At 62.3% G+C, this 56,500-nt stretch carries 52 protein-coding genes (1 of these 52 cut by a window edge); 25 read left to right on the top strand and 27 right to left on the bottom strand.

The features are described 5' to 3' along the window. The 6 genes from DNK06_RS06875 to adhP all read right to left on the bottom strand — a co-directional run. On the bottom strand, window positions 1-1,668 hold the 5' portion of the coding sequence (locus tag DNK06_RS06875) for a sensor histidine kinase (RefSeq protein ID WP_131179296.1). The gene continues 234 nt to the left of window position 1, outside the view; 1,668 of the gene's 1,902 nt are visible here — the first part of the coding sequence; its start codon is at window positions 1,666-1,668; the stop codon falls past the left edge of the window. A 221-nt stretch (window positions 1,669-1,889) separates the two neighbouring features. Further along, window positions 1,890-2,624 (bottom strand): amino acid ABC transporter ATP-binding protein, encoded by a 735-nt coding sequence (locus tag DNK06_RS06870; RefSeq protein ID WP_131179295.1) that lies wholly within the window; start codon window positions 2,622-2,624, stop codon window positions 1,890-1,892. Continuing rightward, window positions 2,621-3,289, bottom strand: coding sequence for an amino acid ABC transporter permease (locus DNK06_RS06865; protein ID WP_207389967.1), 669 nt, complete (start codon window positions 3,287-3,289; stop codon window positions 2,621-2,623). The genes DNK06_RS06870 and DNK06_RS06865 overlap by 4 nt, the downstream gene beginning before the upstream one ends. Next, window positions 3,286-4,032: an amino acid ABC transporter permease gene (locus DNK06_RS06860; RefSeq protein ID WP_131179293.1), complete on the bottom strand. Its 747-nt coding sequence runs from the start codon at window positions 4,030-4,032 to the stop codon at window positions 3,286-3,288. The genes DNK06_RS06865 and DNK06_RS06860 overlap by 4 nt, the downstream gene beginning before the upstream one ends. A 173-nt stretch (window positions 4,033-4,205) precedes the next feature. Beyond that, window positions 4,206-5,114: a glutamate/aspartate ABC transporter substrate-binding protein gene (locus DNK06_RS06855; RefSeq protein ID WP_131179292.1), complete on the bottom strand. Its 909-nt coding sequence runs from the start codon at window positions 5,112-5,114 to the stop codon at window positions 4,206-4,208. A 521-nt stretch (window positions 5,115-5,635) separates the two neighbouring features. Beyond that, a complete protein-coding gene (adhP, locus tag DNK06_RS06850) occupies window positions 5,636-6,658 on the bottom strand; it encodes an alcohol dehydrogenase AdhP (protein ID WP_131179291.1) in 1,023 nt (340 codons plus the stop codon). Window positions 6,659-6,880: 222 nt separating this feature from the next. Between adhP and purE the strand changes: the two genes are divergently transcribed. From purE to DNK06_RS06830, 4 genes are all read left to right on the top strand, one after another. Next, entirely contained in the window at window positions 6,881-7,372 is a 492-nt protein-coding gene (gene purE / locus DNK06_RS06845; protein WP_131179290.1) for a 5-(carboxyamino)imidazole ribonucleotide mutase, read from the top strand. Continuing rightward, complete coding sequence (locus DNK06_RS06840; protein WP_131179289.1) at window positions 7,372-8,457, top strand: 5-(carboxyamino)imidazole ribonucleotide synthase; 1,086 nt, start codon at window positions 7,372-7,374, stop codon at window positions 8,455-8,457. The genes purE and DNK06_RS06840 overlap by 1 nt, the downstream gene beginning before the upstream one ends. 98 nt (window positions 8,458-8,555) lie before the next feature. Continuing rightward, window positions 8,556-8,804, top strand: coding sequence for a GlsB/YeaQ/YmgE family stress response membrane protein (locus DNK06_RS06835; protein WP_131179288.1), 249 nt, complete (start codon window positions 8,556-8,558; stop codon window positions 8,802-8,804). A gap of 66 nt (window positions 8,805-8,870) precedes the next feature. Continuing rightward, entirely contained in the window at window positions 8,871-9,404 is a 534-nt protein-coding gene (locus tag DNK06_RS06830; RefSeq protein WP_131179287.1) for a DUF3299 domain-containing protein, read from the top strand. Window positions 9,405-9,446: 42 nt separating this feature from the next. Here DNK06_RS06830 and DNK06_RS06825 read toward each other — a convergent pair whose 3' ends face one another. The 10 genes from DNK06_RS06825 to DNK06_RS06780 form a co-directional block, all read right to left on the bottom strand. Next, complete coding sequence (locus tag DNK06_RS06825; protein ID WP_131179286.1) at window positions 9,447-10,589, bottom strand: lipase family protein; 1,143 nt, start codon at window positions 10,587-10,589, stop codon at window positions 9,447-9,449. Between the two features lie 18 nt (window positions 10,590-10,607). Further along, window positions 10,608-11,012 (bottom strand): DUF6795 domain-containing protein, encoded by a 405-nt coding sequence (locus DNK06_RS06820; protein ID WP_242674696.1) that lies wholly within the window; start codon window positions 11,010-11,012, stop codon window positions 10,608-10,610. Between the two features lie 137 nt (window positions 11,013-11,149). Beyond that, a complete protein-coding gene (locus DNK06_RS06815) occupies window positions 11,150-11,575 on the bottom strand; it encodes a DUF6795 domain-containing protein (RefSeq protein WP_242674695.1) in 426 nt (141 codons plus the stop codon). A 201-nt stretch (window positions 11,576-11,776) separates the two neighbouring features. Next, window positions 11,777-13,027 carry a TIGR02270 family protein gene (locus DNK06_RS06810; protein ID WP_131179284.1) on the bottom strand — a complete coding sequence of 417 codons (1,251 nt, stop codon included), beginning with the start codon at window positions 13,025-13,027 and terminating at the stop codon, window positions 11,777-11,779. A gap of 5 nt (window positions 13,028-13,032) precedes the next feature. Next, complete coding sequence (locus tag DNK06_RS06805) at window positions 13,033-13,941, bottom strand: beta propeller repeat protein (protein WP_131179283.1); 909 nt, start codon at window positions 13,939-13,941, stop codon at window positions 13,033-13,035. 19 nt (window positions 13,942-13,960) lie between these two features. Further along, window positions 13,961-15,130 (bottom strand): PAAR-like domain-containing protein, encoded by a 1,170-nt coding sequence (locus DNK06_RS06800; RefSeq protein WP_131179282.1) that lies wholly within the window; start codon window positions 15,128-15,130, stop codon window positions 13,961-13,963. Beyond that, on the bottom strand, window positions 15,130-16,167 hold the full coding sequence (locus DNK06_RS06795) for a hypothetical protein (protein WP_131179281.1): 1,038 nt from the start codon (window positions 16,165-16,167) through the stop codon (window positions 15,130-15,132). Before DNK06_RS06795 ends, DNK06_RS06800 begins: the two co-directional genes overlap by 1 nt. Next, entirely contained in the window at window positions 16,167-17,276 is a 1,110-nt protein-coding gene (locus tag DNK06_RS06790; RefSeq protein WP_131179280.1) for a DUF2169 family type VI secretion system accessory protein, read from the bottom strand. Before DNK06_RS06790 ends, DNK06_RS06795 begins: the two co-directional genes overlap by 1 nt. 13 nt (window positions 17,277-17,289) lie before the next feature. Beyond that, complete coding sequence (locus DNK06_RS06785) at window positions 17,290-17,751, bottom strand: DUF6484 domain-containing protein (RefSeq protein WP_131179279.1); 462 nt, start codon at window positions 17,749-17,751, stop codon at window positions 17,290-17,292. A 29-nt stretch (window positions 17,752-17,780) separates the two neighbouring features. After that, complete coding sequence (locus DNK06_RS06780) at window positions 17,781-20,006, bottom strand: type VI secretion system Vgr family protein (protein ID WP_131179278.1); 2,226 nt, start codon at window positions 20,004-20,006, stop codon at window positions 17,781-17,783. Window positions 20,007-20,298: 292 nt separating this feature from the next. On the opposite strand from DNK06_RS06780, the gene DNK06_RS06775 reads away from it, so the two are divergent. Next, window positions 20,299-20,961 carry an HD domain-containing protein gene (locus DNK06_RS06775; protein ID WP_131179277.1) on the top strand — a complete coding sequence of 221 codons (663 nt, stop codon included), beginning with the start codon at window positions 20,299-20,301 and terminating at the stop codon, window positions 20,959-20,961. Between the two features lie 10 nt (window positions 20,962-20,971). Next, window positions 20,972-22,159, top strand: coding sequence for an N-methyl-L-tryptophan oxidase (gene solA, locus DNK06_RS06770; protein WP_131179276.1), 1,188 nt, complete (start codon window positions 20,972-20,974; stop codon window positions 22,157-22,159). A gap of 191 nt (window positions 22,160-22,350) precedes the next feature. Here solA and DNK06_RS06765 read toward each other — a convergent pair whose 3' ends face one another. The 4 genes from DNK06_RS06765 to DNK06_RS06750 all read right to left on the bottom strand — a co-directional run bounded on the left by DNK06_RS06765 (window position 22,351) and on the right by DNK06_RS06750 (window position 24,429). Next, window positions 22,351-22,839 carry a GNAT family N-acetyltransferase gene (locus tag DNK06_RS06765; RefSeq protein ID WP_131179275.1) on the bottom strand — a complete coding sequence of 163 codons (489 nt, stop codon included), beginning with the start codon at window positions 22,837-22,839 and terminating at the stop codon, window positions 22,351-22,353. Between the two features lie 25 nt (window positions 22,840-22,864). After that, window positions 22,865-23,326 (bottom strand): RES family NAD+ phosphorylase, encoded by a 462-nt coding sequence (locus DNK06_RS06760; RefSeq protein WP_131179274.1) that lies wholly within the window; start codon window positions 23,324-23,326, stop codon window positions 22,865-22,867. Continuing rightward, window positions 23,326-23,796 (bottom strand): type II RES/Xre toxin-antitoxin system antitoxin, encoded by a 471-nt coding sequence (gene parS, locus DNK06_RS06755; RefSeq protein WP_131179273.1) that lies wholly within the window; start codon window positions 23,794-23,796, stop codon window positions 23,326-23,328. The genes DNK06_RS06760 and parS overlap by 1 nt, the downstream gene beginning before the upstream one ends. Window positions 23,797-23,886: 90 nt before the next feature. Next, window positions 23,887-24,429, bottom strand: coding sequence for a gamma carbonic anhydrase family protein (locus tag DNK06_RS06750; protein WP_131179272.1), 543 nt, complete (start codon window positions 24,427-24,429; stop codon window positions 23,887-23,889). A gap of 100 nt (window positions 24,430-24,529) precedes the next feature. Here DNK06_RS06750 and prlC point away from each other — a divergent pair, with 100 nt between their 5' ends. Continuing rightward, window positions 24,530-26,578 (top strand): oligopeptidase A, encoded by a 2,049-nt coding sequence (prlC, locus tag DNK06_RS06745; RefSeq protein WP_131179271.1) that lies wholly within the window; start codon window positions 24,530-24,532, stop codon window positions 26,576-26,578. Further along, a complete protein-coding gene (locus DNK06_RS06740) occupies window positions 26,575-26,850 on the top strand; it encodes a YheV family putative zinc ribbon protein (RefSeq protein ID WP_131179270.1) in 276 nt (91 codons plus the stop codon). The genes prlC and DNK06_RS06740 overlap by 4 nt, the downstream gene beginning before the upstream one ends. Before the next feature lie 395 nt (window positions 26,851-27,245). Here DNK06_RS06740 and DNK06_RS06735 read toward each other — a convergent pair whose 3' ends face one another. The 3 genes from DNK06_RS06735 to DNK06_RS06725 all read right to left on the bottom strand — a co-directional run bounded on the left by DNK06_RS06735 (window position 27,246) and on the right by DNK06_RS06725 (window position 30,347). Beyond that, window positions 27,246-28,766, bottom strand: a complete 1,521-nt coding sequence (locus tag DNK06_RS06735) for a tripartite tricarboxylate transporter permease (protein WP_131179269.1) — start codon at window positions 28,764-28,766, stop codon at window positions 27,246-27,248. A gap of 9 nt (window positions 28,767-28,775) precedes the next feature. Beyond that, window positions 28,776-29,303, bottom strand: a complete 528-nt coding sequence (locus DNK06_RS06730) for a tripartite tricarboxylate transporter TctB family protein (protein WP_131179268.1) — start codon at window positions 29,301-29,303, stop codon at window positions 28,776-28,778. A 66-nt stretch (window positions 29,304-29,369) separates the two neighbouring features. Continuing rightward, window positions 29,370-30,347, bottom strand: a complete 978-nt coding sequence (locus tag DNK06_RS06725; protein ID WP_131179267.1) for a tripartite tricarboxylate transporter substrate binding protein — start codon at window positions 30,345-30,347, stop codon at window positions 29,370-29,372. Window positions 30,348-31,104: 757 nt separating this feature from the next. Between DNK06_RS06725 and DNK06_RS06720 the strand changes: the two genes are divergently transcribed. The 4 genes from DNK06_RS06720 to DNK06_RS06705 all read left to right on the top strand — a co-directional run bounded on the left by DNK06_RS06720 (window position 31,105) and on the right by DNK06_RS06705 (window position 35,876). Next, on the top strand, window positions 31,105-32,454 hold the full coding sequence (locus DNK06_RS06720) for an MFS transporter (protein WP_131179266.1): 1,350 nt from the start codon (window positions 31,105-31,107) through the stop codon (window positions 32,452-32,454). A 25-nt stretch (window positions 32,455-32,479) separates the two neighbouring features. Then, window positions 32,480-33,898 (top strand): FAD-binding oxidoreductase, encoded by a 1,419-nt coding sequence (locus DNK06_RS06715; protein ID WP_131179265.1) that lies wholly within the window; start codon window positions 32,480-32,482, stop codon window positions 33,896-33,898. Between the two features lie 102 nt (window positions 33,899-34,000). Beyond that, entirely contained in the window at window positions 34,001-35,074 is a 1,074-nt protein-coding gene (locus tag DNK06_RS06710) for a hypothetical protein (RefSeq protein ID WP_131179264.1), read from the top strand. Between the two features lie 22 nt (window positions 35,075-35,096). Then, window positions 35,097-35,876: a DUF1835 domain-containing protein gene (locus DNK06_RS06705; protein WP_131179263.1), complete on the top strand. Its 780-nt coding sequence runs from the start codon at window positions 35,097-35,099 to the stop codon at window positions 35,874-35,876. A 1-nt stretch (window position 35,877) separates the two neighbouring features. Here DNK06_RS06705 and DNK06_RS06700 read toward each other — a convergent pair whose 3' ends face one another. Continuing rightward, on the bottom strand, window positions 35,878-36,669 hold the full coding sequence (locus DNK06_RS06700; RefSeq protein ID WP_131179262.1) for an AraC family transcriptional regulator: 792 nt from the start codon (window positions 36,667-36,669) through the stop codon (window positions 35,878-35,880). A gap of 98 nt (window positions 36,670-36,767) precedes the next feature. On the opposite strand from DNK06_RS06700, the gene DNK06_RS06695 reads away from it, so the two are divergent. Further along, a complete protein-coding gene (locus DNK06_RS06695; RefSeq protein ID WP_131179261.1) occupies window positions 36,768-37,763 on the top strand; it encodes a bile acid:sodium symporter family protein in 996 nt (331 codons plus the stop codon). Between the two features lie 181 nt (window positions 37,764-37,944). Here DNK06_RS06695 and DNK06_RS06690 read toward each other — a convergent pair whose 3' ends face one another. The 3 genes from DNK06_RS06690 to DNK06_RS06680 are packed head-to-tail and all read right to left on the bottom strand — an operon-like array spanning window position 37,945 to window position 43,315. Continuing rightward, window positions 37,945-41,016, bottom strand: coding sequence for an efflux RND transporter permease subunit (locus DNK06_RS06690; protein ID WP_131179260.1), 3,072 nt, complete (start codon window positions 41,014-41,016; stop codon window positions 37,945-37,947). Continuing rightward, window positions 41,013-42,221, bottom strand: coding sequence for an efflux RND transporter periplasmic adaptor subunit (locus DNK06_RS06685; protein ID WP_242674693.1), 1,209 nt, complete (start codon window positions 42,219-42,221; stop codon window positions 41,013-41,015). The genes DNK06_RS06690 and DNK06_RS06685 overlap by 4 nt, the downstream gene beginning before the upstream one ends. Beyond that, entirely contained in the window at window positions 42,218-43,315 is a 1,098-nt protein-coding gene (locus DNK06_RS06680) for an efflux RND transporter periplasmic adaptor subunit (protein ID WP_131179259.1), read from the bottom strand. Before DNK06_RS06680 ends, DNK06_RS06685 begins: the two co-directional genes overlap by 4 nt. A 150-nt stretch (window positions 43,316-43,465) precedes the next feature. Between DNK06_RS06680 and DNK06_RS06675 the strand changes: the two genes are divergently transcribed. From DNK06_RS06675 to DNK06_RS06625, 12 genes are all read left to right on the top strand, one after another. Beyond that, the gene (locus tag DNK06_RS06675) at window positions 43,466-44,527 is read left to right on the top strand and encodes a PA0069 family radical SAM protein (RefSeq protein ID WP_131179258.1); all 1,062 of its coding nucleotides are present in this window, start codon (window positions 43,466-43,468) and stop codon (window positions 44,525-44,527) included. A 214-nt stretch (window positions 44,528-44,741) separates the two neighbouring features. Beyond that, complete coding sequence (locus tag DNK06_RS06670) at window positions 44,742-45,467, top strand: carbonic anhydrase (protein ID WP_131179257.1); 726 nt, start codon at window positions 44,742-44,744, stop codon at window positions 45,465-45,467. Window positions 45,468-45,834: 367 nt separating this feature from the next. After that, the gene (locus tag DNK06_RS06665; protein ID WP_131179256.1) at window positions 45,835-46,740 is read left to right on the top strand and encodes a helix-turn-helix domain-containing protein; all 906 of its coding nucleotides are present in this window, start codon (window positions 45,835-45,837) and stop codon (window positions 46,738-46,740) included. Between the two features lie 225 nt (window positions 46,741-46,965). After that, window positions 46,966-48,276 (top strand): ABC transporter substrate-binding protein, encoded by a 1,311-nt coding sequence (locus DNK06_RS06660; RefSeq protein WP_131179255.1) that lies wholly within the window; start codon window positions 46,966-46,968, stop codon window positions 48,274-48,276. Window positions 48,277-48,490: 214 nt separating this feature from the next. Beyond that, window positions 48,491-49,423: a carbohydrate ABC transporter permease gene (locus DNK06_RS06655; RefSeq protein ID WP_131179254.1), complete on the top strand. Its 933-nt coding sequence runs from the start codon at window positions 48,491-48,493 to the stop codon at window positions 49,421-49,423. Window positions 49,424-49,430: 7 nt separating this feature from the next. Next, window positions 49,431-50,264, top strand: a complete 834-nt coding sequence (locus DNK06_RS06650; RefSeq protein ID WP_131179253.1) for a carbohydrate ABC transporter permease — start codon at window positions 49,431-49,433, stop codon at window positions 50,262-50,264. Between the two features lie 12 nt (window positions 50,265-50,276). Further along, complete coding sequence (locus DNK06_RS25075; RefSeq protein ID WP_165493657.1) at window positions 50,277-50,447, top strand: hypothetical protein; 171 nt, start codon at window positions 50,277-50,279, stop codon at window positions 50,445-50,447. Between the two features lie 29 nt (window positions 50,448-50,476). After that, a complete protein-coding gene (locus tag DNK06_RS06645; RefSeq protein WP_131179252.1) occupies window positions 50,477-51,583 on the top strand; it encodes an ABC transporter ATP-binding protein in 1,107 nt (368 codons plus the stop codon). Between the two features lie 15 nt (window positions 51,584-51,598). Further along, on the top strand, window positions 51,599-53,074 hold the full coding sequence (locus DNK06_RS06640) for a mannitol dehydrogenase family protein (RefSeq protein ID WP_131179251.1): 1,476 nt from the start codon (window positions 51,599-51,601) through the stop codon (window positions 53,072-53,074). 3 nt (window positions 53,075-53,077) lie between these two features. Next, window positions 53,078-54,562, top strand: coding sequence for a xylulokinase (gene xylB, locus DNK06_RS06635; protein ID WP_131179250.1), 1,485 nt, complete (start codon window positions 53,078-53,080; stop codon window positions 54,560-54,562). A 69-nt stretch (window positions 54,563-54,631) separates the two neighbouring features. Continuing rightward, window positions 54,632-55,573: a carbohydrate kinase family protein gene (locus DNK06_RS06630; RefSeq protein ID WP_131179249.1), complete on the top strand. Its 942-nt coding sequence runs from the start codon at window positions 54,632-54,634 to the stop codon at window positions 55,571-55,573. Between the two features lie 98 nt (window positions 55,574-55,671). Next, window positions 55,672-56,500 (top strand): glucose-6-phosphate isomerase (locus DNK06_RS06625; RefSeq protein WP_479724662.1); only part of this gene is annotated, 829 nt, incomplete at its 3' end.

Here is a 56,500-nt window from a genome sequence, read left to right as displayed (position 1 = left end):
CAGGCGATAGCGATCGCCATCGGCGCTACCCTGCAGCCACAAGTGGCGATCCGCCTGGGTGCTCATGGCATCGGCGGCGTTGGCGATCAGGTTGACGAGAATCTGTTCCAGGCGAGTCTGGTTGATCGCCAAGCGTGCGTCGTCGAACTGGTGGTGAATGTTCAGCGGGGTGCGCTCCAGGCGCGGCTGCACCACCTGCAGTGCGGCTTCCACGGCTTTGCTCAGGCTGGCTTCGCCGCCGTCGTTGGAGCGCCGCGCGAAGGCACGCAGGCTGCCGGTGATCTTGCCCATGCGGTCGACCAGCTCGTTGATGGTCTGCAGGTTGGTGGTGGCCACGTCGTACGAGCCCCGGGAGAGAAAGCGCACGGTGTTGCCAGACAGGGTGCGCAGCGCGGCCAGCGGCTGGTTGAGCTCATGGGCGATGCTGGTGGACATCTGCCCGATAACCGCCAGCTTGCCGGCCTGCACCAGTTCGTCCTGGGCCAGGCGCAGGGTGTTCTCGGCCTGCCGCCGTTCGCGGATCTGCGCCTTGAGGCGGTCGTTGCTGGCGCGCAGATCGGCGGTGCGTTCGGTAATCTTGCGTTCCAGCTCGCTGTTGGCCTGCTGCAGCGCTTCACGGGCGGCGAGGCGGGTGGCGATTACCTTGCGGCGCTCATTCCAGGCGATCAGCAGGAAGGCCAGCAGGGCGAAGGCGACAGCCGCCAGCATGCCGTGGCTGATCGCCTCGCGGCGCAGATCCTGCAGCGGGCTGAGCAGGGTCAGGTGCCAGGGCGTGTCTTCCAGTGGGCGACTTTGCGACAGGTAGTTGATCGCTTCACTGACCTTCTGCTCGCCGGTAGCGGCGAAGCTGACCTGCTCGACATCGGTATCCACGGGGGTGCGCGCCAGTGGGATCAGTTCGTCGAGCGCCGACCAGTGATACTGCAGGCTGCGCGCCAGGCGCTCCTTGATATCGGCGTTCAGCGGGCGTACGGCCTTGAGGCGCCGGGCCGGGTCGCTGGAGAGAATGATGATGCCGTTCTCGTCGCTGACGTAGGCTTCCAGGCGTGCCCGCTGCCAGCGCTGCTCCAGTGGGTCGAGACGTACCTTGACCACCGCCACGCCTATGATTCGGCCATTGGCCTTGAGGCCGTGGGACAGGTAATAACCGGGCTCGCCAGTGGTGCTGCCGATACCATAGAAGCGCCCCTGCTCGCCTTGCAGCGCATCCTGGAAATAGGCACGGAAAGACAGGTCTTCACCCAGGTAACTATCGGGCTGGCGCCAGTTGCTGGTGGCGAGTACGCGCCCATCGGTGTCCATCACGTAGATGGCCAGACTGCCGCTGCGCCGGTTGAGGCCTTCGAGGTAATCGTTGACGCGTTGGCGACGGTAGGCGTCGGGCGTCAGCAGCAGACGGCTGACGTTGGATTCGAGCTCCAGCAGGCTGGGCAGGTAGGTGTACTTGTTGATCTCGCTTTCCACCGCCCGGGCGTTGAGCTCGAGCTGGCGTTCGCCGCTCTCGATCAGGTTTCGGATGCCGGTCTTTTCGCTGAGGTAATAACCGGCGTAGCCGCAAGCGGCGACCAGAATCAGCATCAGCAGGGTCAGCAGCAGGTGACGGGCGTAGCGCGGTTTGGCGGACAAGGCGGGCGACACCACACGAAGACTGGCGGGAGCGCATTGCATCACAGTCCTCCGGGGCTGGCCAGTTGTGGGGCGGCGAGGTGTTCGTGGGGCTTCGCTGGGATTGAACCCGCTATACCCGTTGCGCAATATGGATGTTGCCATCCTGCGGTCTGTAGGAGCTGGCTTGCCAGCGATGCGGGTTTCGGTGTGATACCGCCATGAACCTTGCCATCGCTATCGCCAGCAAGGCTAGGCGCCCCCGCCGCTCCTACAGGGTTGCATCAGTGCTGCAGGATCTTGGCGAGGAACTGCTGGGCGCGTTCGGAGCGCGCGCTCACGTCACCGAAGAACTCTTCCTTCGGGCAGTCTTCGACGATCTGGCCGGCGTCCATGAAGATCACTCGATCAGCGACCTTGCGGGCGAAACCCATCTCGTGGGTCACGCACATCATGGTCATGCCTTCGTGGGCCAGTTGCACCATCACGTCGAGCACCTCGTTGACCATTTCCGGGTCGAGTGCCGAAGTCGGCTCGTCGAACAGCATCACCACCGGATCCATCGCCAGGGCACGGGCGATGGCTACACGCTGCTGCTGACCGCCGGACAGCTGTCCCGGATGCTTGTGCGCGTGTTCCTTGAGGCCGACGCGGTCGAGCAGGGCCAGGCCTTTCTGCTTGGCTTCTTCCTTGCTGCGGCCCAGTACCTTGATCTGCGCGATGGTCAGATTTTCTGTGATGGTCAGGTGCGGGAACAGCTCGAAGTGCTGGAACACCATGCCGACCCGCGAGCGCAGCTTGGGCAGGTTGGTCTTCTTGTCGGCGATGGAGGTGCCATCGACCGTGATGTCGCCCTTCTGGAACGGCTCCAGGGCGTTGACGCACTTGATCAGGGTGGACTTGCCCGAGCCGGACGGCCCGCAGACCACGACCACTTCGCCCTTCTTGACGTCCGTGGTGCAGTCGGTCAGCACCTGGAAGTCCCCATACCACTTGTTGACGTTCTTGATGGAAATCATACGGCTAACCTTTTTTGCAGGAGCTTGACCAGCTGCGAGGCAGCGAAGCTGATGGTGAAGTAGACCAGACCGGCGAATATCAGGAACTCGTGGGGCTGGCCAAGAATGTCACCGCGCGAGCGGGCGGCATTGAGGAAGTCCATCAGGCCGACGGTGTACACCAGCGAGGTGTCCTGGAACAGGATGATGCTCTGCTGCAGCAGCAGCGGGGTCATCTTGCGGAACGCCTGGGGCAGGATGATCAGGCGCATGGTCTGACCGTAGGTCATGCCCAGTGCCTGAGCGGCGCCCATCTGGCCCTTGGGAATGGCCTGGATGCCGGCGCGGACGATTTCGCAGAAATACGCCGCCTCGAACATGATGAAGGCCACCAGGCAGGAGGCGAACGCGCCCACCGGTGTGTCTTCGCCAGTGATCCAGCGCAGGATGAACGGCACCGCGAAGTAGAACCAGGTGATCACCAGCAGCAGCGGGATCGAGCGGAAGTAGTTGACGTAGGTCGCGGCCAGCTTCGACAGCAGCACGTTGCTCGACAGGCGCATGAGGGCCAGCAGGGTGCCCAGCACCACGCCACCGATGACGCCCATGACCATCAGCTGCAGGGTCATGGCCATGCCTTCCCAGAGGCCCGGCAGGGCGGGGATGATCTGACTGAAGTCCATCATTTACCTCCCACGGAAATCAGGCCGGGCACGGCGACCTTACGCTCGAGCACACGCATGATCATCATCAGGCTCATGTTCAGGGTGAAGTAGATCAGCGTTGCCAGGGTGAAGGCTTCGAACAGGTTGGCGCTGAATTCGGCGGTCTGTTTGGTCTGCGCGAGCAGTTCCATGAGGCCGATCAACGAAGCCACCGAGGAGTTCTTGAAGATGTTCAGGAATTCGCTGGTCAGTGGCGGAATGATGATCCGGTAAGCCTGGGGCAGCAGCACGTTGCTGTAGATCTGCGGCAGGCGGAAACCCATGGCGTAGGCGGCGGCGGTCTGGCCGGCGGGCAGCGCCTGGATGCCGGTGCGTACCTGTTCGCAGACGCGGGCAGCGGTGAACAGGCCGAGACAAACCACAACCGATAGATAGGCCGAGGTGGCAGGGTTGAGATCCTGCTTGAACCACAGCTCCAGAGGTTCGGGCAGCAGATCCGGCACCAGGAAGTACCAGAGGAACAGCTGCACCAGCAGCGGCACGTTACGGAAGACTTCCACGTACGCGGTGGCGATGCCGGAGATCAGGCGATTCGGCATGGTGCGCATCACACCGAGCAACGAGCCGAGTGACAGGGCGATCAGCCAGCCGACCAGCGCGATGGCGATGGTCCAGCCCAGACCGGTGATGAACCAGTCCAGGTAGAGTTCGCTGCCAATGCCGGTGGACTTGAAGAATATGCCCCAGTCCCAGTTGTAGTTCATGCGGGTTTCCCATCAGGTGGAGTCATGCGGCGAAGCCGGTTGCCGGGCAACAGTCACCCGCATCCGCGTGGGCGGATGAGCGTTGGCTTCGTCAGAAATTAGGTGGGGAAGCCGCAGGCTTCCCCTTCCCCCGCGCACGCCCCTTCTCGTGAAAGGGGCGCGGCATTACACCGTTAGATCTGCTCTGCAGACTTGTCGGTCGGTTCGGCGATCAGCTTTTTCAGCTCGTCGCTCATGGGGAAATTGAGGTTCAGGCCTTTTGGCGGTACCGGCTGCTGGAACCACTTGTTGTAGATGTCGTTGATCTCGCCGGATGCGAAAGTCGCGCTGATGGCCTTGTCGACCACCTTCTTGAAGCTTTCGTCGCCTTTACGAACCATGCAGCCGTAGATTTCGAAGGATTGCGGGGTACCGACCACGTGCCAGTCATCCGGCTTCTTGGCCTTGGCCATTTCGCCTGCCAGCAGGGCGTCGTCCATCATGAAGGCCACAGCGCGGTTGGATTCGAGCATCAGGAAGGACTCGCCGTGATCCTTGGCGGAAATCACGTTCATGCCCATTTTCTTCTCGGCGTTCATGGACTTGAGCAGGCGCTCGGAAGTGGTACCGGCGGTGGTCACCACGTTCTTGCCTTTGAGGTCGTCGAAATCGTTCACGCTGCCGCTTTTCTTGGCCAGCAGGCGGGTGCCGACTTCGAAGATGCCGACGGAGAAATCGACCTGACGCTGACGCTCGACGTTGTTGGTGGTGGAGCCACACTCCAGATCCACGGTGCCGTTCTGCACCAGTGGAATACGGGTCTGCGAGGTCACCAGGTTGTAGCGCACCTTCAGATCGGGCAGCTCCAGTTCCTTCTTCAGCTCTTCGACCACTTTGAGCTGCAGGTCATGGGAATAGCCAACCGGCTGCTTGGAGGTGTCGCCGAAATACGAGAAGGGGATGGACGAGTCGCGGTGACCCAGGGTGATGGTGCCCGAATCCTTGATCTTCTTCAGAGTACCGGTAAGTTCGGCGGCCAGTGCCGGGGTGGACATCAGGGCGGCGGTAATGGCTACAGCCAGTACGCGGGGGACAATACGCATCGGTCGATTCCTCGGTGTTGTTGTTATCGAAGCCGTACAGCGTGGTACGTGCCTCTATGTGGAAGAGCTATCGCATTCCTGGGCAGATAAGGAGCAGGATGTGTGCCAGGCAGATGTCCATACCTAGTAGATGCCTAACTATTTGATAAATATACATATTTATTTTGATGGCGAGCTGTCGAAAGACGCTTGGGATTCGGTTGTTCGGTTTTTCGACAGCTTTGCGTTCGGAATTCCGAATGCGGAGGGGCGGGCGGCCGCGCTGGCCGCCCGTTTTTCTGAACTCAGCGATTGCGCAGGAAGGCGTTGATGAAGTCGCCCTGATTGGCTGCCTTGCGCTAGGTGAAGACCTTGGGATATTTGGCCAGCTCCAGGGCGCTGGCATTAGCAGTCAGGAAAACGGAGGCGATAAGCAGTGACAGCCGTGTCATGGCGTAGTCCTTTTGATGGATGTAGTGAGAATTCTAGAGGTGTCCGACAGCGGCCGATGTGACTCCGTTCCCCGCTGCCGGTTCTCGCTCTCAGAATTGCATCACCACTCGCCCCTCTATATTCCCGGCACGCATCTGCTCGAGGATGCTGTTGACGTTATCCAGCGTATCGCTGTGGATGGTCGCCTTGACCAGCCCCTCGCCCGCGAAGTCCAGCGCTTCCTGCAGATCAGCGCGAGTGCCGACGATGGAGCCGGTAATGCTGATGGCCTTGAGCACCACATCGAATATCGGCGTCGGGAAATCGCCCGGCGGCAGCCCTACCAGCGCGACCGTACCGCCGCGACGCGCCATGCCGATGGCCTGGCCGAAGGCGCTGTTCGACACCGCGGTGACCAGCACGCCGTGGGCGCCGCCGATGTCGCGTTGCACGACCATGGCCGGATCTTCATGGCGGGCATTGATGGTCAGGCTGGCGCCGAGTTTCTTTGCCAGCGCCAGTTTGGCGTCATCCACATCGATGGCGACGACATGCAAACCCATGGCGCGGGCGTACTGCACCGCGACGTGGCCGAGGCCGCCTATACCCGAAATGGCCACCCACTGACCGGGACGCGCGCCAGTGACTTTCAGGCCCTTGTATACGGTGACGCCTGCGCAGAGGATCGGCGCGATCTCGGCGAATTCGACATTCTTCGGCAGGATGCCGACATAGTTGGGGTCGGCCAGCACGTACTCGGCGTAGCTACCGTTCACCGAATAGCCCGTGTTCTGCTGATCGGCGCAAAGTGTTTCCCAGCCGGTGAGGCAGTGTTCGCAACAGCCGCAAGCGGTGTACAGCCAGGGCACGCCGACGCGGTCGCCCTCCTTGATCCGGGTTACGCCACTGCCCACGGCGGCGACGTAACCGACGCCCTCATGGCCGGGAATGAACGGCAGGCTGGGTTTGACCGGCCAGTCGCCGTCGGCGGCGTGCAGATCCGTATGGCAGACACCGGCCGCCTCGATCTTCACCAGTATCTGCCCGGGGCCGGGCAGTGGAACCTTTACCTCTTCGAGCCGCAGAGCCTCGCCGAAGGCATGCACGACGGCTGCTTTCATGGTCTGTTGCATGGCGCGATCCTCTTTGATGGAGAGCCTCAGTATGGAAGGTCTGCCACGCCACGCATTGCTTCAGGACAATAGTCGCCGTTATCGCACTGGCTTCCGACGAGCGGCCGATTATCGATTTGCGCACGACTGCAGTATAATTGCCGGTTTCCGCAAACCACGCCTTCCGCGTGGTTTGTTGTTTCTGCCGTGGCGCCAGGCGCCCGAGACGAGAGAGGCACGACGATGAGCGCACTGGTTGGCGTGATCATGGGTTCCAAGTCCGATTGGAGCACCCTGAGCCATACCGTCGAGATGCTGGATAAATTAGGCATTCCTAACGAAGTGAAGGTGGTTTCCGCCCACCGCACCCCGGATCTGCTGTTCCAGTACGCCGAAGAAGCCGAGGGCCGTGGCATCCAGGTGATCATCGCCGGTGCGGGTGGCGCTGCCCACTTGCCGGGCATGTGCGCCGCCAAGACCCACCTGCCGGTACTCGGCGTGCCGGTGCAGTCGTCCATGCTGTCGGGCGTCGACTCACTGCTGTCCATCGTGCAGATGCCTGCAGGCGTGCCGGTCGCTACCCTGGCCATTGGCCGTGCTGGCGCCATCAATGCCGCGCTGCTGGCGGCAAGCATCCTCGGTCATCAGCACCCGCAGTTCCACGCGGCGCTCAAGCAGTTCCGCGACGAGCAGACCCATACCGTGCTGGACAACCCGGATCCGAGGGCGCAGTAATGAAGATCGGCGTAATCGGGGGCGGTCAGCTCGGTCGCATGCTGGCGCTGGCGGGTACACCGCTGGGCATGAATTTCGCGTTTCTCGACCCTGCGCCGGATGCCTGTGCGCAAGCGCTGGGCGAACACATCCGCGCCGATTACGGCGATCAGGATCACCTGCGCCAACTGGCCGACGAGGTCGACCTGGTGACCTTCGAGTTCGAAAGCGTGCCGGCTGAAACCGTCGCCTTCCTATCCCAGTTCGTGCCGGTGTATCCAGGCGCCGAGTCGCTGCGCATCGCCCGTGATCGCTGGTTCGAGAAGTCGATGTTCCGTGAGCTGGGTATCCCCACGCCGGAATTCGCCGACATCCAGTCCCAGGCCGATCTCGATGCGGCAGCCGCGAACATTGGCCTGCCGGCCGTGATGAAGACCCGTACCCTGGGTTATGACGGCAAGGGCCAGAAGGTGCTGCGCAAGCCGGAAGACGTCATCGGCGCTTTCGCCGAGCTGGGTAGCGTGCCGTGCATCCTCGAAGGTTTCGTGCCCTTTACCGGCGAAGTGTCGCTGGTGGCGGTGCGCGGCCGTGATGGCGAAACACGCTTCTATCCCTTGGTGCACAACACCCACGACAGCGGCATTCTCAGCCTGTCCGTTGCCAGCACCAATCATCCGCTGCAGGCGCTGGCCGAGGATTATGTCGGCCGGGTGCTGAGCCAGCTCGACTATGTCGGCGTCATGGCCTTCGAGTTCTTCGAAGTGGACGGTGGCCTCAAGGCCAACGAGATCGCCCCACGGGTGCACAACTCCGGTCACTGGACCATCGAAGGCGCAGAGTGCAGCCAGTTCGAGAACCATCTGCGTGCCGTTGCCGGCCTGCCGCTGGGCTCGACCGCCAAGGTGGGCGAGAGCGCCATGCTCAACTTCATCGGCAGCGTACCCGCTGTGGATAAAGTGGCCGCTATCGACGACTGCCACCTGCATCACTACGGCAAGGCCTTCAAGGCCGGGCGCAAGGTTGGCCACGCCACACTGCGCTGTGCCGATCGGGCGACTCTCGATAGCCGCATTGCCCAGGTACGCGCGCTGATCGATGCGTCCTGAGCGTGGACGACTCGGAGGTTGAACCTCTCCAGCGCTGATCGCGTCTGATAAAAGGCGCCGTCTTCGTGCGGCGCCTTTTTTCTATTCAGGAGGGCGTCATGGGTATTATCGGCACTATCTTAATCGGCCTGATCGTGGGTTTGATCGCCCGTTTTCTCAAGCCTGGTAATGACAGCATGGGCTGGATCATGACCATCCTGCTGGGTATTGGTGGCTCCATCGCCGCGACCTACGGTGGCCAGGCACTGGGCATCTACAGAGCAGGTGAAGGTGCTGGTTTCATCGGTGCGGTGGTTGGTGCGATCATCCTGCTGGTGATCTATGGCGTGATCACCAAGAAGAGTTGAACCGGTAGCTGGACGCATCGACGACTGGCTGCTCCCCGTTGGCCATTACCACCATGAGTTCCGTCGATGCGTTCCCTGCTCCTTGTTCTGCTGTTGATCTGCGGCATCGCCCGCGCCGAAGTACCGGAAACCGACTGGTTGGAGCTGATGCCCGAAGAGGATCAGCGCGCGCTGGAGCAGATGCCGGAGATCACCCACGACGGCCCGGAAGCGGCTGGCAGCTTCGATAGCAAGGGTGGTCTCAAGCAGCAGGAAAAGGGTCTGCCCGCGGTCATGTATTCGGCTAAGACGGTGCCGGCCATGGACGGCAAACAGATCCGTCTCGGCGGTTATCCAGTACCGCTGGAAACCGATAACGCCGGGCGCAGCACGTTGTTCTTCCTGGTGCCATATCCTGGCGCTTGCATCCACGTACCACCACCACCGCCCAACCAGTTGGTACTGGTGCGCTATCCCAAGGGCATTGCCCTGGCCGATATCTACGAACCACTCTGGGTCAACGGCACGCTGAAGATCGAACCGGTCAGCAACGATCTGGCCGATGCGGCCTATGCGCTGGATGCCAGCAGCGCGCGGATGGTCGAGGAAAGCGATCTGTGAGGGAACTGCGGCGCCTGTGCAGCGCCGCGTTTCTTCGTTGCCTCAGGCGCGGAAGACCAGTTGCATGGCCTGGCGGGCCATATTGACCACCGTTCTGGCCAGCAGATCCAGCACCCAACGCAGGAACGCCGTGGTGATATCCGCCGTAGACGGTATGGCACGCCCCAGAAAGTTGAAAATCTTGGCGATCAGGTTGCGCAGCGAATCGCTGATGTCCTTACAGACCTGAGCACCCTGCACGAGAATGCCGGCGATCTGATCCAGAATCGTCATTCCCGTGGTGATGACGCTGCCTATCACCACGTTGGCGGCTTTCTTCAACAGATACTGCATCGCCTTGGAAATCATCCACAGCGTAGTGGCGGAATGCATCGTGCCGCCGTAGTGGGCACTTTCCAGCCAAGTATCGATATCCCGCGCCAGTGGTGGCTCCGGGTTACGGTACAGGCCAGCCCAGGACGAATCGCCGATTGAGTTCAGATAATGCTCCATCCGATGGGCATCACCGTTGAATAGTGCTCCGTTCCAAGGAAGCATGCATACACTGCCATCTACCGGAACATGATTGAACGGAAAAATAGGCACCATACTTACCGGGTCGGCTGCGTGGTACGTACGGTAAATATTATGTTTGCCAAGCTTGTTGCTGACGTTACGTGCGAAGCCAGAGACACCGACTCGCGGCGAGCCAAAAGTGTAGAGCTTGATCCCTGCAACGCCTAGTTCGCTGAGATGATCAGCAGCCAGGGTTGCCAGTGCACCGCCCAAGCTGTGCCCCACACAATGCACGGTACTGGGGTTGCGACCACGCATGAATGTATCTATGTCAGCGCGCAGGGATTTGAATGTTTCGTTGAACCCGGCATGCACCGGCCACGTGCTGGGCCCCCGCTGCAGACCGGCATTGAGATCTGTAAGGCCATCCATGAGGGAGGCTGTGCCACGGAATGCCAGTAAAACCTCTCCCAAGCGTCCGCCGGTTCCGTTGGCACCATAGACGAACGATGTTCTTGATCTTGCAATCGCTCCGCTGGTACCTGAAAAAATTTGTGCGGAGCCCGTATCAAATAAATTTGCTATGCCACTGATAGCGGCTTCTTTAGAAATGGAATCTGAACTTCCCGTGCGGATCTCATATACAAAGCTCGCTATTGTTGCCGAATACTTGGGAGGTAGCGGGTTCATCCTTTTTCCCTTTAAAAGTTAAAATGGAACACAGATGCCATAGCTTTTCGTTTCTGGGTGCGGGCCTGGCGTGTCGGTGAGCTCGCACTTAAAGCGAATAGGTTTGCCGTTGAGTTCTCCAAGGTTGTCGTAATTTCGCTTGCTTTGGTACCAGCCCTCGTATTCCTTACCCTGGTAGCGAAATCGTATGTTTTGAGTGATTACGGGTTCATGCGGCATAAATCCCGCCGTCAGGGATTTGCCTGTTATTACTGGGAAGTGGAAGCGACCTTCACTGTCTGTAGATGTTTTATTAAGGCCCTTAACATCTTTCCAATGCCATAAATAATCCTGCTCTACTTCAACGCCTTCGACAGGTTGACCGTTCAGTAGGACAGTCCCTTCTACCTCTGAAAACAGATAAAACGTTTTGGAAAACCCCATGGCTTGCCCCTGTGTTAATAGTCCGATTAAAAGCACTGCACAGCACGATAGGCTCCGGTACACAGTCACTTCCTTATTTATCGCTTACAGAACATTATTGGTGGTATGTGCATCTACATCAGATGTTATCGTGGCGCTTAGTTAGTATGTCCTTCCAATTCCGAATCCTGCAGGATGCAGCTTCCGAAGCTCTCCGTCTCACGGTGGGCGGCGGGCTCGCTATTCAGATCGCAGACAAATTTCAACCGGTGATTCTTCACTTCACCCAGGCTGTCGTAATTATGTTTGGTAAAATCCCAGCCTTTGTGCAGTTTGCCTTGGTGGTGTATGCGCAGCAGTTGAAAAACCACCGGTTCATGGGGCAGAAGTGACCATAAAAGGGATTTGGCTGTGATCTCTGGAAAGTGATAACGCCCCAAGGCATCTGTCAGCATGCGCTCCGTTTTCAACTCATCTTTCCAGTGGCAAATTCGTTCCACTTCCACTCCTTCGACAGGCTGCCCATCGAGCAGAACAATGCCCTCGACTTCGGAGAATAGGTACAACGTTTTACCGAAAGCCATGGCCTGTCCTTGCAGTAAGAGTCCTAGCAATACCAGCATCCAGCCGGTTGCGTTCTGGCGTGGACTCATGTTGGCCGTTGGCCTGATTGAGTGCGATCAACTCGCTCGATCCATGAATAGGTCATGGAGTATAGCGAGGGGTGCTGCGGGAATTGTTTGAGCATGTTCGCACTCTCCTTGTGCCGTCGATTTTCCTGCTGATCAGTGATTGAGCAATTGCTTCTGCCGGTGTGCTGGTGCATCCGTTGGAAACAGCGCACTGGCCGGCCGGTAACGGGCCAGCAGGCAGGCCGCAGCCAACCGTTGGCGTTGCATGCCGCTGTGCAGTACTGCCAGGCATTGCTGCTCGCTGAACGGCTGCCCTAACAGATGACCCACGCCCGTTTGCAGGCTGTGCTGTCTGCCTTGCCACCAGTGCTCGACCTTGTGCGGATCGGGCCAGGGCAGGTCGGTATCCGGATCCATATCCACATGGGGGTCATCCGGGTCGTCATTCGGGCCGCTGTCGTAGTCGGGATAGACGCTCAACTCAAGGTCGAGTTCCGCGAGGTCGGCTCCGCTGATCAGCGTGAAGGCTTCAGCGGCGACGCGAGCGAAGGGCAGCTCGTGCATCTGCCGGATCAGCCAGGGGATGGTCTGCGGATCACCGAACATCCCAAGAGCCTGAATGACCATGCGCCGATGTTCCGGGCTCTGCATCAGACCGCGTAGCCAGGCGATGCTGACTTCGCGTGGCTGCCAGGCAAGCAGCACTTCCAGTGCCGGCTGGCGAAAGGCACCGGGTTGTTCGGCAAACAGACGCAGGGTACCGAGGGCTTCCTGGTCGCCCATCTGTGTGCTGGCCCAGTTGATCCAGAAGCGCACGCTGTCATCACCGTGCAGGCGGTGGGTGCGCAATGCCTGCAGCAGGTCACGGCGACGCAACTGGCCGGCGGTGCGGGCTGCGCAGGCCAGCACGCTCGGGTCAGCGTGGCCCAGGGCAGACAGCAACGCCGGGCCAGGGTCGTGGCGGTGCAGGCCACAAGCCGCCAAGGCGATGCGGCGCTGCCGGGCGTTTGCCGCATTGAGGTGACGTTCGACCAGGGCGGCTATCTGCTGCCAGTCGAGCCAGCCCAGGGCGGCGACAAGGGATGGTTCGCCATCGGGATTTTCTTCAAGGTGCCGGTAAAGGTCGTTCAGTGCGGCGTCGTTGCTCAGCCGCAGAGCCAGTGCCACCGCGGCGAACACTTCGCCTTGGGAATACGGGCTCAATTGTTCAAGCACCAGATGCAGAGCCTTCAGCCCGGCGATCTGTAGCCCATCCAGATGCGCTTCGATACGCCTGTCTAGGTCGTCTAGGTGCTCCAGGTCGTAATGCGGTGCTCCAACGGCATAGCTGCGCAGGCCTGCGAGAAAACTGGCTTCTTCACTATGTTGTTCGAGGATGACTGAAACCGTCTCACCTAGGGACATGTGCATCATGGCGTTACGTCAGTCCAATTCTGGCCGTCTTCTGTCCAGGTCACATGCTTGGGCCCACATGACCAAAGCACGCCATCATCGGCGTGGAGGTGTCGACAGCTGGGCTTGGGCGAAAGCTGCATATCCACTTCAATCAATCTGTCCTTGCTGTCGAGCTTGAAGAGTCCGCTATCGCACGCTAGGTACAGTTCGTCTTTGAACCACTCCATCCCCCATAGATCATCAGAGGTCATGTCCTGTTCGATGATCTCCCAGTGGGTGCCGTCACTGCGTAGCAAAGTCCCCATCTGGCCACTGGCATAGATAAGATCTTCACGTACGACCCTGACCCGATGCAGCACGAGGTTGGTTGGACTGTCCTGCTGTTGCCATTGGTTGTGGCTGCGCAGCCAGATTTCGCCGTTGAAACCCACTGCATAGATAGCATCCTCGCTCAGGCCATCGATCGAGTTGAATCCACACAGTTGGATCTCGCCTCGAGGTAGCACTACCCCGTGATCCTGGCGTGTCCAGTTATCGACACCCTCTCGGCGATAGACCTGACGGCCCATGCCAGTAACGTAGGGAACACCCGCGATCATCTGCAAGTCACGAATAGGGCCGCGGCGCGAAGGGCCATCCAGAGATGCATCGATTTCTTCTTCGCTGGCCCCTGTTGCAGTACTGATGGAGGCAAATCCATCGGGCCCAATGGCAATCACTGCCATTTCGGGGCGATCAACGAAACACACACGCGTGGCATGCCATTCGAGATTGAAATAAAACCACATGCCTTGAGTTCTATCCCACTTGAGTAGTACTGAGGCAGTTGAGCCCTGATCCTTTAGCGTGTCTATCTGTGCAATGGCACGACCGATACTGCGGTTTTGCATGAAGCCGGATAGAAATGAAAGTTCATTCGACATGAGATGTTGTTCCTGAAATCTAGAACGCTGAGGCGCCGCTTGCTGTTGCTTTCTGACTCATGATCGCCTGTGTGACGGTCGCTTGTTGGGCATTGTCTAGCGTTCCGGAAGAGCGTTTGGCCGAGCCCGGATCGCTGCGCAGCGGCGTGTTGTCATTCATGCCGCAACCCTTGTGGTAATCGTCCAGTTGATTACTGACGCACTGGGCATTGCAGTGTGGAAAGGCTGTTTTATGAGCGAGAGTCCCAGCTTCCCGTGCATTCTTGTAAGTCCATTTGGCTTCTGCCGGGTGTCGCTGAAGACTTCCGGCTTTTACCTTCGCACCTGCTCCCGGCCAGCTCTTGAGCACCGGACCGTCGTTATGTGCGGCTTCCATCTGTCCCTGTACAGCATGCAGAATGCCGTGAGTGCCGTCTGCGCGTGACTGCGAGGCGCAGACACAGGGCGCATCATGCTGGTTGTATTTCTCGAAGCCGGGCAGAGATGTGCCACGTTTCCCTGTCACCGAGAAGCAATGCACCTCGATCAGGTGATGGCCCGTGGTCTCGGGATGGCAGCAGAAACCCTTGTCGTCTTTCTTGGGCTTGAGTACACAGGCCTTGGCCTTCTTGCAGGCGTCGTCGCAGTCAAGCCCGTCGGCGACGAGGTTGCCCTTAGCTGTCTTGCGTTTGGGGCGAGGCTTAGCGTCTGCACACTTGTCCTTGGCGGCTTGTTCCTCGTCCTTGCAAACTTGCCCCTGGCTGGTGTCTACCGCCATCTGATCCAGATAGATCCACGGCGGCGTATTCCCCGGCATCGACCCATGGTTATGGGTCGTCAGATCCATATGCCGCACCACGTTCTTGCCTTCGAACTTGACGTCCATCGACCAGGACGTGAAGTACACCTTGCCCTTGATTTTGCCGGTAAGGATGCCTTTCTTCGGTGCGCAGCCGGGCTCGTCGCCGTAGCTGGTCTTGTAGTAGCTCTTGTTCTTGAGCATCACTTCCTTGCGGGTGATGCGGATGGTGCGGGTGCCTTTGGTGGTGTCGCTGGACAGGCCGGTATTCGGGTACGGAATCGGAATGCCCATGGGCATCGGCGGCGTCTGTGGCGGTGTAAAACAGACATCGGGAAAGGCCGCGATGGATTTGCCGCTGGCCGATTTGCAGGAAATTTCCCGGTTGTTGGCGTAGACCTCGTTGGCCATCAGGCAGCTCCTACCCGTTGATAGCTGAGCAGGGCGACGGCGCGTTCGCCGGCGTCGTTGCCCAGTTGATAGAAGACGTTCGGCCCTTCGCCATAGCCTTTGCGCGAGGCGGTCAGGGCTACGGCGAGCATCGCCGGGCCGATGGCCGCGCCGCATTCGCCGATGCAGTCGGCGGGGTGCCAGATGTCGAAGTCGTTCTTGAGCACGCGCAGGGTGCGACTCAGTGCCAGGGCCGCTTCCTTGAAGTAGTACTGTTCACCGGAGATATCGGCCAGGCGGTAATCCATGTGCTCCATGGCGCACTTGGCATCCTTCAATGCGGCCTGGGTGGCCTGGGTCAGGCCGTCGGCACGCAACGGAATGTCGTCGGCTTCCACCGTGGCCTTTTCCAGGCCGAAGCCGAGGCCGATACAGATCAACTGCTCTTCGTTCTGTCGCGCCGGGGCGCCCACTACCACGGCCGCCGCGCCTTCTCCGGGAATGAAGCCATTGGAGTGGCGGCTGGTGAGTAATCGTTGGCGCTGCTCGAAGGCAGACAGGGTGGTGGCGTTGAGAAACGAGTCGACCCCGGCGATCAGTACATGTCGGTGGCCGCCTTCGTGGATCAGCCGGCGCGCATTGAGCAGTGCTACTGCAGCGCTTACCCGGCCACGGGGGATCAGGGTGGACGCCGCGTGGAACTGCACACCCAGCTCCCGCTCGATGTCGTGCAGCAGGCTGTTATCCAGGCCATCGCTGCGGCCAGGGCGATCCAGTTCGGCGATCCCGAGTAGCAGTGGTGTATCGGCACAATCCAGGCCAGGCACCGTCTCCAGGCTTTCCGCGATGGCCCGGGCGGCCATCTTCACCAGCTTGCTGCGGCCCCGCCAGGGCTCCTCCAGCGGTACGCTGGCCGCGATCTGCCATTCGCCGCCCTGGTCGATGAAACGGGTTTCCTGAAAATTGTCGATAGCACAGCGGATCGCCGCGCAACTGGCCGGAGCGCTCAGGCCAACGGCGCTGACCATGCCGCAGGAAAGGATGCTGAGGGCGCTCATCACGCATCATCCTGTGTCGAGCGGCTGCGACTCAGCGCGGCCAGCGAGGGGTAATAATCCTTGCCCAGTTCGCGAGCGCGCCACCATGCCCGGGATTTCTCACCGACCAGCACCTGGGCTATCTCGAACATGTTGCGCTTCAGCGGCCTGCGGGTACGCCAGGTGATTTCCACATGTCCGGCGTCAGTGTCGACCAGCAGGGTATCGATGACGGCTTCGACGGTTTCGTGGCCGCCCTTGCTGAGAAAGTAGGTCACCGGCATGCGTACGCTGGGCACACGGAAGCCTGCACGTTCGGTAGGCGTGAGGCCGAGCAGCAACACGTCTTCGCCGCCTTTGAGGTGATCCGTTTGCTGATCGGCCGGTGCTGCCTGGAAATAGCGTTCGTCGAAGTCCTTCGGCAGAAAAGGGAATTGCTCATCCTGCCAGGCCTGGTCGTAAGTGCCGGCGAAGGCGACGCGACTTTGCCAGTGTTTGCCCAAGGCACCGAGCGCCATGGGTTCGAAATCGCCATGGGGTGTGTCGATGGGTTGGCCGAGCTTCTCGGTACTGGGCAGCGGCATGCCGACGATGGTGCCGCTGCCCAGGCTGCGCGGGTACCAGCCCCGGCCGGCGGGATTGCGTGGGTTGCATAGCAACTGTTCTGGATGACCGGGAGCCGAGTGGCTGCCGCCGAAGGCGCTGGCGTAGGAAATATCCTGGCGCACGAAAGGTTGTGGCGAACCGGCGCCGGTGCCGAGTGCACCCGGCTGCCATTGGCGTGGCCCGTACACGCTGAACGCCTTGCTCACCCGGCCGACGCGGATGCCGACGGTGAGCTGGCTGACGGGGCGGCCGCCCGGAGCATGGGCACTACCGTTCACCAGCACGTCGCAGTGGGGTTTGAACGGCGCGAAGTCGAACTCACGCAGTGGCGCCGACAAGCCGGGGTCGCCTGCGAAGGTGTCACTCATCAAGAGCGGCTGCTGGGCTTCCCGCAAGCGGGCCACGCTGCCATCCAGGGGTAGATCGAAGGTGCCCTTGACGATGACCACCAGATATTCGCGCCCGTCAGCGTCCAGGCCCTGGTTGTAGGCGGCAACCATCCGTGTGGCATTGAGTAGTTCCATGGGACGGACTTCTTCAGTTGATCTGCACCGAACCGCCCTTGACGCGGTTCACGCCGCTGGAGCGGCTGGATAGATAAGTGCCCTTGATCAGCACCTTGCCCTCGCGGGTCAGGGTGATGCTGGCCCTGCCGCAGCGCAGCACGATCTCGCGTTCGGCGCTGAGCTCCAGACGCTCGCCATCCATGTGCGCCACGGCTGCCGGCACAGGTGCCGGCGTTTGCGGCAGGCGCTGGATACGCCCTATCACCAGCGGCTGGCTCGGGTCGCCCGCCACGAACATCAGTGCTACCTGAGCACCGATATCCTCACGGCTGAGCGCCGTGGTGGTGGTCGCGGCGATGCCGGTATCCGATGGGCAGCCGGGGAAGGCCACCACCGGGCTGGCCGCCTGCGGCACGTCGAGCAGGACGCCGATGACCACGCCGTCGAGGCGAGTAGCGGCGGGGGACGCGGAGGTGTGATGCTGGACTGTCATGCTTATCGCTCCATGGCCGTGGGCCTTGCTCAGTTCTGCAGGATTTTCTGGCCTTTCATGACGATGTTCTTGCTCGCCTTGGCGTTGATCGCGCCGGAACCGTCGATGCTGATGTTCTTGCCGCGGATGACGATGGTGCCGTCTTTCTTCATGGTGATGCTGGCGGCACCGGTCTGCAGGGTGATCGAGTCACCGGCCTTGAGTACGAAGTTCTTGCCGACGTGGAGGGTGTCATCCTTGCCGATGCGCGTGTTGCGCTCACCGCGTACGTAGTGCGATTCGCTGCCGCCCACGGCCATGGTCTGGTTGGCACCGATGAAGACGCTTTCATTGGCGGTTACCAGTTCGGTGCGGTCGGCACCGATGGTGATGCGTTCGTCCTTGCCGACGCTTTCCGTGCGGTTGGCACCGATGCTGATGGTTTCGTTGCTGCCGACGCTTTCCGTGCGGTTGGCGCCGATGGTGATGGTTTCGTTGCTACCGACGGTTTCCGTACGGTTGGCACCAATGTTGATGGCCTCGTTGCTGCCGACCTTTTCCGTGCGGTTCACGCCAATGGTGACGGATTCGTTGTTGCCGACCTGCTCGGTGCGATCCACGCCGATGGTAATGGTCTCGTTGTTGTCCACCGTTTCGGTGCGGTCGTGTTTGACGTGCACAGTCTCATCGTTGTCGATGGTCTTGCTGCGGTCGTGACCGACCCAATGGGTCTCGTCGTTCTCGACCTCGATATCCTGGTTCTTCTCGGCATGGATGAACAGCTGCTCTTCGCCCTTCTTGTCTTCCATGCGGATTTCATTGAAGTTGGCCGGCGTGCCGCCCTTGCTCGAACGGCTCTTGGTGCCGCTCTGGGTGGCGTTGGCGGGCAGGTCGTAGGGCACGGTCTGCTCGGCGTTGTAGACGCGGCCGGTGATGATCGGCCGGTCGGGGTCGCCCTCGAGGAAGCTGACGATGACTTCCTGGCCGATGCGCGGGATCTGGATCGAACCCCAGTTCTTGCCGGCCCAGTTCTGCGACACGCGAATCCAGCACGAGCTGTTTTCGTTGGATTGGTCGTGGCGATCCCAATAGAAATGCACCTTCACCCGGCCGTACTGATCCGTCCAGATTTCCTCACCCTTGGGGCCGACCACCATGGCGGTCTGCGGTCCCTGCACGATCGGTTGCACGGTCAGTGGCAGCGGGCGGAATACCTGGCCGGCGTCGATGCAGGTGAGGTTGCTGTCGAACTGGAAGACTTCATCGCCGCGGCCGCTTTCATACAGATCCTGGGTGATGGTGTAGTCGGCGTCGACGATCAGGTATTCGCGGTTCTGGTCGTCGCGCGGGTAGTCGGTCAGGCTGAACAGATGGCCGCTGCCCAGTCCGCGTGCATTGCCCTTCAGGCGAATTTGCTCGTACTGGGCCTGAATCGCCTCGATACGATTGCGCGCGTACTGCTCGCCGTCCTTGCTCTGCACGTATTCGCCTGGGTAATCGTAGAGCGGGTAGTCGGCGTTGCTATGCTCGCGGGCGATACTGGAACGTACTTCCAGGCGCGCGCTGGGGCGCTGGAAGTCATAGTCATTGAGCGCCAGGGAGCCGGGCTGTACCTCGTGCGCCAGGTGCCAGTCATGGATATGGTCACGCTCGCGCATCTGATCCTCGAGCGGATAGAACGGCACGCTGGCGTAGCCCGGCGCGGTGCTGTGCGCACCGTAGGCATCGCAGAGCACCAGCACGTGACGCTCCTGCTCGTGGCGGAAGTAGTAGTAGATACCTTCCTGTTCCATCAGCCGGCTGACGAAGTCGAAGCTGGTCTCGCGGTACTGCACGCAGTAGTCCCATTCCCGATAGGAGCGGGTGAGGGCGTCTTCGAAATCGGAGAAGCCGAGATCGCGGAACACCTGCTTGATGATTTCGGGAACGGTCTTGCTTTGGAAAATACGGCAGTCGGAGGTGCGCGACAGCAGCCACAGCCAGGGCTTGAGGCTGACCTGGTAACTGGCGAACTGGCCGCGATGAGCGGTCTGGCTGCAGCGGGCGACGATGCCGTGGAAGTAGCGATCACTGCCATCGGCCAGTTGCACGGCAAGGCCCATTGGCTTGCCGAGCAGATTGCTGAGCTTCAGCGATGAATTTTCGGACGCCAGGCTCAGTTCGTATTGGAAAAGGCGACCGAGGGACTCGGTTCCGCTCAGGTGCTCCATCACCAGTGCGTTTTCGCCGAGCGGGCTGCTGACCTTGGCCATGCGCGACTGTTGTGTGATTGCCATTTCCATATCCCTGCGATGCCGTCCTGTACCGAAGATAACCGGGAATGCAGTCACCTGCTGAGACGCCGTTCGGAATGTGCGTTCGAGCGGGCCCGGCCTCTTTGGTTTTGTTTTCCGCTCTGGCTGGTGTGGGCACGTCAGTATCAGTGCCTGATCGAGTCGGCGAAGCACCAAAGGTGTCGCAAGCGGTGCGATATTGTCCAGTGATGGCGAGGGGCCATTCTTCGCCGCCTGGCTTGCGAGGCGCGGCGCCTGGCTCTAAGGTGCGGCTTCCGCACACTGCCTCTTGCCGATGCCCATGGATCGTTTTGCTCCCTTTGCGCAGCTGGCCGGCCAATTGCTGGCTCTCTGTTCGCCCTCGGTCGACGACGGCGCCCATGACCTGTCGCACCTGATGCGGGTCTGGGCTAACACCCGTTTATTGCAGCAGGAAGAGGGCGGTGACCTGGAGCTGTTGTTGGCGGCAGTGCTGTTGCATGACTGTGTGGCGGTGGAGAAGGATTCGCCGCTGCGCGCCAGTGCTTCGCGCCTTTCTGCCGCGCGCGCCGCTGAAGTGCTCGCCAGGCTGGGGTGGCGTGCCGAGCGCATTGCCGCCGCATGCCATGCCATCGAAGCGCACAGCTTTTCCGCGGCGATCACGCCGACCAGCCTCGAGGCACGCATCCTGCAGGATGCCGATCGCCTGGATGCCATTGGTTTGATCGGTGTGGCGCGCTGTTTCCATGTGTCCGGGCGACTGGGCAGCGCCTTGTACGACGCCGATGACATCGATGCGCTGCAGCGTCCGCTGGATGATCAGCGCTTCGCCCTGGATCATTTCCGCACCAAGCTGCTGGGCCTGGCCTCTGGCTTTCAGACCGCCTGCGGCGCGCGGCTGGCCCTGCAGCGGCACGCTCGGATGGTCGCTTTCCTCGATGCGTTTCGCGAGGAAACCCAGCCTTTTGTGAATCTGTAGAGGACTGCGCATGCACTACGACGTCATCGTGATCGGCATGGGGGCCATGGGCGCCGCCACCCTTTATCAACTGGCCAAGCGCGGCGTGCGCGTGGCCGGCGTGGATCGCTACGCGCCGCCCCACGACCAGGGCTCCAGCCATGGCGATACGCGCATTACCCGCCAGGCGGTGGGCGAGGGCGCGGCTTATGTGCCGCTGGCGCTGAACGCCCAGCGCATCTGGCGCGAGTTGGAGGCGCAGAGTGGTGAATCGTTGTTCGAGGCCTGCGGCATGCTGATGCTCAGCAGCAGCCAGGCGCCGACCCGTGGCCATGGCACGCCGGACTTCGGCGGTGAGACCGCGGCGTTGGCCAAGCGCTTCGGCATCGAGCACAGCCTGCTGGATGCCGCGCAGATTCGCGCGCGTTTTCCACAGTTCGGCGGTTTCGGTGAACAGGCTGTCGGCTATCACGAACCGGGGGCCGGGTATGTACGGCCTGAGCTGGCCATCGAGGTGCAACTGAGGTTGGCCGAGAGCCTGGGTGCGACCCTGCACAAGAACACGCTGGTCACCGCCATCGAGTCGGTCGGTCAGGGTGTTCGTGTGCAGACGAGCAACGGCACGCTGACAGCGGACAAGGTGATCGTCTGTGCCGGCATGTGGGCCGGTCGCCTGCTCGGCGCGCCGTTCGAAGGCCTGCTCAAGGTATGCCGCCAGCAGCTGTTCTGGTTCGAGCTGGATGAGCCCGAGCGCTTCGCGCCTGATTCACCGGTGTACATCCTGCTGCACGGCGCGGCAGACACCGACAGCTGCTACGGCTTCCCGCCGCTGCCCGGCGAGAATGCCATCAAGATCGCCACCGAGCAGTACCTCGACGGCTGTGATCCTGACGCGGTCGATCGCAGCGTCAGCCAGGCCGATATCGATGCCATGTACGACGCCCACGTGGCTGGCCGCCTGCTGGGTGTTTCGAAGCGAGTGCTCAAATCCAGGGTCTGTACCTACACCATCACCCCGGACTTCAACTTCATCATCGACGCGCATCCGCAGATGGCCAACGTGACCCTGGTGTCGGCCTGCTCGGGACATGGTTTCAAGCATTCCGCCGGGATCGGCGAGGCGTTGGCCATGCAGCACTGCCAGGAGGCGGGCGCGGTGAACCTATCGGCCTTCTCCCTGGCACGGCTGGCTAGCCTCCACAGGCGGGAGCAGACGTAGGGTGGACAACGCTCTTTTTGTCCACCATTGCGATTTCGGAGCGGTGGACGGGTCGGGTCGCGTAGGTGAAGCGTCAGCTACGCGCCCCGATCCACCCTACGACCGTCCGCACGCCCCGGCTCGATGCAGAAGAGGCGCTTTGTCGATAAGACCCGCCCCGTCATATGCCGGTGGGCGTTGGCCTGCTTCCTTCAATCGTGCAGCCAGCGATACATCACATGGCAATCCACCAGGCCCAGGGTGCGATGGCGGTAGGCCTGGGGCAGGGTGCCGACGATGCTGAAACCGTGCTTCTGCCATAGCGCCACGGCGACCGTATTGCTGGCCACCACGGAATTGAACTGCATCGCCTGAAAGCCCAGTTCGCGACCGATCTGTAGGGAATGTGCGCACAGGGCGCTGGCCACGCCCTTGCCACGGGCAACTGCGGCGGTCATGTAGCCGCAGTTGCAGACGTGGTCGCCGGGCCCGGCGGCGTTGGCCTTGATGTAGTAGCTGCCGAGAATCTGTCCGTCTTCCTCGGCCACGAAGGTGGCGCGGGGCAGTTCGACCCAGAGTTTCCAGGCGGTGTCGCGATCCATGGCCGGATCGTAGGCATAGGTTTCCTGGCCCTGGACGACGTCACGGATGATCGGCCAGACCTGCTCGAAGTCGGCTTCGGTAATAGGACGGATATTCACGTGCTCTCCTGGGAAATACAGCGACTCACGCCTTGAACATGCGCGGGTCGTAGGTGAAGTCGTAGATGTCGACGATGCTGATCTGGCTGACGGCCGGATGCTGCGGGTTGATCACCAGGTTGCGTTCCAGCGGCAGTACCGCAGACGGCACGATCAGGCCCAGGTGGCTTGCAGAGCGTAGCCAGCCAGTGCCGAACTCCATGCTCGGGCGGTCTACCGGCAAGGCGTTCCAGCCTCTGGGGAGCTCGCCCGTGTCGGGTTCCCAGTAGAGTTCGGGATCATCCGGCAATTCGAAGCAGGTGATCTTCATCGGCATCGCCGGTGGCCCTTCGGCATGCACGAAGGTTTCCAGGCAGCATATCGCCGGGGAGAGTCCCATATATACCGCAGGCACATCCTGCTCGTTCCAGCGCCCGCCTTCGAGCGCCGCACCGATGCCGGAAAGATCCCTGGCTCGCTTGGCCTTGGCCACACGCCAGGCCCGCATCAGGCCGCGCCACCCCAGTCGAGGGCATTGAGTACACGGCGAACCTGCCTGGCGCCGATTTCCGTTTCGCAGAGCATGACCGGCACCTGACCGCCCAGTGCCCCGTTGGGCCGGGACATCCAGTTGGCGGCCTCCTGCCGGCTCTCGAAAACCTCTTCGGCCAGTTGGCAAACCGTGGCGATCCGATCCAGGCGCTCGGAGGCAACCGGATCGAGGTTCTTGTGTTCGCGCCGCCGCCGCTCCAGCGTCGAAGTGGAGGCGTTGAGCAATCTCTCCAGGCTGCCTTCGGGGAGCACAAAGGCGGCTTTCACGGCCTGGGCCAGATCAGCCGTGAACCCCGTTCTGATCTGCTGCAACCGTTCGGCTTCATTGAGGTTGTCTCGGCCTGCGCTGAAATCCCAGAAGGCAGCAGCGATCGGATGATCGTCATCCTTCTTGCGTCTGTTCTGGCTCACTACGGTGATGCCCATGGCGACCTCCGTCATTTGGTATTTATTTTACGTCAAATGAAGGTTACACCTTCGAGGCGATAGATGCACCGCTTGCCAGAGAGTCTTTGATCAGCGGTCGAAACCCTCCGCCAGGTGCTGATCCTTGAGCTTCACGTAGTTGCCGGCGGTGTAGCTGAAGAAATTGCGCTCCTTGTCGGTCAGTGGTCGCGCCTGCTTCACCGGGCTGCCGACGTACAGGTAACCGCTCTCCAGCACTTTGCCCGGCGGCACCAGGCTGCCGGCGCCGATGATCACCTCGTCCTCGACCACGGCGCCATCCATCACCGTGCTGCCCATGCCGACCAGGATGCGGCTGCCCAGGGTGCAGCCGTGCAGCATGACCTTGTGGCCGATGGTCACCTCGTCGCCGATGATCAGCGGGAAACCGTCCGGGTTGAACGGGCCGGCGTGGGTGATGTGCAGCACGCTGCCGTCCTGCACGCTGGTGCGCTTGCCGATGCGGATGCGGTGCATGTCGCCGCGGATCACGGTCAGCGGCCACACCGAGCTGTCTTCACCGATTTCGACATCGCCGATGACCACCGCCGAGGCGTCGACGAATACTCGATCTGCAAGGTTTGGCTTGGTGCCCTGATAACTACGAATCGTCACGATAGAACCTCTTAAGCTGCGTCAGGCCTTGATTGTAATTAAGATGGACGCCATATCGGGCCAATAAGCCCTCTTATTCATTCCACCACAGGTACCCGACGTGAGTGCGAACAATCCCCTGCTGCAATCCTTCGACCTGCCGCCGTATTCGACCATCCTTCCTGAACATGTAGAGCCGGCGGTGGATGCCATCCTCGCCGAAAGCCGCGACGCGGTGGCCGAGCTGCTGGCCAGCCAGGGCGATGCGCCGCGCTGGGAATCGCTGATCGACCCGCTCGACGAGCAGGGTTCGAAACTGGGCCGCGCCTGGAGCCCGGTCAGCCACCTGAATGCCGTGTGCAACAGCGCCGAGCTGCGCGCTGCCTACGAGGCCTGTCTGCCGAAGCTGTCTGAATACTGGACTGAAATGGGTCAGAATCGTGCCCTGTTCCAGGCCTACGAAGCGCTGGCCGCCAGCCCGGAAGCGGCCGGTTTCGACGTGGCGCAGAAGACCATTCTCGAGCATGCCCTGCGTGATTTCCGTCTGTCCGGCATCGACCTGCCGGCCGAGCAGCAGAAGCGCTACGGCGAGATCCAGATGAAGCTCTCCGAGCTCGGTAGCCGCTTTTCCAACCAGTTGCTGGACGCCACCCAGGCCTGGACGAAGCACGTCGAGGACGAAAGCCTGCTGGCCGGCATCACCGATTCGGCCAAGGCGCAAATGAAACAGGCGGCCGAGGCCAAGGGGCTGGAAGGCTGGCTGATCACCCTGGAATTTCCCAGCTACTACGCGGTAATGACCTACGCCGACAACCGCGCCCTGCGCGAAGAGCTGTACGCCGCCTACTGCACCCGCGCCTCGGATCAGGGCCCGAACGCCGGGCAGAACGACAACGGCCCGGTGATGGCCGAGATTCTCGATCTGCGTCAGGAGCTGGCGCGCCTGCTCGGTTTTGCCAACTATTCCGAACTCAGCCTGGCCAGCAAGATGGCCGAGTCCACCGAGCAGGTGCTGAGCTTCCTGCGTGACCTGGCGGTGCGCAGCAAGCCCTTCGCCGAGCAGGATCTGGCCGAGCTCAAGGCCTATGCCGCCGAGCGTGGCTGCAACGACCTGCAGAGCTGGGACGTGGGCTACTACAGCGAAAAACTGCGTGAGCAGCGCTACAGCATTTCCCAGGAAATTCTCCGCGCCTACTTCCCCATCGACAAGGTGCTCGGCGGCCTGTTCGCCATCGTCGAGAAGCTCTACGGCATCCAGATCAAGGAGCTCTCCGGCTTCGACAGCTGGCACCCGGACGTGCGCCTGTTCGAGATCGAGGAGAACGGCCAGCACGTCGGGCGCTTCTTCTTCGACCTCTACGCCCGCGCCAACAAGCGCGGCGGTGCCTGGATGGATGGTGCCCGCGACAAGCGCCGCGCCGCCGGTGGCGAACTGGTCAGCCCGGTGGCCAACCTGGTGTGCAATTTCACCCCTGCTTCGACCGGCAAGCCGGCGCTGCTGACCCACGATGAAGTCACCACCCTGTTCCACGAATTCGGCCACGGCCTGCATCACCTGCTGACCCGGGTCGAGCACGTTGGTGTTTCCGGGATCAACGGCGTGGCCTGGGATGCCGTGGAGTTGCCCAGCCAGTTCATGGAAAACTGGTGCTGGGAGCCCGAGGGCCTGGCGCTGATCTCCGGCCACTATGAGACCGGCGAGCCGCTGCCCCAGGATCTGCTCGACAAGATGCTGGCCGCGAAGAACTTTCAGTCCGGGCTGATGATGGTGCGCCAGCTGGAGTTCTCGCTGTTCGACTTCGAACTGCACGCCAGCCACGGTGACGGTCGCAGCGTGCTGGAGGTGCTCGAAGGCATTCGCGACGAGGTCTCGGTGATGCGTCCGCCGGCCTACAACCGTTTCCCCAACAGCTTCGCGCACATCTTCGCCGGCGGTTACGCCGCGGGTTACTACAGCTACAAGTGGGCCGAAGTGCTGTCCGCCGATGCCTTCTCGAAGTTCGAGGAAGAGGGCGTGCTCAACCCGCAGACCGGTCGCGCCTTCCGCGAGGCGATCCTGGCCCGTGGCGGCTCCCAGGCGCCGATGGTGCTGTTCGTCGACTTCCGCGGCCGCGAGCCGAGCATCGATGCCCTGCTGCGCCACCTGGGCCTGAGTACGGAGGCGGCATGAGCGAGGTCACGCCGAAACGCTTTATCGCCGGGGCCGTGTGCCCGGCGTGCAGCGAAATGGACAGCATCAAGATGTGGAACGTCGATGGCGTGCCGCATCGCGAGTGCGTGCAGTGCGGTTATGCCGACACCCTGGACGAGCGCGGCAACTCGGTGGCCAGGGAGCTGCCGACCCGCGTCAACGTCAGTGCCCTGAAGCCCAAGGCTGCCGATCCCAAGGTCAAGGCCGTGCAGTTCTTCCCCAATCCGAAGTTGAAGAAAAGCGACGACTGACCAGGGTCTGTTGACGTTTCAACAACGCGGCTTGTAGCGTCACACATCAAATGTCGTATCCGAGCGATCAGGCTGAGCCCGTAGGATGGGTGAAACCCATCAATTGCCGATGGGTTTCACCCATCCTACGGGCTAATCCAACCTACCGGGTGCCGTGCCCCGAATGTAGCCTGGATTAGCCGCAGGCGTAATCCGGGGCCGATCCTTCGTTTAATGCGGATCATCGACAGGCCGCTTGCGCCTTATGGCTACCATCCCACATTACGATACCCCGTTCGCCGCCTCGGGCACATCGACCACCCTGGCCGACATAGGATCGTTGTCGCGACACTAGTGCCCCGCAATGCAAAACGCCGCTCCAACTGGAGCGGCGTTTTTGTTCGCAGGTGGCGCGATCAGGTACGCAGAATTTCGTTGATCGCGCTCGGTTTCGGACGCATTGCGCTGTACACCTGCCAGAGGATGAACATCAGGGCGATGCCCAGGAAGGTGCCGGAGATGGGGTTGGTGAAGAAGTCCATGAAGTTGCCGTCCGACAGCATCAGGCCACGACGCAGATTGGTCTCCGCCATCGGCCCGAGGATGAAGCCGATGATGAACGGTGCCGCTGGCAGGCCGGCCTTGACGAAGGCGAAACCGAGCAGGCCGAACAGCAGAATCGACCAGACGTCGAACAGGCGGCTGGAAAGACCGAAGGCACCCACTACGCACAGCACCAGTATGATCGGCAGCAGGATGTGCTTGGGCACGTCGAGCAGCTTGACGAACAGGCGCAGGCCGTAGAACTCCATGAACAGCATCATGAAGGTGGCGACGATCAGCGCGGCGAATATGGTGTACACCAGCGGCCCCTGGCTGATGAACAGCAGGGGGCCGGGCTGGATGCCGTGGATCAGGAAGCCGCCGAGCATGATCGCGGTGACGGTGTCACCGGGAATGCCCAGCGTCATCAGCGGCATCATCGCGCCACCGATACCGGCATTGTTGGCGGTTTCACTGGCGACCACGCCACCGATGTTGCCCTTGCCGTAGGTATGCCCGTCCTTGGCGCGTTTCTTGGCGATGATATAGGCCACCAGGTTCGAGGTGCCCGCGCCGATACCTGGCAGGATACCGATACCCAGGCCGATCAGGCCGGAGCGGCCAGCGTTCGGCAATTGTTCGCGGAACTCCTTGAGCGAGAACCCAAAGCCCTTGATGTTCTTCATGCTGACCGACTTGGCCTTGCCTTGCACCGCATGGCGACCCGTTTCGGCAAGCTTGATGATCTCGGCTACGGCGAACATGCCGATCATCACCGTGAGCATGGAGAAGCCACCATTCAGCTCGCTGAAACCGAAGGTGAAGCGACGGATGGCTTCCACCGGGGCGATGCCTACGGTGGCGGCTGCAAAACCCAAGGCACCAGCGAACAGCCCCTTGACCATCGAGCCAGCTGACAGCGTAGCGATCAGGGTCAGTGAGAATATGGCAATGGCGAAGTATTCGTGAGGGCCGAAGCTCAGGGCCACCTTGGCCAGTTGCGGAGCGATGAACATCAGTGCGGCAATACTGAACAGCGTGCCCAGGAAGGAGAACACGATACCGATGCCCAGCGCTTTCGCACCGTGGCCCTGTTCCATCAATGGGCCACCATCGAAAACCGTGGCGATGGACGATGGGGTTCCTGGAATCTTCAGCAGAATCGCTGAAATCAGTCCTCCCGATGTGGCGCCGATGAACAGCGCCACCAGCAGCGACAGGCCGGCTTGCGGGCCCATGGTGAAGGTCAGGGGAAGGCACAGCGCCACAGCCATGGTGGCGGACAGTCCAGGCACCGCGCCGAACACGATACCGACCGCCACGCCGATGGCCATCAGCAGCATGATGTTCAGTGAAAAGACCGCACCAAAGCCTTGCTGGAGTAATTCGAGCATGGTCGATCCTCAGAGGAAGTTGTTCAGCAGACCGGCAGGCAGCATCAGATCGAAGGCCTCGCGGAACAGCAGGAAGATGGCAGCCGAACTGATTACCGAAATCAGCAGGTAGCTCAGGTGTCTGGGTTTCTGGCGGACAGGCGTCAGCACCAGAAACTGCAGGTACAGATAGATCACCGTCATGACCGGGAAACCGACCGGGCCGAGCAAGGCGATGTAGCCCAGCATCAAGCCCAGTGTCAGTAGCACGGTCTTGGGTTCGATGATTTCCTTGGGGGCTGCCTCGGTGGGCAGCTCCGGCAGATCACTGCTCCCTTGGCTGGCAGCTTCGGTGCGGGCCTGCGGCTTTTGCGCCAGTGCAGTGAGTAGCTGCATCGCACCCAGCAGAAGCATCAGGCCGGCCAGCAGTATCGGAACGGTTCCGGCGTCGACGCCATCATGCCCCGGCAGTTGGTAGGCCATCACCAGGTAGGCGAGGCTGGCGCCGATCATGGCGATACCGATGGTCAGCTCTTTCTTTTTCGTGGTGGTACTCATATGAAACCTCGAAGAACGAATGCGTAGCGCTGCGCCCGAGCTATCGGGCCAGCGCTACGTAATGACTCACTTGCCCTGGCGCAACTGATCCTTGAACTGCATGAAGTCTTCGCGGGTCTTGGCCAGGATTGCCTTGGATTCTTCGGTACCGAAGTAGGCAACCGGCTGTTTGAATTTCTTCAGGTCTTCGGCGTATTCCGGCTTCTCGGTGATCTGTTTCATGATGTCAGCCATCTTCTCGACGATGGCCGGGTCGGTACCTTTCGGGAAGGCCACCACGTAGGGTTTGTCGAGGCTGATGTCCACACCCTGCTCCTTGAGCGTCGGGATGTCGCCCAGCAGTTCGTTACGTTCGTCGTTGGGCTGGCCCAAGGCGAGCATCTGACCACCGTCGATGTAGTCTTGCAGGGAGCCGTAACTGATCGCACCCAGATCGAGGCGGCCGCCTAGCATGCCCACCACGCGGTCAGACACGGTACCGCCATCGACCATCTTCAGTTTGGTGCCGGTAACCTTTTCCAGCATCAGGCCCTGAATATGGGAAAAACTGCCCATTTCCGTGCCATAGGTGATGCTGCCTGGCTTGGCCTTGGCCTTCTCGATCAGGTCTTTCATGCTGGTGATCCCGGACTGCTTGGAAGCAGCGAAGATTGCGCTCTTGTCGACACCAGCGATGCAGGCAACATCGAAGGTCTCGTAGCTGTCTTCAGTCAGGCCGGCCACTTCATTGACGATCAGTTGGCCCGGGTGGGTGAAGAGGATGGTATTGCCGTCGGCTGCTGCACCTTTCACCTGTTCGGCTGCGAGAGTACCGCCGCCGCCTGCGATGTTGGTGACGACCATGGTTTTGCCGGTGATCTGGTTGAAGTACTTGGCCATCATGCGGGCGTTGAAGTCGCTGTCGCCGCCAGGGTTGGCGATCACCACCACCTGGACGGGGCGGGTTGGCCATTTGACGTCATCGGCGATAGCGGCCGAGTGGGTGCCGATAGCACCCATGCCGACCATGGCAGAGAGGAGGGAGGCGCGGAATATTTTTTTCATTGGAGGCTCCGGATTGAACTGAGGGTCGTCAGCATTGGTTGACGCATGATTTGCGGCTTGGAAAGCAACGTGTCCATGACGCTCTGCAGGCGAGCGCCCAGGCACGAACTGATACCTGGCGAGGGGGGAGCGTCAGGTTATCGGGCAATTCCTGGTCGCGCTGGCGATGGCAGTGCAGCGAGGTAACTGGACTCAGGCGCATGGCGAAAACTGCCAGCCATTGGGGTGATCACCGAGGTGCCGAAGCGAATCGACACAGGCGTGGTGTGCGGGGTGGGCGCTTAAGGTCTTGGGCATGACCTTGCCTCTATTGTTATTAGTTGTGTCATACGTTGTCGTATGACTTTGCAGATTAGTATCAAGCTCATCCGTGCATGTCAACGCAGCAATCGGTCAGGATGTTGTGACCTTTCGTTACAGAGGCTCCTGGTATTCTTGAGTTGAATCAATATCTCTCAAGGAACTGGTCTCGGATGTAAAATATTTTCAATTGTCGTACGATAACGTATGTCAAGCAGAAAGCACCCGCACCTCTCATGTAAAGCGCCACAGGCCGTGTTTCGCCACACAGCCCTGCCACTATAAAAACACTGAGGCACTTGATTGATGATTCTTTCTGCCACCCAGCACATATTCATCTGTGCGCTTTTAGGTTCCCCGTCCATTCAGCCAAGCGCGCCGTCCTCGATGTCGGCCTGATTCGTCACCGGAGCATTGTGTGCCGGTGTGATTTCGAAATCATTGGATGATCAGCCAGATGCCAACAGCCAGAGCGAGTCGGGTGCGCTATAGCATCTTGCTGATGTTGTTTCTCGTCACTTCGGTGACCTTCGCCGACCGCTCCAGCCTGTCGATTGCCGGTGCGGCCCTGCAAGCGGAGCTGGGGATCGGTGCAGTGACCCTGGGCTATATCTTCTCGGCTTTCGGCTGGGCCTACGTGGTGGCACAGATCCCTGGCGGCTGGCTATTCGACCGTTTCGATGTCAAGCGTGTCTATGCCATCGCCCTGTTCGCCTGGTCGCTGCTGACCCTGTCGCAGGCCTTCGTCGGTTTCTTGCCGCTGGCCTGGACAATCGCCACGCTGTTCCTTCTGCGGCTGGCGGTGGGGCTCGCCGCGGCGCCCTGTTTTCCCGGCAATGCACGCATCATCGCGGCCTGGTTCCCGACCGCTGAGCGTGCCACCGCCACGGCCGTTTCCGCCTCCGCACAGTATTGCTCGACCGCGCTGTTCGCCCCGCTGATGGGCTGGGTGGTACAGGCTATGGGCTGGCAGTACGTATTCATCGTGCTCGGCTGTTTCGGTCTGCTGTTGTGCGTCTTGTGGCTCAGGATCATCCATGGCCCGCGCGACCATCCCGGAATCAGTGCCGCGGAGTTCGCCCACATAGAGACGGGCGGCGGGCTGATCGACCTGCACCCGCTGCAGAACCGCAGCGGGCGCTCGCAGCGCGGTTATCTCTGGCTGCTGTTGAGTCAGCGCACCTTGCTGGGCATCTATGCCGGACAGTTCTTCAGTAATGCAACGACCTACTTTTTCCTGACCTGGTTTCCGGTCTATCTGATCCAGGTGCGCGGCATGACCCTGATAGGCGCGGGTTTCGCCGCGGCGCTGCCGGCGATCAGTGGTTTCGTCGGCAGCCTGTGCGGCGGTCTGCTATCCGACGGCCTGCTACGTCGTGGCCACTCCCTGACACTGGCGCGCAAGTTGCCGATTGTTTCCGGTATGGCGCTGTCGTCCAGCATGGTGCTCTGTATCTACGCCGACACCGATACGGCCGTGCTGGCGCTGATGGCTCTGGCGTTCTTCGGCAAGGGGTTCGGAACCCTGGGCTGGACGCTGGTCGCCGATACCTCGCCGCGGCAGATCATCGGCCTCTCCGGTGGGCTGTTCAATACCTTCGGCAACCTGGCGGCGATCACCACGCCAATCGTGGTCGGCTACCTGGTGAGCCGTACCGGTTCTTTCGATCTGGCACTGACCTATGTGGCGGTTAATGCCTTGCTGGCGGCGTTCTGTTATCTGTTTCTGGTCGGCCGGATCCAGCGCATCGAACTGGACGACGAGCCGGTGGATAGCGCCGTAGCCGAGGCACCGAAGTCGCGCTGACGAATTTCCGAGGAGAGCAATGTCCATGAGCAATCTGAATCCTGTGCTGCTGCAGTCGCTTGAGCAGGTCGTCGGCGAAGCCGGCCTGATCCGTGATGACGAGCGCATGCAGAGCTATCTCAGCGACTGGCGTAATGCTTATCGTGGCAAAGCGGCACTGGTCGTTCGTCCCGCCTCCACCGATGAAGTGGCGGCGGTCGTACGGTTGTGTGGCGAAGCCGGGGTGACCCTGGTGCCCCAGGGTGGCAATACCGGTTTGTGCGGCGGCTCCATTCCCGACGACTCGGGTTGCCAGGTGGTGCTGTCGCTGACCCGGATGACCCGGATTCGTCAGGTCGATCCGGCCAACGAGACCATCACCGTCGAAGCGGGCGTGATCCTGCAACACCTGCAGGAAGCCGCTGCGCAAGTGGGCCGGCTGTTCCCGCTTTCGCTGGGTGCCGAGGGCAGTTGCACCATTGGTGGCAATCTGGCCACCAATGCCGGTGGTACGGCGGTTTTGCGCTACGGCAATATGCGCGACCTGACCCTGGGCCTCGAAGTGGTGCTGCCCGATGGGCGAATCTGGGATGGCTTGCGTGGCCTGCGCAAGGACAATACCGGCTACGACCTCAAGCACCTGTTCATCGGCTCCGAGGGCACGCTGGGGATCATCACGGCGGCCGTGCTCAAGCTGTATCCCGCCGTGCGCAGCCGCACCACCGCCTGGGTCGCACTGCCGAGCCCGCAGGCGGCTGTCGATCTGATCGGGCGCATGCGCGCCCTGTGCGGTGATCGCCTGACCGGCTTCGAACTGATGTCGCGGCAGAGCGTGGAGTTCGTCCTGCGGCATGTGGCTGGGTGCAACGACCCATTCACCGAGGTTCATCCCTGGTATGTGCTGATCGAGCTGAGCGACACCCTGGTCGATGCGTCGCTGGCCGAGATGCTGGAAAGCGGTTTGGGCGAAGCGCTCGAACAGGGCGAGGCACTGGACGCCGTGGTGGCTGGCAGCGAAGCCCAGGTTGCGGCACTATGGAAGATGCGCGAAGGTATTTCTGAAGCGCAGAACCATGAAGGGCCGAGCCTCAAGCATGACATCAGCGTCCCGGTCAGCAGCATTCCGGCCTTTATCGAGGCCGCTGACCGCAAGCTGCAGGAGGCGTTTTCGGGCGTGCGCATCGTTGCCTATGGCCACGTTGGCGACGGCAACCTGCACTACAACATCAGCAAACCGCCGGGCAGCGATGATGTGCTTTTCAAGGCCCAGGCCGAGGCGATCATGCACGTCATTTACGGGGTTACCCGCGACTTCGCCGGCAGCATCAGCGCCGAGCACGGGCTGGGCCAGGCCAAGCGTGAGGCTGCGCGTCATTACAAGCATCCGCTGGAACTGGAACTGATGCGCACCCTCAAGCAGGCGCTGGATCCCGCAGGGCTGATGAATCCGGGCAAGCTGCTCTGATTCTATGATTGGCTCGTGCTGGAGCGTCAACGAGCCCTAGAGTTCGCCATTGTGCTGAAGGATACTGGCCGACCTTCTGGGACATGAATAAGGACGTTTCTCGTGCGCCTCCTGCTGCTGCCTCTGCTTGCCATCGCCGTACCTGCGCTGGCCGATGTGCGTATCGATGACCTCACGGCAAAACGCAGCGACTGGGAAACCTATCGCTTTCCGCTGCTGGTTGGCGATAGCCCCGCCATCGGGCGCATCAACACCTTTCTGCATGCCCTTGAGTTGCAGGCGCTTCCCGGGCGCTTCGCCAAGTCGCCGTTCGAGAACGTACAGCCCAAGGAGGGCGAAATCTGGGGTGTGAATAGCCTCGATTATCAGGTTCTTGGTCAGGGGCCGGGCTATCTGTCCCTGAGCATCGACGGTGAGTCTACGGGCGCCTACACCAGTCAGAGCTCGCGCAGTTACAACTTCGACCTGGCCAGCGGCCGCCCCATCGGGTTGCCGCAACTGCTAACACCGGAAGGGCTGCTGCGTTTGCAAAGTGAGGTGCAAGGCCTGCGGGCCAAACGCATGGAGGACTTCCTCAAGGCGCTGCCGCCAAGCAAACCTGGTGAACCCGAAAGTCTGAGTGAAGACGAGCAATGGCTGGAAGGGCAGCGCAACATGTATTCCTACTGTCTGGATACGCGCCGCGATACCGGCCTCGGCTATGACCGAGTGCAGTTAGGCAACGATAGGCTGACTCTGATTGCCGAGAGCTGCGCCAACCACGCCAGTCGTGCCCTCGATGACCTTGGCGAATTTCCCAACAGCTTCAGCTACAGGGCCCTGAACGATGATCTAAGCCCCTACGGACGCTGCCTGTTGCTGGAGCAGCGCGGCGACTGTGCGCTACCGGCCAATACTTCCGCGCAAGGTGTTTATCACGGCACCCTTGGGCGCTACCCGATCACCCTGGTGCTCGAGTATCTGTCTGCCGGTCACCGCCTGTCCGCGAGCTACTTCTACGACAAGCATGCCAAGCGCATCGAGCTTGGTGGCGAGCATCAGCAGGACTTCGTCACCCTCTACGAAAACAGCGAGCCACCGGCCCGCTTCGAGCTCGAGTTCCAGGCTGATGGCAGCCTGAAAGGCACCTGGCAGCAGGGCGGCAAGCCGGCGCTGGATGTCCAGCTCACCCCGTGACCTCGGTCGACAAGGAGAACCTATGTGGCATCTGGTATGTGGCGACAATGCGGTAGCGGGTGTGACCCATGTGATCGGGCAGCAGGCTGCCGATGAAGGACTGCGGGTAATGCGTGACGACCTGGCGGTCGGCCCGCTGGGCGATGTCGACGCACCACCCTGTGCGGAGCGCGTGGCGTTCTGGAGCGCTGTGTGGCCTGAGGGCGTAACGCCGGTTCCGGATTTCGCTGCAGAGCTGCCCGCCGATGCGCAGTGGATCGCCGGCCTTACCCAGCAGGGGCGTCCCGTCACCGTCTGGCATGGCGACAGTGCCAGCGAACAGCTGCTGCTGGCCCGGGTGGCACATGCGCTGGAGAGCAGTGATGTACTGTTGCTCGAGGTGTCCTGTGGCACCGGCAACAGCTGGGTACAGAGCCGCAAGGCGGTCGCCATGCACGCACCGCAGGCACTGTTCGCACTGGCCAAGCCTCGCCCGGTCGATTCAGAACGTCGTGCAGCGCTGGCAGCACAGTGGTGCGCAGCGGCGGTAGATGGCGGCCTGATTCATCGTTGGCAGGCGGGAAATTTTGCGGCTGAGGATTACCAGGCCGTCGACGCCGCCCTGGTGCGTCACGCCCGAGCGGAGCCGCAACCGCTGGCGCGCGTCATGGCCGAGGTGATGGCGCGTAACGACGGTTTCTTCGCCAGCGATTACTTCCTGTTCTGGCGTGCCCGCGAGTTGGCTGCAGCGGGGCAACTGGTGCTCAGCGGCGAGTCGGGTGAGCACGGCTATTCGTCGATGCTGGCCCGTCGCGGCTCCTGACTCAGCCGCGAAAGAACTCTCCCGGCGTGGCACCGAACTGCTGGCGAAACGCGGCGATGAAGGCCGAGGTGGAGTCGTAGCCGCAGAGCAGCGCTACGTCGGTGACGCGCTGGCCCTGTTCCAGCGGCGTCAGCGCACCGAGCAGACGCAGGCGTTGGCGCCAGGCGCGGAAGGTCAGGCCGGTGTCACGCAGGAACAGGCGGCTCAGGGTCTTTTCCGACACGCCCAGGCTTTCGCCCCAGGCCGCCAGCGAGCGATCATCGTCCGGTCTTTTCTGCAGACGACTGCACAGCGTGCGCAGGCGTGCATCGCTCGGCAGTGGCAGCGACAGATGCACTTCGGGCGCCGCCCGCAGGCGGTCGAGCAGTACCTGTGCGAGCCGGCCGTCCGGGCCCGTTTCATCGTATTCCACCGGCAGTTCGCAGAAGCTGCGGATCAGTTCGCGGGTCAGGGCATCCACACCGAGCACGCGGCAACTGCCGGGCAATGGATCGACACGGTTGTCGTCCAGGTAGAGGCTGCGCATTTCGGTATTCGGCGAGCTCAGCACCTCGTGTTCCAGGCCCGCGGGAATCCAGATGGCCCGCTGCGGGGGCGCGACGAAGCTGCCGACCGCGGTGCGCACATGCAGCACGCCCTGGATGGCGTAGGTCAGCTGCACCCACGGGTGATTATGACGCGGCGTGCCGGTCTGCCGGGGCAGGGATTCATTACGCGCGTACAGCGGCCGCGGCAGGCGCTGCAACTGGGGAATACTGCGTTCGGCAATCGCGTTGTGTCCGTTAGGCGACATGATCTGGCTTTATGGCGTTAGTCGGCAATGAAGGCTCAGGGTAGAGTGGGCGCCTTTCTATGGCAACTGCCTGCCTTCGTCTGCTCGGAATTCTGCCCATGGCCCGCTCCCGTCTGCTGCCCGACAACTTCACGCTGACCCTGATCGCCGTCGTCGCCACCGCCACCTTCCTGCCCGTCAGCGGCGATGCGGCGGTGGCCTTCGGCTGGATTACCAACCTGGCCATCGCCCTGTTGTTCTTCCTGCACGGCGCCAAGCTGTCGCGTGAGGCCATCGTTGCCGGTGCCGGCCACTGGCGTCTGCACCTGCTGGTGTTCAGCTGCACCTTCATTCTCTTCCCTCTGCTGGGGCTGGCGCTCAAGCCGTTGCTGTCGCCAATGATCGGCACCGAGCTGTACCTCGGCATGCTCTACCTGTGCGCCTTGCCGGCTACGGTGCAGTCGGCCATCGCCTTCACCTCCCTGGCACGCGGCAACATTCCCGCGGCGATCTGCAGCGCGGCGGCCTCCAGCCTGTTCGGCATCTTCCTCACGCCGTTGCTGGTGGCGTTGCTGATGGATGTGCACGGTGACGGTGGCTCGACCCTGGATGCCATCGGCAAGATCACCCTGCAACTGCTGGTGCCCTTCATCGCCGGCCAGATCGCCCGGCGCTGGATCGGCGCCTGGGTAGGCCGCAACAAGAACTGGCTGAAGTACGTCGATCAGAGTTCGATCCTGCTGGTGGTCTACACCGCCTTCAGTGCGGCGGTGGTCGAAGGCCTGTGGAATCAGGTGTCCTGGCCGACCTTGGCGGCACTGGTGTTCGCCTGCTGCCTGCTGCTGGCCCTGGCGCTGGGTATCACCGCGCTGCTGGGCAAATGGTGCGGCTTCAACGTGGAAGACCGTATCACCATTCTGTTTTGCGGCTCGAAAAAGAGCCTGGCGACTGGCGTGCCGATGGCCCAGGTGCTGTTCGCCGGCAGCAGCATCGGCCTGATGATCCTGCCGATGATGCTGTTCCACCAGATCCAGCTGATGGTCTGCGCGGTGCTTGCTCAGCGCTATGCCAAGCGTCCGGAATCCGTGGACGAGGGTTTGCAAGCCAAGGTGTGACGGCCATGCGTGCGCCGTCCGATCCGTAGGGTGGGTGGAGGCGCGCTATATATTCGATGACGAAGCTGGTGTCGCGCGCCGTAACCCACCGCAGGGGTTATCGGTGCAATGTCGGTGGTGGGTTACAGCGCCCCTGGGAATGGTGTCTGTGCCGGCTACCGACGTGGCGCTTGCACCCACCCTACGATTGCGTCTCTTCATCCTCGCGAATGCGATACCACGCCACATACAACGCCGGCAGGAACAGCAGGGTCAGCAGGGTGGCGCTGAAGATGCCGCCGATCATGGCGTAGGCCATCGGTCCCCAGAACACTTCGCGGGCGATGGGGATCATGCCCAGGCTGGCTGCGGCGGCGGTCAGCAGGATCGGCCGTCGGCGGTGCTGGGTGGCTTCGACCACCGCTTTCCAGGGCGAGTCGCCGGCGCGTTCGAACTCATCGATCTGGGTCACCAGGATCACCGAGTTGCGGATGATGATGCCGATCAGCGCCAGGATGCCGAGGATGGCCACGAAGCCCATGGGCGTGCCGGTGGGCACCAGGGCCAATACCACGCCGATCAGCCCCAGTGGCGCCACGCTGAACACCAGGAAGGTCTTCGCTACGCTGTGCAGCTGGATCATCAGAAAGGTGGCCATCAGGAACAGCATCAGTGGCAGCACGCTGGCGATCGGGCCCTGGGCCTTGCCGCTTTCCTCCACGGTGCCGCCGGTGGCGACGCTGTAGCCGTTCGGCAATTGATCCGAGAATTTGCGGATGTCCGCTACCAGGTCGGTGACCAGATCGGTCGGTTGGATATCGCTGGCCACAGCGGCCTTGAGGGTAATGGTCGGCTTGCGGTCGCGGCGCCAGACCAGCGGTTGTTCCAGCTCGTAGCCCACGCTGGCGAAGGCGCGCAGCGGAATGGCCACGCCGCTCGGGGTGACGATCTGCAGGTTCTCCAGGGTCTGCGGTGAGCTGCGTTCGCTGTCTTCGGCACGACCGATCACGTCGATCAGGTAGATGTCGTCCTTGACCTGGGTGACCGTGGTGCCGCTGACGATGCTGTTCAGCAGGTTGGCGACGTCCTCCGAGGACAGGCCGAACTGGCGCGCCTTGTCCTGGGCGATGTCGATGCGCAACACCTTGCCCGGCTCGTTCCAGTCGTAAACCATTTCGCCGATGTCCGGGTTCTTGTCCAGCAGCGCCGCCAGTTCCAGGGCGTGTTTGCGCACCTGGTCGACATCCGCGCCGCTGATCCGATACTGGATCGGCCGACCTACCGGCGGGCCCATTTCCAGCGGCTGGACGAAGCTGCCGATGCCGACGAAATCTTCGCGCAGGCGTTTCTTCAATTTGCCGACCAGCCGATCGCGGGCGTCGATGTCCTGGCTGACGATCACCAACTGGGCGTAGAACGGATTCTGCAGTTGCTGATCCAGCGGCAGGTAGAAGCGCAGGGCGCCCTGGCCGATGTAGGTGCTCCAGCGGGCGATGTCCGGATCGTCCTTGAGGCTGGCTTCGAGGCGGTCGACCTGGGCGCGGGTCTCGTTGATCGAGGCGTTTTGCGGCAGGTTGAGGTCGACGAGAATTTCCGGGCGATCCGAGGCGGGGAAGAACTGGCTCTGCACCAGGGTCATGCCTGCCAGAGAGGCGGCGAACATGGCCACCGTCAGGCCGATCGTCCACCAGCGGTGCCGCATGGCCAGCAGCAGGCCCTTGTCGAAGGCGCGGGCGATGCGTCCCGGGCCGCTTTCCTTGGCCTTCATGCGCTTGGGCAGGATATGCACGGCGATCACCGGGGCGAATACCACGGCCACCAACCAGGACAGCGACAGCGCCACGGCGATCACCGCGAACAGGGTGAAGGTGTATTCGCCGGCCGAGCTGGCATTGAGGCCGATGGGCACGAAACCGGCCACCGTCACCAGGGTGCCGGTGAGCATCGGGAACGCCGTGGAGGTGTAGGCGAAGGTGCCGGCGTCGTGCAGCGAGTCGCCTTTTTCCAGGCGCGTGACCATGATCTCGACGGTGATCATGGCGTCATCCACCAGCAGGCCAAGGGCGATGATCAGCGCGCCCAGGGAGATGCGCTGCATGGTGATGCCGCTGTACTCCATGAACATGAAGGTCATGGCCAGCACCAGCGGGATCGAGCAGGCGACCACCAGGCCAGCGCGGATACCGAGGCTGACGAAGCTGACCAGCATGACGATCAGCACGGCCTCGAAGAGTGCGCGGGTGAAGCCGCTGACGGCTTCGTCCACCACTTCGGCCTGATCCGACACCACATGCACGCCAACGCCCACCGGCAGATCGGTGGTCAGCTCGTCCATGCGCGTGTGCAGGGCCTTGCCGAAGGTCTGGATGTTGCCGCCGTCGCGCATGGCGATGGCCAGGCCGATGGCAGGCGTGCCGTTGAAGCGGAACAGCGATTGCGGCGGGTCGACATAACCGCGGCTGATCTCGGCGATATCGGTCAGGCGATAGAAACGATCATCCAGGCGCAGGTTGACGTTGCGCAGGTCGGCTTCCGAGGCGAACTGGCCACTGGTGCGTACGGAAATACGCTCCGGGCCGGCTTCGATCACGCCGGAGGGCGTCACCGCGTTCTGCGCCTGCAGGCTCTGGATAACCTGGCTCTGGTCGATACCCAGAGCGGCCAGCTTGCGGGTCGAGAAAGTGAGGTAGAACACCTCGTTCTGCTGGCCGACCATCTGCACCTTGCCCAGGTCGGGCACGCTGCGGATCTCGGCACGCACCTGTTCGACGTAGTCGCGCAGGGCCCGCATGCTCAGTCCGTCGCCGGTAAAGGCGTAGATGGAGCCGAACACATCGCCGAATTCGTCGTTGAACGAAGGGCCCTGCAAGCCCTGGGGAAACTCGCCGCGGATGTCGTCGACCTTCTTGCGCACCTGGTACCAGATGTCGGGAATATCGCCGGCCTTGGTGGTGTCGCGCAGGAACACCATGATGGTCGACTCGCCGGGCCGTGTGTAGCTCTTCACGTAGTCCAGGGAGTCCAGTTCCTCGAGTTTCTTCTCGATGCGGTCGGTGACCTGGTTGAGCGTCTCGTCCACCGTGGCGCCTGGCCAGCGGGTCTGGATGACCATGGTCTTGATGGTGAAGGAGGGGTCTTCCTCGCGGCCCAGGTTCATGTAGGAAATCACCCCCATGAGCAGGGACACGAACAGCAGGTACCAGACGAACGACTGATGCCGCAGCGCCCAGTCGGAGAGGTTGAAGCCGTTCTTGCGCGGCGCCTGCTGATTCATGGTGCCACGCCCTCATCGATGCGTACTGCCTGGCCGTCCTTGAGCTCGCTCAGGCCGGCGCTGACCACTTTGTCGCCAGGGGCCAGGCCCTCGACGCTGATTTGTTGACCTTCGCGGCCGACTATCCGTACGGCGCGCGGGTGCACGGTTTTCGCCGCCGTGTCGATGACCCACACGCGGGGCTGGCCGTCGATCTCCTGCAGCGCACCTGCCGGCAGCTGGCTGCGCGGCGTCTGCTCGCGGGAAAGGCTGATGGCGACCGCGGTGCCCAGGCGCAGGCCGGGGGGCGTGTCTTCCAGGGTCAGGCGCGCGCGGCGGGTGCGGGTCTCGGCGTCGGCACGCGGCCCCAGCTCGCGGAGGTGGCCGCGAGTGGCGATGCTCGGGTCGAGCTGGGAGACGACGTTGAACTTCACCCCGTCGTCCAGGGCGTCGGCCAGCTCCACGGGTAGGTCGAAAACCGCTTCCTTGACGTCTGGGCGGGCCAGGGTTACGACTTCCTGGCCGGCACCGACCACCTGGCCGGCCTCCACGTGCCAGGCCGTCACCACCGCATCGAATTCGCTGTTCAGGGTGCCGTAGGCGAGCCGGTCGCGGGCCTGCCGCGTGGCGGCTTCGGCCTGGTCGCGGTTGCTGCGGGCGCTGCTCAGTTCGGTCTGCGCCTGTTCCAGCACGGCCTTGGCGCCGACGCCCCGGTCGAACAGTTCCTGCTGGCGGCGGGCACTGGCCTGGGCGTTGATCCACTGCGCTTCGCTACGCGCCTGATCGCCTTCGCTGGCACGCAGGGCGTTCTGCTGATCGGTCGGGTCGAGGGTGGCCAGGGTCGTGCCGGCCTTCACTTCGGCACCGGCGTCCACCAGGCGCTGGGCGACGCGGCCGCCGACACGAAAGCCCAGCGTGCTCTGCACCCGAGCCTCGATGGTGCCGGCGAAGCGGCCCAGAATCTGCTGGTTCTGTTGTTGCACCTCGGTATACAGCACCGGGCGGATCGGTTCGGGCTTCTCCTCCTCGGCGCAGCCTGCCAGTAGCACGGCTGCGATCAGGGCTATACCGGTACCAGGCCGTTGAAAAGCGTAGGCGAGGAAGTCAGCGCAAGGCGAAAGTAGCCGAGAAAGCGGAGTGTACGAGTAGTACATGAGCATTTTGAGGCTGCTTTCAACGCCGTGCTGGCGACGCAGGTAGTTTTTCAGCGGTCTGGCAGGTCTCATGGCTGTTCCTCCTGCCTGCGCGCCTCGGCGACTTCCACCTTCTGGCCCGGGTGCAGCAGTTGCCCGCCGGCCACCACCACGCGATCGCCATCGTCCAGGCCGCCGCGGATGATCACCTTGTCGGTCAGGTAGCGACCGACCTGCACCGGCTGCAGCTGCGCGACATCGTCGTCGCCAAGCCGCCATACCGCCGGTTCGTGCTCGGCCTTGGTCAGCGCCGACCAGGGCAGCTCGACGCTGCGGTTGGTCTGGTTGCGCACATGAGCACTGACGGTGGCACCCAGGGTCATCGCCGCCGGCACCTGCTCCAGGCCGACCTTGACCTGCAGCGTGCCGCTCTGCGCCGACACCTGGGGATTGACCTCGCGCACCTTGCCTTCGGCACTGATATCCGGGTTGTCCAGCAGGCTGACGCGCAACGCCTGGCCGGGCTCGACGAGCAGGGCTTCATAGACGTTGAACACCGCGTCGCGCTCACCTTCACGGGCCAGGCCGAAGATCGGCGTGGCCGCCTGCACCACCTGGCCCACCTCGGCCTGGCGGGCGGTAATGACCCCATCGCTCTCGGCGCGCAATTCGGTGTAGCCGCTTTGTTCACGGGCGTCGGCCAGTTGTGCTTCGGCCGCGGCCAGGCTGTTGCGCGCGCTGCGTTCGCTGGCCAGGGCGCTGTCGTATTCGCTGCGGCTGGTGTATCCCTTGGGCAGCAGCTGTTGCTGGCGCCAGAGGTTGGCCGCACTCAGTTTTACCTGGGCCCGCGCGGCTTCGGCGGCAGCCTCGGCGGAGCGCACCGCGTTGCGTTGATCCTGTGGATCGAGCCGGGCCAGTACCTGGCCGGCCTGCACGCTGTCGCCGACATCGACCAGGCGCTCGGTGATCTTGCCGCCAATGCGGAACGACAGGTCGGTCTGTACCCGTGCCTGTATATCGCCGGTGAGTGTGGCGTCCGCCGCGTAGTCGATCTGGCTGACCGTCGCCACCTTGACCCGTGGGTGCTGTGGCTCGGGCGGCGTCTCGTCGGCGCAGCCGGCCAGCAGCACGAATGCCAGCAAGGCCCCGGCAATACGAGACGAAGCGAAGATCGGTACGGGTGGCATGCGGGCTCCGGCACGGCAGGATGCGAAGGTGTGTGCAGATGCGACCGCAGCGGGCGACGAACGGTTCAGGCAACCTCTTCCGACGAAGGTGGCTTGTACCTGTGCGGGTAAGCGAATACTGTATTTATATACAGTTATCGAGCCTCCATCATGAATCCCACCTCAGCCCCGCGCGGTCGCGGCACCGCCAGCAAACCCCACAACCGCTTCGCGCCTACCACGAGCGAGGCCGAGGACGATGGCTGGTATCAGGAACAGACACCGCTGACCTTCGTTACCGAGGTGCGGCATGAGTTGGCGAAGACGGTGATCAGTCGCAACAACTCGCCGGATGTGGGGTTCGACCGTTCGGTGAATCCCTACCGGGGTTGTGAACACGGCTGTATCTATTGTTTTGCGAGGCCGAGCCACGCCTACTGGGATCTGTCGCCGGGCATCGATTTCGAGACCAAGCTGATCGCCAAGACCAACCTGGCCGAGCGCCTCGAGGAGCAACTGAGCAAGCCGGGTTATGTGCCCAAACCCATCGCGCTGGGCATCAACACCGATGGCTATCAGCCCATCGAGCGTGAGCATCAGTTGACGCGCCAGGCCCTGGAAATCCTTCTGCGCTATCGCCACCCGCTGAGCATCATCACCAAGAGCGCACTGATCCTGCGCGATCTCGACCTGCTCGAAGAGCTGGCCAGCCTCAATCTGGTCAGCGTGGCCTTCAGCGTCACCACCCTGGATGACGAACTCAAACGCATCATGGAGCCGCGTACCGCTGCGCCGCGGGCACGCCTGCGGGCCATGCGCACCCTTCATGAGCACGGCGTACCGGTGGGCATGATGGCAGCGCCGATGATTCCGATGATCAATGACATGGAACTGGAGCGCCTGCTCGAGGCCGGGCGCGAGGCGGGGGCGAGTTCGGCGGGTTATGTGCTGCTGCGTTTGCCGCTGGAGATTGCCGGGTTGTTCGAGGAGTGGCTGCAGACGCATTTCCCTGAACGCGCCGAGCATGTGATGAGCCTGATTCGCCAATCCCGCGGTGGGCAGAACTACGACAGCCGCTTCGGCTCACGGATGAAGGGCGAGGGCCATTTCGCCGAACTGCTGGCCCAGCGCTTCCGCCTGGCCCGGCGCCGTTACGGTTACGACGGTACCAAGCGGGCCAGCCTGGATTGCTCGCAGTTCTGCCCGCCGGGACAGCAGATGGGGTTGTTCTGAGAAAGGTGGTGGCGGCTACTAGCTACTAGCTACTAGGAGGGCGGGCGCAGTGCTTTCATCCCTCAATCACCCCGGCGAGCGGAGATTTGTCACGCAGACGTGCCTTGAATGATCTTGGCACAGTCCAAGCCTTCGACCACTTGTCGACAATCCTGCCGACTGGGAAGCTGTGCGCTGTCATACGCTTCGCCCCATCCGTAAACGAGGTAACGCTATGCCTGGTAATCATCGTTCTGCCGATGGCAAATCCGAGAAAAACGCCGCTTCTGCCGCCGAGGCGCTGGATCACCTGGTCGATGGCTTCCTGCGCTTTCGCCAGGATGTGTTCCCGCAGCAACAAGCGCTGTTCAAGAAGCTTGCCCACGCTCAGTCACCGCGTGCCATGTTCATCACCTGTGCCGATTCGCGCATCGTTCCCGAGCTGATTACCCAGAGCGAGCCGGGCGATCTGTTCGTGACCCGCAACGTCGGTAATGTGGTACCGCCTTACGGCCAGATGAACGGTGGCGTTTCCACCGCCATCGAGTACGCCGTAGCGGCGCTGGGCGTACAGCACATCATCGTCTGCGGTCACTCCGATTGTGGCGCGATGAAAGCGGTGCTCGATCCTGCCACCCTCGAACGCATGCCCACGGTCAAGGCCTGGCTGCGCCATGCCGAAGTGGCCAAGACGGTGGTCGCGGACAACTGCGGTTGCGCCGATCACACCACTCTCGGCGTGCTCACCGAAGAAAACGTGGTGGCTCAGCTCGACCACCTGCGCACCCATCCATCGGTGGCCTCACGCCTGGCCGCCGGGCAGTTGTTCATCCACGGCTGGGTGTATGACATCGAAAGTTGTCAGATCAAGGCGTACGATTCCGAGACAGGCGCGTTCCGCCAGATCGGTGACGGCCCGCTGCCGATGGCCACACCGCGTGCACGTTATCCACAGGGCTGAGAGGCCGCCCGCCGATGGTTGCGTAGGGGCTGCAACGTGGCGGGAGCGGGCATTGCAGTTTGCGTGGGAGGGGCTTTAGCCGCGATTGAGCCGTCAAGGGCGCGAAGGGCTCGCGGCTAAAGCCCCCCCACAGTGATAGAGCGTAGGGTGGATCGGGGCGCGTAGCTGACGCTCTTTTCATCCACCATCGCGGTTGCAGAGTGGTGGACGGATGAAGCGTCGTCCACCCTACGAAAGGCCGCTTTCGCCTTGTAGCATCTTGTTCGGACGCGAGCCCGGTTCGCGGGCGCGAGATCGGCGAACTCGGAGGGCTATGCTAGGGTCTCTAGTCGATATTCCGACAAAAACAAAACGATGCTGCCCGATCATGTCCCGAACGCAAAGAACGCTCGATCCGTCCTATGAGTTGATGGATGACCACGAAGGTCATTCGCTGATCTATCGCCAGCATGGCTTTCCCAGTCCGCTGGTGCGCTGGCATTTCCACAAGGAATACGAGCTGCACCTGATCGTCGCCAGTTCGGGCAAGGTGTTCATCGGCGATTACATCGGCAACTTTTCCCCCGATACCCTGTTTCTCACCGGCCCCAACCTGCCGCACAACTGGATCAGCCAGATGGCCGTGGGCGAGGCGGTGGCCCAGCGCGACATGCTGGTCAACTTTACCGACGAGGTGCTGGAAAGCGGCACCGCGGTGTTCGCCGAACTCAAGGATCTGCAGCCGCTACTGACCCGTGCCCACTATGGCATCGAGTTTCGCTGCGAGCGCACCATCGCCGAGGCCCGGCATCTGCTGCAGCGCATCGCCGACTCCCAGGGTATGACTCGTCTGGGGAATTTCTTCATCCTCATGGAGCTGCTCGCCGCGTGCGACGATTACCAGCTGCTCTCGGACAGAACCGCGGCGCAGCTGGCCGACGAGCATCATGTCGAGCGTATCAACCGGGCGGTGGATTACATCTTCCAGCACTACGCCCAGGAGCTGACCCAGGAGGAAGTGGCCGAGTATCTGGGCATGACGCCCACGTATTTCTCACGTTTCTTCAAGCAGGCCACCGGGCGTGGCTTCGTCGAGTTCGTCAATCGCATGCGGGTGAGCAAGTCATGCGAGTTGCTGACCCAGAGCGACAAGCCGGTGACTCAGGTGTGTTTCGAGTCCGGCTTCAACAACATCTCCAACTTCAACCGGCGTTTCCAGCAGCTCAAGGGCATGACGCCCAGCGGCTACCGCAGGCTGGTCACGCAACGCGTTACCGAGCAAAACCTGTACTGATTCTGTCGCTCTCATTCGCTCCGTCGATGCTGTTAAGCCCGTGCTTTAGGCTCTCAAGCAGTTTTAGTCGATATTTCCGACTGCCATTGCAGTGCAAAAAAGTATCAGTACTTGTGCAGTCGAGGCGTTGTTCGCGCCTTGTTGTAGGGGTGTAATCCGAGTCGGCCCCACAAAAACAATAATGTCTTCCGAGGTCTTCGCGACCAGGGAGAGGAGTTCAAGACCATGAACCACACGATCAAAGTACTCGTAGCCGCTTCATGCCTATCGCTCACCGTTGGCGCGCAGGCTGCCGAGACCGTGACCATCGCCACGGTCAACAACAGCGACATGATCCGCATGCAACGCCTGGCGAAAACCTTCGAAGAACAGAACCCGGACATCAAGCTCAAGTGGGTGGTGCTCGAGGAGAACGTGCTGCGCCAGCGCCTCACCACCGACATCGCTACCCAGGGCGGCCAGTTCGACGTGCTGACCATCGGCATGTACGAAGCGGCGCTGTGGGGCGAGAAGGGCTGGCTGGAGCCGATGACCGATCTGCCCGCCGACTACGCCCTCGATGACGTCTTCCCCTCCGTACGTGAAGGCCTCTCGGCCAATGGCCAGCTCTACGCTCTACCGTTCTACGCCGAAGCCTCGATCACCTATTACCGTACCGACCTGTTCGAGCAGGCCGGGTTGAAGATGCCTGAGCAGCCAACCTGGGAGCAGATGGCCGAATTCGCCGGCAAGCTGCATCAGCCCGACAAGGGCCAGTACGGTATCTGCCTGCGTGGCAAGGCCGGCTGGGGCGAGAACATGGCGCTGATCAGCACCGTGGCCAATGCCTTTGGCGCGCGCTGGTTCGATGAGCAGTGGCAGCCGGAATTCACCGGCAGTGAGTGGACGAACGCGCTGAACTTCTATGTCGACACCATGAACAAGTACGGCCCACCTGGCGCATCGAGCAACGGCTTCAACGAAAACCTGGCGCTGTTCAACAGCGGCAAGTGCGCGATGTGGGTAGATGCCAGCGTGGCCGGTTCGTTCGTCACCGACAAATCGCAAAGCAAGGTGTCCGACTCGGTGGGCTTCACCTTCGCGCCGACCCAGGTGACCGACAAGGGCGCTTCCTGGTTGTATTCCTGGGCGCTGGCGATCCCCACCAGCTCCAAGTCCAAGGAAGCCGCCAAGACCTTCAGTGCCTGGGCCACCTCCAAGGCGTATGGCGAACTGGTCGCCGAGAAGGATGGCGTGGCCAACGTGCCGCCAGGTACCCGTGCCTCGACCTACAGCGACGCTTATATGCAGGCCGCACCTTTCGCCAAGGTCACCCTCGACTCGCTGAAGAAAGCCGACCCCGCCAACCCCAGCGCCAAGCCTGTGCCTTACGTGGGCATCCAGCTGGTGACCATTCCCGAGTTCCAGGCCATCGGTACCAGTGTCGGCAAGCTGTTCGCAGCTGCGCTCACCGGGCAGATGAAACCTGATCAGGCCCTGCAGGCAGCACAGCAGAGCACCGAGCGGGAAATGAAGCGCGCCGGTTATCCGAAGTAGGGTGGGTTAGGCGCCCTGTCGCATGGCATGCGTGTCGTGCGATTGCCGTGGCGGCGTAACCCACCATGGGCGCAACGCCGACTATCGCCTGGTGGGTTACGCGCCGCGCGGTATGAGTGGTGTCTGAAAAGACTCTTACATGGCGTCGCTAACCCACCCTACGTAACGCTCATCCGCCATACCTCATCACCAGCACCGCCCTTCGGAGGCGCCCATGAATACCCCGGCCATCGATCCCACCGCGCAGCAGGCCAGCGAGCCGCTACCGCGCAAGTCCCGGCGCCTGGCGCCCGGCTGGTTCCTGGTCAGCCCTTCGGTGATCCTGCTGCTGATCTGGATGATCGTGCCGCTGGGCATGACCATCTATTTCTCGCTGATCCGCTACAACCTGCTGTATCCCGGTGACAACGATTTCGTCGGCCTGGAGAACTTCGAGTACTTCGTCACCGACGCCGCGTTCCTGTCCGGTGCCACCAATACCCTGTTGCTGGTCGGCAGCGTGTTGCTGATCAGCGTGGTGTTCGGCGTGCTGATCTCGGCCCTGCTGGAGGCCAGCGAGTTCTTCGGTCGGGGCATCGTGCGGGTGCTGTTGATCTCGCCGTTCTTCATCATGCCCACGGTCAGCGCGCTGCTGTGGAAGAACCTGATCTTCCATCCGGTCTCGGGGATTCTCGCCGCGGTCTGGCAGTTCTTCGGCGCCCAGCCGGTGGACTGGCTGGCGCACCACCCGTTGTTCTCGATCATCATGATCGTGTCCTGGCAGTGGCTGCCATTCGCCATCCTCATCCTGATGACCGCCATGCAGTCCCTGGATCAGGAGCAGAAGGAGGCGGCGCGCCTCGATGGCGCCGGGCCGATAGCGATCTTCTGGCACCTGACTCTGCCGCACCTGGCGCGGCCCATCGCCGTGGTGGTGATGATCGAAACCATCTTCCTGCTTTCGGTATTCGCCGAGATCTACACCACCACCGGCGGCGGCCCGGGTTACGAGTCGACCAACCTGGCTTACCTGATCTACACCCAGGCGCTGCTGCAGTTCGACGTAGGCATGGCCTCGGCGGGCGGGCTGATCGCGGTGGTCATCGCCAACATTGCCGCTATCGTGCTGATCCGCATGATCGGCAAGAACCTCACCGACAAGCAATGAGGCCCTTATGCTGACGCTAAAACAATCACGGCGCCTGCAGAGCGTGCTCATCGGCACGCTGGCCTGGGCCATTGCCGCGTTGATCTTCTTTCCGATCTTCTGGATGGTCATGACCAGCCTGAAGACCGAGCTCGACGCCTTCGCCACGCCGCCGCAGTTCATCTTCATGCCGACCCTGGAAAACTACCTGCACATCAACGAGCGCAGCGACTACTTCAGCTTCGCCTGGAACTCGGTGCTGATCTCCTTCTCGGCGACCCTCCTGAGCATGCTGATCGCCGTGCCGGCAGCCTACTCCATGGCCTTCTTCGAGACCCGCCACACCAAGCGCACGCTGCTGTGGATGCTGTCGACCAAGATGCTGCCGCCGGTGGGGGTGCTGGTGCCGATCTATCTGCTGGCCAAGCAGTTCGGCCTGCTCGATTCGCGTATCGCGCTGATCGTCATCTATACCCTGATCAACCTGCCGATCGTGGTGTGGATGGTGTACACCTACTTCAAGGACATCCCCGTGGAAATCCTCGAAGCGGCGCGCCTGGATGGCGCCACCACCTGGCAGGAAATCGTCCGCGTGCTGCTGCCCATCGCCCGTGGCGGCCTGGCCTCGACCATGCTGCTGTCGCTGATCCTGTGCTGGAACGAGGCGTTCTGGTCGCTCAACCTGACCAGTTCCGCCGCCGCGCCACTGACCGCGCTGGTGGCCTCCTATTCCAGTCCCGAGGGCCTGTTCTGGGCCAAGCTTTCCGCCGTTTCGACGCTCGCCTGTGCGCCCATCCTGATCTTCGGCTGGATCAGCCAGAAGCAGCTGGTGCGTGGCCTGTCGTTCGGCGCCGTGAAGTGAGGACGCAGACATATGCATTTGATTCTGGCCGCCGGCCGTAGGAGCGAGCTTGCTCGCGATCAGCTCCAACAAAGCAGCCTTGCTGTCACGGCCGAGGGAGGTTTTGCTGCTGGTTCCCGGCAGATCGCCGGCAAGCCGGGCTCCTACGCCCGTTGGGCAGAAGCAGAATTGCAGCGTCTGTAAATAATCGAAGAATAAGACTGGAGCCCGCTATGGCTGATTTGAAAATCCGCAACCTGAAGAAAGGCTTCGACGGCACGGCGATCATCAAGGGCATCGACCTGGATATCGAGAACCGCGAGTTCGTGGTGTTCGTCGGCCCGTCCGGCTGCGGCAAGTCCACCTTGCTGCGCCTGATCGCCGGGCTGGAGGAAGTGTCCAGCGGCACCATCACCCTCGATGGCACCGACATCACCGACACCGCGCCAGCCAGGCGCGACCTGGCGATGGTCTTCCAGACCTACGCCCTGTACCCGCACATGACCGTGCGCAAGAACCTCTCCTTCGCCCTCGACCTGGCCCGCGTGGGCAAGCAGGAAGTGCAGGAGAAGGTCGCCAACGCCGCGCGCATCCTCGAACTGGAAGCGCTGCTCGAGCGCAAGCCCAAACAACTCTCCGGCGGCCAGCGCCAGCGCGTGGCCATCGGCCGGGCCATCGTGCGTAATCCGAAGATCTTCCTGTTCGACGAGCCGCTGTCCAACCTCGACGCCGCCCTGCGCGTGCAGACCCGCCTGGAACTGGCGCGGCTGCACAAGGAGCTGAAGGCGACCATGATCTACGTGACTCACGACCAGGTCGAAGCCATGACCCTGGCCGACAAGGTAGTGGTGCTCAACGGCGGCCGCGTGGAGCAGGTCGGCTCGCCACTAGAGCTGTACAACCATCCCGTCAACCTGTTCGTCGCCGGCTTTCTCGGCACGCCGAAGATGGGTTTCCTGCGTGGCCAGGTCGAGCGTGTCGATGACGGTCTGTGCCAGATCCGTCTGGAGGGCGGTGCCACCCTGGATCTGCCGCTGGCGGGTACCGGCCTGACGACTGGCAGCCAGGTCACCCTGGGTATCCGTCCCGAGCACCTCAATGTGGTGCCGGCCGGGCAGGGTCGTCTGCAGGCCACCGCGGACGTCAGCGAGCGTCTGGGCAGCGATACCTTCTGTCACGTCCGCGTGGGCGACGAAGTCCTCACCGTGCGGGTACGCGGCGATTTTTCCCCGGCCTATGGTGAAGCCCTTGCGCTGGATTTCGACCCGCTCCACTGCCACCTCTTCAACGCCGATGGCATGGCCATCGACAAACGCATCCAGGCCGGCCAGGCCGCCTGACGCGCAGGAGCGATCATGAAACTGACACGCAACAATCTCGGCTCACTCGCCGCCGAGGTAGAGGTACCGGCTTACGATCCGTCGGATGTCCGTCAGGGCATCGCCCATATTGGCGTCGGTGGTTTCCATCGTGCTCACCAGGCGATCTATACCGAAGCGCTGCTCAATCAGGGCGAGGCCGGGGATTGGGGCATCTGCGGCGTTGGCCTGCGCCGTGAAGATCGTGCCATGCAGCAGGCACTGGCCGAGCAGGATCACCTCTACACGATGCTCGTGCTGGGCGACGAGCCCGGCCTGGAAGTGCGCGTGGTCGGCGCCATCAACGGCATGCTGCTGGCCGAGGATTCGCCCGCGGCGCTGATCGACAAGCTGGCCGACCCGGCGATCCGCATCGTCTCGCTGACCATCACCGAAGGTGGTTACTGCATCGATGACAGCAGCGGCGAGTTCATGGCCCATCTGCCCGACATCCAGTATGACCTGGCGCACCCGGATGCGCCGCGCAGCGTCTTCGGTTTTCTCTGTGCGGCCCTGGCCAGGCGCCGCGCGGCGGGCACGCCGGCCTTCACCCTGATGTCCTGCGATAACCTGCCGCACAACGGCGCGGTGACCCGCAAGGCGCTGCTGGCCTTCGCCCACCTGGCCGACCATGAGCTGGCGACCTGGATCGACAGCCACGTCAGCTTCCCCAATGCCATGGTCGACCGCATCACTCCCATGACCAGCGACGCCCACCGGCTGCAGCTGTCGTCGCGGCATGGCGTCGAGGACGCCTGGCCGGTGGTCTGCGAGCCTTTCCTGCAATGGGTGCTGGAAGACAAGTTCGTCGCCGGCCGGCCGGCCTGGGAAAAGGTCGGCGTGCAGTTCACCGACGACGTCACGCCTTACGAGGAGATGAAGATCAAGCTGCTCAACGGCAGCCACCTGGCGTTGACCTACCTGGGTTTTCTCAAGGGCTACCGCTTCGTTCACGAAGCCATGAACGATCCGCTGCTGTGCCGCTACGTGCGCACCTTCATGGATCTCGACGTGACGCCGCAGCTGGCGCCGGTGCCGGGCATCGACCTGGACGCGTACAAGGACACCCTGATCGAGCGCTTCTCCAACCAGGCTATCGCCGATCAGCTCGAGCGGGTCTGCTCGGACGGTTCGTCGAAGTTTCCCAAGTTCATCGTGCCGACCATCAACCGGCTGATCGAGGACGGTCGTCCGCTGGAACGCGCCGCCCTGGTGGTCGCGGCATGGGCCCTGTATCTCAAGGGCGCCGACGAGAACGGCAGCCGGTATCGCATCCCCGATCCGCGTGCCGAGTTCTGCCAGGCGCTGGTGCAGGACGATGACCGGGTGCGTGAGCGCGTGCTGGGCGTCGAGGTCATCTTCGGCAACGCCATCCCGCAGTCCGCGGCTTTCGTCACCGCCTTCGAGCTGTGCTACGACAGCCTGCGCAAGCTCGGGGTGACGCGTACCCTGCAGACCCTGTTGGGCGACTGAGTCATGTACCTCGGCATCGATTGCGGCACTCAGGGCACCAAGGCGTTGGTGCTGGACACCCAAAGCGGCCGCGTGCTCGGTGAGGGCAGCGCCGCGCATCAATTGATCAGTGGGGCCAATGGCCGTCGCGAGCAGGAGGCGAGCGACTGGCTGCAGGCCTTCGAGCTGGCCACGCGAGCGGCGCTGGAGCAGGCCGGCGTACCTGGCAGTGCGATTCTCGGTATCGGCGTGTCCGGCCAGCAGCACGGCCTGGTGCTGCTCGATGCCCAGGGCGAGGTCTTGCGCCCGGCCAAGCTCTGGTGCGATACCGAGTCGGCGGCCGAGAACCAGCAACTGCTGGACTTCCTCGGTGGTGACAGCGGTTCGCTGGAACGTCTGGGGGTGGCCATCGCGCCGGGCTACACGGTGTCCAAGCTGCTATGGACGCGCGATCATCACCCCGAGGTGTTCGCCCGTATCGCCCATATCCTGCTGCCCCACGATTATCTGAATTACTGGCTGACCGGCCGTTGCTGCGCCGAGTACGGCGACGCCTCCGGCAGTGGCTATTTCAACGTACGCACCCGCACCTGGGACACCGAACTGCTGGAGCTGATCGACCCGGACGGCGCGCTGGTGCGGGCATTACCCGAGCTGATCGAAGCGGATCGCTGTGTCGGCTCGATTCGCCCGGAAGTCGCCGAGCGTCTGGGCCTCAACCCCGGGGCGCTGGTGGCCAGCGGCGGTGGCGACAACATGATGGGCGCCATTGGCACCGGCAACATCGCCCCCGGCGCCATCACCATGAGCCTGGGCACCTCGGGCACGGTGTATGCCTATGCCGATCAGCCGCGGGTCAGCCCGCATCCGCAGGTAGCGACCTTCTGTTCGTCATCCGGTGGCTGGCTGCCGTTGATCTGCACCATGAACCTGACCAACGCCAGTGGTGCGATCCGTGAATTGCTGGGCCTGGATATCGACGCCTTCGGCGCGCTGGTCGGCGAAGCGCCCATCGGTGCGCAAGGTGTGCTGATGTTGCCGTTCCTCAACGGCGAACGGGTGCCGGCACTGCCGCTTGCCAGCGGCAGCCTGCACGGCCTGACCAGTGACAACCTGACCCGCGCCAACCTCTGCCGTGCGGTGGTCGAGGGCACCACCTTCGGCCTGCGCTACGGCCTCGACCTGCTACGTGACAGCGGTATTCGCAGCGATGCCATCCGCCTGATCGGTGGCGGCGCGAAGAGTGCGACGTGGCGGCAGATCGTCGCCGACATCATGGGCGCGCCCGTGGCCTGCCCGCAGCATACCGAAGCGGCCGCCCTTGGCGCGGCGATCCAGGCGGCCTGGTGTGTGGCCCGCGAGCGCGGCCAGGCCGTCAGCCTGCAGAGCCTGTGCGATACCTGCGTGACACTGGACGAACAGCGTGGCGCGCAGCCCGACGCGCAGCGTAGCCAGGCTTATGAGGTTGTGTACCAGCGTTATCGGGAGCAGGTACGGCAACTGCAATGAGTCGATTCCCGGCGGCCGCGCCGTCGGCTGTTTCCTGCGCGAGTGCGCCTTCTGTGATGTGGAGAACCCATGTACCTGGTATGCGGTGAAGCCCTGTTCGATTTCTTCTGCAACCCTGGTGAGCGCAGCAGCGAGCTGAATTTCAAGGCGCTGGCCGGCGGTTCTCCGTTCAACGTAGCGGTCGGCCTGCGCCGGCTGGGCGTAGAGTCGGCGTTGTTCAGCGGCATCTCCAGCGACTACCTGGGTCAGCGTCTGCGCCAGGTGTTGCAGGAGGAGGGGGTGAGCACGCAGTACCTGGTGCCCAGCGATGCACCGACCACCATGGCCATGGTCGCTCTGGATGCCCAGGGTTCGCCGCAGTACATGTTTCGGGGCGAGGGCTGCGCCGATCGGCAACTGCACCCCGAGCACCTGCCGACCCTGGATGAGCGGATCAGTGGCTTGCACGTCGGCTCCTATTCGCTGGTCGTGCCGCCGGTTGGCGATACTTTGCTGGCGTTGGTCGAGCGCGAGAGCGAACGACGGCTGATCAGCCTGGATCCCAACGTACGTCTCAATCCCGCACCGGATATCGAGCGCTGGCGCCAGCGGATTGAATCTTTTGCCGCCCACGCGCATCTGATCAAAGTCAGCGAGGAAGACCTGGATCTGCTCTATCCTGGTGTCGAGCCGCTGACGAGTATCGAGCGCTGGCTGGCTCAGCGTTGCCAGGTGGTGTTTCTGACCCGTGGCAGCGAAGGGGCGGGCGTGTTCAGCCGGCAGCATGGGCACTGGTCAGTGCCGGCGCGTCAGGTGATCACGCGTGACACGGTGGGAGCGGGGGATACCTTTCAGGCGGCGATCATCGCCTTCCTGGTGCAGCATGGGCTGGACAACCCGGCTGCCCTCGCTACGTTGTCTCGCGAGCGGCTCGATGCGATGCTCGATTTCGCGGTGCAGGCCGCGGCGTTGACCTGTTCGCGGGTCGGCCCGCAGTTGCCGTATCGCCATGAGCTGGAAACTGACCGTTGAGGCGAACCAGACGAGGCAGACACGATCATTGACGTGTGCCCGCGAGAGGGCGTCTCGACAGTCTGTCTGTGAATTCGTGAGCGAACCAAGGAGTCTTCATGCCGCACCTTTCATCATCGCTGGATGTCACGCAACTGCCGAGCTGGCAAGCCCTGGTCGCACATCGCGAGCACCTCGCCGGTTTCAGCATGCGCCAGGCCTTCGCCGCTGACGCGCAGCGCTTCGAGACCTTCAGCCTGAGCGGCTGCGGGCTGTTCCTCGATTACTCGAAGAATCTGATCAACACCGAAACCCGCGAACTGCTGGTCAATCTGGCCCGCGAAGTCGGCCTGGAACGAGGCATCCATGCGCTGTTCGACGGTGACCTGCTCAACGGTTCCGAGAAGCGCCCGGCCCTGCATACTGCGTTGCGCCGGCCGTTGGGCGACAAGGTGCAGGTCGATGGTGTCGACATCATGCCCGAGGTGCAGCGCGTGCTGCAGCAGATGACCGAGCTGGTCGGGCGTATTCACGATGGCCTGTGGCGCGGTTACACCGAAAAACCCATCACCGACGTGGTGAACATCGGCATTGGCGGTTCCTTCCTCGGCCCGCAACTGGTTTCCGAGGCGCTGCTGCCATTCGCCCAGCGCGGCGTACGCTGCCACTACCTGGCCAATATCGATGGCAGCGAGTTCCATGAGCTGTCGGCCAAGTTGCGCGCCGAGACCACGCTGTTCATCGTCTCGTCGAAGTCCTTCGGCACCCTGGAAACCCTCAAGAACGCCCAGGCCGCTCGCGGCTGGTACCTGGCTCAGGGTGGCTCCGAGGCCGAGCTGTACCGGCACTTCATCGCCGTGTCGAGCAACCGCGAAGCGGCGGTGGGCTTTGGTATTCGTGAAGAGAACATCTTCCCGATGTGGGACTGGGTCGGCGGGCGCTACTCGC

This window comes from Phytopseudomonas daroniae (assembly GCF_004327285.1).
In the GTDB taxonomy this organism is placed as follows: Bacteria; Pseudomonadota; Gammaproteobacteria; order Pseudomonadales; family Pseudomonadaceae; genus Aquipseudomonas; species Aquipseudomonas daroniae.
This window is presented reverse-complemented; position numbering and strand designations above follow the sequence as displayed.

Bases quoted from the DNA above. Each gene is read 5' to 3' on its own strand.
- DNK06_RS06870 (WP_131179295.1), bottom strand. From the start codon at position 2,624: ATGATTTCCATCAAGAACGTCAACAAGTGGTATGGGGACTTCCAGGTG.
- DNK06_RS06865 (WP_207389967.1), bottom strand. From the start codon at position 3,289: ATGATGGACTTCAGTCAGATCATCCCCGCCCTGCCGGGCCTCTGGGAA.
- DNK06_RS06860 (WP_131179293.1), bottom strand. From the start codon at position 4,032: ATGAACTACAACTGGGACTGGGGCATATTCTTCAAGTCCACCGGCATT.
- DNK06_RS06855 (WP_131179292.1), bottom strand. From the start codon at position 5,114: ATGCGTATTGTCCCCCGCGTACTGGCTGTAGCCATTACCGCCGCCCTG.
- adhP (WP_131179291.1), bottom strand. From the start codon at position 6,658: ATGCAACAGACCATGAAAGCAGCCGTCGTGCATGCCTTCGGCGAGGCT.
- purE (WP_131179290.1), top strand. From the start codon at position 6,881: ATGAGCGCACTGGTTGGCGTGATCATGGGTTCCAAGTCCGATTGGAGC.
- DNK06_RS06840 (WP_131179289.1), top strand. From the start codon at position 7,372: ATGAAGATCGGCGTAATCGGGGGCGGTCAGCTCGGTCGCATGCTGGCG.
- DNK06_RS06835 (WP_131179288.1), top strand. From the start codon at position 8,556: ATGGGTATTATCGGCACTATCTTAATCGGCCTGATCGTGGGTTTGATC.
- DNK06_RS06830 (WP_131179287.1), top strand. From the start codon at position 8,871: ATGCGTTCCCTGCTCCTTGTTCTGCTGTTGATCTGCGGCATCGCCCGC.
- DNK06_RS06825 (WP_131179286.1), bottom strand. From the start codon at position 10,589: ATGAACCCGCTACCTCCCAAGTATTCGGCAACAATAGCGAGCTTTGTA.
- DNK06_RS06820 (WP_242674696.1), bottom strand. From the start codon at position 11,012: ATGGGGTTTTCCAAAACGTTTTATCTGTTTTCAGAGGTAGAAGGGACT.
- DNK06_RS06815 (WP_242674695.1), bottom strand. From the start codon at position 11,575: ATGGCTTTCGGTAAAACGTTGTACCTATTCTCCGAAGTCGAGGGCATT.
- DNK06_RS06810 (WP_131179284.1), bottom strand. From the start codon at position 13,027: ATGTCCCTAGGTGAGACGGTTTCAGTCATCCTCGAACAACATAGTGAA.
- DNK06_RS06805 (WP_131179283.1), bottom strand. From the start codon at position 13,941: ATGTCGAATGAACTTTCATTTCTATCCGGCTTCATGCAAAACCGCAGT.
- DNK06_RS06800 (WP_131179282.1), bottom strand. From the start codon at position 15,130: ATGGCCAACGAGGTCTACGCCAACAACCGGGAAATTTCCTGCAAATCG.
- DNK06_RS06795 (WP_131179281.1), bottom strand. From the start codon at position 16,167: ATGAGCGCCCTCAGCATCCTTTCCTGCGGCATGGTCAGCGCCGTTGGC.
- DNK06_RS06790 (WP_131179280.1), bottom strand. From the start codon at position 17,276: ATGGAACTACTCAATGCCACACGGATGGTTGCCGCCTACAACCAGGGC.
- DNK06_RS06785 (WP_131179279.1), bottom strand. From the start codon at position 17,751: ATGACAGTCCAGCATCACACCTCCGCGTCCCCCGCCGCTACTCGCCTC.
- DNK06_RS06780 (WP_131179278.1), bottom strand. From the start codon at position 20,006: ATGGCAATCACACAACAGTCGCGCATGGCCAAGGTCAGCAGCCCGCTC.
- DNK06_RS06775 (WP_131179277.1), top strand. From the start codon at position 20,299: ATGCCCATGGATCGTTTTGCTCCCTTTGCGCAGCTGGCCGGCCAATTG.
- solA (WP_131179276.1), top strand. From the start codon at position 20,972: ATGCACTACGACGTCATCGTGATCGGCATGGGGGCCATGGGCGCCGCC.
- DNK06_RS06760 (WP_131179274.1), bottom strand. From the start codon at position 23,326: ATGCGGGCCTGGCGTGTGGCCAAGGCCAAGCGAGCCAGGGATCTTTCC.
- parS (WP_131179273.1), bottom strand. From the start codon at position 23,796: ATGGGCATCACCGTAGTGAGCCAGAACAGACGCAAGAAGGATGACGAT.
- DNK06_RS06740 (WP_131179270.1), top strand. From the start codon at position 26,575: ATGAGCGAGGTCACGCCGAAACGCTTTATCGCCGGGGCCGTGTGCCCG.
- DNK06_RS06735 (WP_131179269.1), bottom strand. From the start codon at position 28,766: ATGCTCGAATTACTCCAGCAAGGCTTTGGTGCGGTCTTTTCACTGAAC.
- DNK06_RS06730 (WP_131179268.1), bottom strand. From the start codon at position 29,303: ATGAGTACCACCACGAAAAAGAAAGAGCTGACCATCGGTATCGCCATG.
- DNK06_RS06725 (WP_131179267.1), bottom strand. From the start codon at position 30,347: ATGAAAAAAATATTCCGCGCCTCCCTCCTCTCTGCCATGGTCGGCATG.
- DNK06_RS06720 (WP_131179266.1), top strand. From the start codon at position 31,105: ATGCCAACAGCCAGAGCGAGTCGGGTGCGCTATAGCATCTTGCTGATG.
- DNK06_RS06715 (WP_131179265.1), top strand. From the start codon at position 32,480: ATGAGCAATCTGAATCCTGTGCTGCTGCAGTCGCTTGAGCAGGTCGTC.
- DNK06_RS06705 (WP_131179263.1), top strand. From the start codon at position 35,097: ATGTGGCATCTGGTATGTGGCGACAATGCGGTAGCGGGTGTGACCCAT.
- DNK06_RS06700 (WP_131179262.1), bottom strand. From the start codon at position 36,669: ATGTCGCCTAACGGACACAACGCGATTGCCGAACGCAGTATTCCCCAG.
- DNK06_RS06695 (WP_131179261.1), top strand. From the start codon at position 36,768: ATGGCCCGCTCCCGTCTGCTGCCCGACAACTTCACGCTGACCCTGATC.
- DNK06_RS06690 (WP_131179260.1), bottom strand. From the start codon at position 41,016: ATGAATCAGCAGGCGCCGCGCAAGAACGGCTTCAACCTCTCCGACTGG.
- DNK06_RS06685 (WP_242674693.1), bottom strand. From the start codon at position 42,221: ATGAGACCTGCCAGACCGCTGAAAAACTACCTGCGTCGCCAGCACGGC.
- DNK06_RS06680 (WP_131179259.1), bottom strand. From the start codon at position 43,315: ATGCCACCCGTACCGATCTTCGCTTCGTCTCGTATTGCCGGGGCCTTG.
- DNK06_RS06675 (WP_131179258.1), top strand. From the start codon at position 43,466: ATGAATCCCACCTCAGCCCCGCGCGGTCGCGGCACCGCCAGCAAACCC.
- DNK06_RS06670 (WP_131179257.1), top strand. From the start codon at position 44,742: ATGCCTGGTAATCATCGTTCTGCCGATGGCAAATCCGAGAAAAACGCC.
- DNK06_RS06665 (WP_131179256.1), top strand. From the start codon at position 45,835: ATGTCCCGAACGCAAAGAACGCTCGATCCGTCCTATGAGTTGATGGAT.
- DNK06_RS06660 (WP_131179255.1), top strand. From the start codon at position 46,966: ATGAACCACACGATCAAAGTACTCGTAGCCGCTTCATGCCTATCGCTC.
- DNK06_RS06655 (WP_131179254.1), top strand. From the start codon at position 48,491: ATGAATACCCCGGCCATCGATCCCACCGCGCAGCAGGCCAGCGAGCCG.
- DNK06_RS06650 (WP_131179253.1), top strand. From the start codon at position 49,431: ATGCTGACGCTAAAACAATCACGGCGCCTGCAGAGCGTGCTCATCGGC.
- DNK06_RS25075 (WP_165493657.1), top strand. From the start codon at position 50,277: ATGCATTTGATTCTGGCCGCCGGCCGTAGGAGCGAGCTTGCTCGCGAT.
- DNK06_RS06645 (WP_131179252.1), top strand. From the start codon at position 50,477: ATGGCTGATTTGAAAATCCGCAACCTGAAGAAAGGCTTCGACGGCACG.
- DNK06_RS06640 (WP_131179251.1), top strand. From the start codon at position 51,599: ATGAAACTGACACGCAACAATCTCGGCTCACTCGCCGCCGAGGTAGAG.
- xylB (WP_131179250.1), top strand. From the start codon at position 53,078: ATGTACCTCGGCATCGATTGCGGCACTCAGGGCACCAAGGCGTTGGTG.
- DNK06_RS06630 (WP_131179249.1), top strand. From the start codon at position 54,632: ATGTACCTGGTATGCGGTGAAGCCCTGTTCGATTTCTTCTGCAACCCT.